Annotated in this window: 53 protein-coding genes and 1 tRNA gene (1 of these 54 running past the window's edge); 25 read left to right on the top strand and 29 right to left on the bottom strand. The window is 53.0% G+C overall.

Features of this window, described 5'->3' with window-relative positions:
• Both TALK_RS18235 and TALK_RS18230 read left to right on the top strand, forming a co-directional pair.
• Positions 1–40: the 3' portion of a MurR/RpiR family transcriptional regulator gene (locus TALK_RS18235; protein WP_169715073.1), read on the top strand. It extends 836 nt beyond the left edge of the window; 40 of the gene's 876 nt are visible here — the last part of the coding sequence; its start codon lies off the left edge, out of view; it ends in the stop codon at positions 38–40.
• A 114-nt stretch (positions 41–154) separates the two neighbouring features.
• Positions 155–397 (top strand): Lrp/AsnC ligand binding domain-containing protein, encoded by a 243-nt coding sequence (locus TALK_RS18230; protein ID WP_085620582.1) that lies wholly within the window; start codon positions 155–157, stop codon positions 395–397.
• 130 nt (positions 398–527) lie between these two features.
• Here TALK_RS18230 and TALK_RS18225 read toward each other — a convergent pair.
• A tRNA-Ser gene (locus tag TALK_RS18225) sits at positions 528–620 on the bottom strand.
• A 279-nt stretch (positions 621–899) separates the two neighbouring features.
• On the opposite strand from TALK_RS18225, the gene TALK_RS18220 reads away from it, so the two are divergent.
• Positions 900–1,121 carry a hypothetical protein gene (locus tag TALK_RS18220; RefSeq protein ID WP_085620581.1) on the top strand — a complete coding sequence of 74 codons (222 nt, stop codon included), beginning with the start codon at positions 900–902 and terminating at the stop codon, positions 1,119–1,121.
• A gap of 156 nt (positions 1,122–1,277) precedes the next feature.
• Here the strand turns inward: TALK_RS18220 and TALK_RS18215 are convergent, their stop codons facing one another.
• The 9 genes from TALK_RS18215 to TALK_RS18175 all read right to left on the bottom strand — a co-directional run bounded on the left by TALK_RS18215 (position 1,278) and on the right by TALK_RS18175 (position 10,799).
• The gene (locus tag TALK_RS18215; RefSeq protein WP_085620580.1) at positions 1,278–2,453 is read right to left on the bottom strand and encodes an MFS transporter; all 1,176 of its coding nucleotides are present in this window, start codon (positions 2,451–2,453) and stop codon (positions 1,278–1,280) included.
• Between the two features lie 53 nt (positions 2,454–2,506).
• Entirely contained in the window at positions 2,507–3,538 is a 1,032-nt protein-coding gene (locus tag TALK_RS18210) for a GlxA family transcriptional regulator (RefSeq protein ID WP_085620579.1), read from the bottom strand.
• 186 nt (positions 3,539–3,724) lie between these two features.
• On the bottom strand, positions 3,725–5,413 hold the full coding sequence (locus tag TALK_RS18205; RefSeq protein ID WP_085620578.1) for a hypothetical protein: 1,689 nt from the start codon (positions 5,411–5,413) through the stop codon (positions 3,725–3,727).
• A gap of 254 nt (positions 5,414–5,667) precedes the next feature.
• Complete coding sequence (locus TALK_RS18200; protein WP_085620577.1) at positions 5,668–6,288, bottom strand: PqiC family protein; 621 nt, start codon at positions 6,286–6,288, stop codon at positions 5,668–5,670.
• Positions 6,285–7,970, bottom strand: coding sequence for a PqiB family protein (locus tag TALK_RS18195; RefSeq protein WP_085620576.1), 1,686 nt, complete (start codon positions 7,968–7,970; stop codon positions 6,285–6,287). Before TALK_RS18195 ends, TALK_RS18200 begins: the two co-directional genes overlap by 4 nt.
• The gene (locus TALK_RS18190) at positions 7,967–9,256 is read right to left on the bottom strand and encodes a paraquat-inducible protein A (protein WP_085620575.1); all 1,290 of its coding nucleotides are present in this window, start codon (positions 9,254–9,256) and stop codon (positions 7,967–7,969) included. Before TALK_RS18190 ends, TALK_RS18195 begins: the two co-directional genes overlap by 4 nt.
• Before the next feature lie 138 nt (positions 9,257–9,394).
• The gene (locus tag TALK_RS18185; RefSeq protein WP_085620574.1) at positions 9,395–10,294 is read right to left on the bottom strand and encodes a LysR family transcriptional regulator ArgP; all 900 of its coding nucleotides are present in this window, start codon (positions 10,292–10,294) and stop codon (positions 9,395–9,397) included.
• Positions 10,295–10,321: 27 nt separating this feature from the next.
• On the bottom strand, positions 10,322–10,546 hold the full coding sequence (locus tag TALK_RS18180; protein WP_085620573.1) for a hypothetical protein: 225 nt from the start codon (positions 10,544–10,546) through the stop codon (positions 10,322–10,324).
• Between the two features lie 34 nt (positions 10,547–10,580).
• A complete protein-coding gene (locus tag TALK_RS18175) occupies positions 10,581–10,799 on the bottom strand; it encodes a hypothetical protein (RefSeq protein WP_085620572.1) in 219 nt (72 codons plus the stop codon).
• 178 nt (positions 10,800–10,977) lie between these two features.
• Between TALK_RS18175 and TALK_RS18170 the strand changes: the two genes are divergently transcribed.
• Positions 10,978–11,604 (top strand): LysE/ArgO family amino acid transporter, encoded by a 627-nt coding sequence (locus tag TALK_RS18170; RefSeq protein WP_085620571.1) that lies wholly within the window; start codon positions 10,978–10,980, stop codon positions 11,602–11,604.
• A gap of 56 nt (positions 11,605–11,660) precedes the next feature.
• Here the strand turns inward: TALK_RS18170 and TALK_RS18165 are convergent, their stop codons facing one another.
• Both TALK_RS18165 and TALK_RS18160 read right to left on the bottom strand, forming a co-directional pair.
• Positions 11,661–12,239, bottom strand: coding sequence for a thymidine kinase (locus TALK_RS18165; RefSeq protein WP_085620570.1), 579 nt, complete (start codon positions 12,237–12,239; stop codon positions 11,661–11,663).
• Positions 12,240–12,348: 109 nt separating this feature from the next.
• The gene (locus tag TALK_RS18160) at positions 12,349–13,260 is read right to left on the bottom strand and encodes a LysR family transcriptional regulator (protein WP_085620569.1); all 912 of its coding nucleotides are present in this window, start codon (positions 13,258–13,260) and stop codon (positions 12,349–12,351) included.
• 121 nt (positions 13,261–13,381) lie between these two features.
• Between TALK_RS18160 and TALK_RS18155 the strand changes: the two genes are divergently transcribed.
• Positions 13,382–14,062 carry a type 1 glutamine amidotransferase domain-containing protein gene (locus tag TALK_RS18155; protein WP_085620568.1) on the top strand — a complete coding sequence of 227 codons (681 nt, stop codon included), beginning with the start codon at positions 13,382–13,384 and terminating at the stop codon, positions 14,060–14,062.
• 70 nt (positions 14,063–14,132) lie between these two features.
• A complete protein-coding gene (locus TALK_RS18150; RefSeq protein WP_085620567.1) occupies positions 14,133–14,333 on the top strand; it encodes a heavy-metal-associated domain-containing protein in 201 nt (66 codons plus the stop codon).
• 93 nt (positions 14,334–14,426) lie between these two features.
• Here TALK_RS18150 and TALK_RS18145 read toward each other — a convergent pair whose 3' ends face one another.
• Positions 14,427–16,091 carry a methyl-accepting chemotaxis protein gene (locus tag TALK_RS18145; RefSeq protein WP_085620566.1) on the bottom strand — a complete coding sequence of 555 codons (1,665 nt, stop codon included), beginning with the start codon at positions 16,089–16,091 and terminating at the stop codon, positions 14,427–14,429.
• A 673-nt stretch (positions 16,092–16,764) separates the two neighbouring features.
• On the opposite strand from TALK_RS18145, the gene TALK_RS18140 reads away from it, so the two are divergent.
• A complete protein-coding gene (locus tag TALK_RS18140) occupies positions 16,765–17,199 on the top strand; it encodes a helix-turn-helix domain-containing protein (RefSeq protein WP_085620565.1) in 435 nt (144 codons plus the stop codon).
• Between the two features lie 241 nt (positions 17,200–17,440).
• Here the strand turns inward: TALK_RS18140 and gatB are convergent, their stop codons facing one another.
• From gatB to TALK_RS18105, 7 genes are all read right to left on the bottom strand, one after another.
• On the bottom strand, positions 17,441–18,895 hold the full coding sequence (gene gatB / locus TALK_RS18135) for an Asp-tRNA(Asn)/Glu-tRNA(Gln) amidotransferase subunit GatB (protein WP_085620564.1): 1,455 nt from the start codon (positions 18,893–18,895) through the stop codon (positions 17,441–17,443).
• A 3-nt stretch (positions 18,896–18,898) separates the two neighbouring features.
• On the bottom strand, positions 18,899–20,377 hold the full coding sequence (gene gatA / locus TALK_RS18130) for an Asp-tRNA(Asn)/Glu-tRNA(Gln) amidotransferase subunit GatA (RefSeq protein WP_085620563.1): 1,479 nt from the start codon (positions 20,375–20,377) through the stop codon (positions 18,899–18,901).
• Positions 20,377–20,667, bottom strand: a complete 291-nt coding sequence (gene gatC, locus TALK_RS18125) for an Asp-tRNA(Asn)/Glu-tRNA(Gln) amidotransferase subunit GatC (RefSeq protein WP_085620562.1) — start codon at positions 20,665–20,667, stop codon at positions 20,377–20,379. The genes gatA and gatC overlap by 1 nt, the downstream gene beginning before the upstream one ends.
• A 267-nt stretch (positions 20,668–20,934) precedes the next feature.
• On the bottom strand, positions 20,935–21,840 hold the full coding sequence (gene arcC / locus TALK_RS18120; RefSeq protein ID WP_085620561.1) for a carbamate kinase: 906 nt from the start codon (positions 21,838–21,840) through the stop codon (positions 20,935–20,937).
• A gap of 1 nt (position 21,841) precedes the next feature.
• The gene (gene argF, locus TALK_RS18115) at positions 21,842–22,843 is read right to left on the bottom strand and encodes an ornithine carbamoyltransferase (RefSeq protein WP_085620560.1); all 1,002 of its coding nucleotides are present in this window, start codon (positions 22,841–22,843) and stop codon (positions 21,842–21,844) included.
• 25 nt (positions 22,844–22,868) lie between these two features.
• Positions 22,869–24,098, bottom strand: a complete 1,230-nt coding sequence (locus tag TALK_RS18110; protein WP_085620559.1) for an arginine deiminase — start codon at positions 24,096–24,098, stop codon at positions 22,869–22,871.
• Between the two features lie 21 nt (positions 24,099–24,119).
• Entirely contained in the window at positions 24,120–25,580 is a 1,461-nt protein-coding gene (locus TALK_RS18105) for a YfcC family protein (protein ID WP_085620558.1), read from the bottom strand.
• Between the two features lie 553 nt (positions 25,581–26,133).
• On the opposite strand from TALK_RS18105, the gene ruvX reads away from it, so the two are divergent.
• Complete coding sequence (gene ruvX / locus TALK_RS18100; RefSeq protein WP_085620557.1) at positions 26,134–26,664, top strand: Holliday junction resolvase RuvX; 531 nt, start codon at positions 26,134–26,136, stop codon at positions 26,662–26,664.
• 59 nt (positions 26,665–26,723) lie between these two features.
• Here ruvX and TALK_RS18095 read toward each other — a convergent pair whose 3' ends face one another.
• On the bottom strand, positions 26,724–27,557 hold the full coding sequence (locus TALK_RS18095; RefSeq protein WP_085620556.1) for a VOC family protein: 834 nt from the start codon (positions 27,555–27,557) through the stop codon (positions 26,724–26,726).
• Between the two features lie 264 nt (positions 27,558–27,821).
• Between TALK_RS18095 and TALK_RS18090 the strand changes: the two genes are divergently transcribed.
• From TALK_RS18090 to rnr, 7 genes are all read left to right on the top strand, one after another.
• Complete coding sequence (locus TALK_RS18090; protein ID WP_085620555.1) at positions 27,822–28,745, top strand: AEC family transporter; 924 nt, start codon at positions 27,822–27,824, stop codon at positions 28,743–28,745.
• A gap of 140 nt (positions 28,746–28,885) precedes the next feature.
• A complete protein-coding gene (locus TALK_RS18085; protein WP_211274848.1) occupies positions 28,886–29,845 on the top strand; it encodes an aspartate carbamoyltransferase catalytic subunit in 960 nt (319 codons plus the stop codon).
• Positions 29,842–31,179 carry a dihydroorotase gene (pyrC, locus tag TALK_RS18080; RefSeq protein ID WP_139833877.1) on the top strand — a complete coding sequence of 446 codons (1,338 nt, stop codon included), beginning with the start codon at positions 29,842–29,844 and terminating at the stop codon, positions 31,177–31,179. Before TALK_RS18085 ends, pyrC begins: the two co-directional genes overlap by 4 nt.
• 2 nt (positions 31,180–31,181) lie before the next feature.
• Positions 31,182–31,829, top strand: coding sequence for a glycerol-3-phosphate 1-O-acyltransferase PlsY (plsY, locus tag TALK_RS18075; RefSeq protein WP_211274846.1), 648 nt, complete (start codon positions 31,182–31,184; stop codon positions 31,827–31,829).
• Between the two features lie 56 nt (positions 31,830–31,885).
• Positions 31,886–33,163, top strand: a complete 1,278-nt coding sequence (gene dprA / locus TALK_RS18070; protein WP_245830030.1) for a DNA-processing protein DprA — start codon at positions 31,886–31,888, stop codon at positions 33,161–33,163.
• A 165-nt stretch (positions 33,164–33,328) separates the two neighbouring features.
• A complete protein-coding gene (gene topA, locus TALK_RS18065) occupies positions 33,329–35,986 on the top strand; it encodes a type I DNA topoisomerase (protein WP_085620553.1) in 2,658 nt (885 codons plus the stop codon).
• A 48-nt stretch (positions 35,987–36,034) separates the two neighbouring features.
• Positions 36,035–38,467: a ribonuclease R gene (gene rnr, locus TALK_RS18060; protein ID WP_085620552.1), complete on the top strand. Its 2,433-nt coding sequence runs from the start codon at positions 36,035–36,037 to the stop codon at positions 38,465–38,467.
• A gap of 88 nt (positions 38,468–38,555) precedes the next feature.
• On the opposite strand, the gene TALK_RS18055 is transcribed toward rnr, so the two are convergent.
• Positions 38,556–39,338: an Hpt domain-containing protein gene (locus TALK_RS18055; protein ID WP_085620551.1), complete on the bottom strand. Its 783-nt coding sequence runs from the start codon at positions 39,336–39,338 to the stop codon at positions 38,556–38,558.
• Positions 39,339–39,484: 146 nt separating this feature from the next.
• On the opposite strand from TALK_RS18055, the gene TALK_RS18050 reads away from it, so the two are divergent.
• From TALK_RS18050 to rpmG, 3 genes are all read left to right on the top strand, one after another.
• On the top strand, positions 39,485–39,922 hold the full coding sequence (locus tag TALK_RS18050; protein WP_085620550.1) for a DUF983 domain-containing protein: 438 nt from the start codon (positions 39,485–39,487) through the stop codon (positions 39,920–39,922).
• Positions 39,923–40,008: 86 nt separating this feature from the next.
• A complete protein-coding gene (locus TALK_RS18045; RefSeq protein ID WP_245830029.1) occupies positions 40,009–41,628 on the top strand; it encodes a S41 family peptidase in 1,620 nt (539 codons plus the stop codon).
• A 94-nt stretch (positions 41,629–41,722) separates the two neighbouring features.
• Complete coding sequence (gene rpmG, locus TALK_RS18040; RefSeq protein WP_085620549.1) at positions 41,723–41,890, top strand: 50S ribosomal protein L33; 168 nt, start codon at positions 41,723–41,725, stop codon at positions 41,888–41,890.
• 215 nt (positions 41,891–42,105) lie between these two features.
• On the opposite strand, the gene TALK_RS18035 is transcribed toward rpmG, so the two are convergent.
• From TALK_RS18035 to TALK_RS18010, 5 genes are all read right to left on the bottom strand, one after another.
• Positions 42,106–43,836, bottom strand: coding sequence for an ArnT family glycosyltransferase (locus TALK_RS18035; RefSeq protein ID WP_085620548.1), 1,731 nt, complete (start codon positions 43,834–43,836; stop codon positions 42,106–42,108).
• Between the two features lie 23 nt (positions 43,837–43,859).
• Positions 43,860–44,204 carry a lipid-A-disaccharide synthase N-terminal domain-containing protein gene (locus tag TALK_RS18030; protein WP_211274845.1) on the bottom strand — a complete coding sequence of 115 codons (345 nt, stop codon included), beginning with the start codon at positions 44,202–44,204 and terminating at the stop codon, positions 43,860–43,862.
• Positions 44,205–44,210: 6 nt separating this feature from the next.
• Positions 44,211–45,017: a glycosyltransferase family 2 protein gene (locus TALK_RS18025; protein ID WP_342746141.1), complete on the bottom strand. Its 807-nt coding sequence runs from the start codon at positions 45,015–45,017 to the stop codon at positions 44,211–44,213.
• 621 nt (positions 45,018–45,638) lie between these two features.
• Positions 45,639–46,013, bottom strand: a complete 375-nt coding sequence (locus TALK_RS18015) for a DUF423 domain-containing protein (RefSeq protein WP_085620545.1) — start codon at positions 46,011–46,013, stop codon at positions 45,639–45,641.
• 279 nt (positions 46,014–46,292) lie between these two features.
• The gene (locus TALK_RS18010; protein ID WP_245830028.1) at positions 46,293–46,976 is read right to left on the bottom strand and encodes a Crp/Fnr family transcriptional regulator; all 684 of its coding nucleotides are present in this window, start codon (positions 46,974–46,976) and stop codon (positions 46,293–46,295) included.
• A gap of 266 nt (positions 46,977–47,242) precedes the next feature.
• On the opposite strand from TALK_RS18010, the gene TALK_RS18005 reads away from it, so the two are divergent.
• Positions 47,243–48,079 carry an alpha/beta hydrolase gene (locus tag TALK_RS18005; protein ID WP_085620544.1) on the top strand — a complete coding sequence of 279 codons (837 nt, stop codon included), beginning with the start codon at positions 47,243–47,245 and terminating at the stop codon, positions 48,077–48,079.
• 162 nt (positions 48,080–48,241) lie between these two features.
• Positions 48,242–50,026: a gamma-glutamyltransferase gene (ggt, locus tag TALK_RS18000; RefSeq protein WP_139833876.1), complete on the top strand. Its 1,785-nt coding sequence runs from the start codon at positions 48,242–48,244 to the stop codon at positions 50,024–50,026.
• Positions 50,027–50,084: 58 nt separating this feature from the next.
• Here the strand turns inward: ggt and TALK_RS17995 are convergent, their stop codons facing one another.
• Positions 50,085–50,765: an HAD family hydrolase gene (locus TALK_RS17995; RefSeq protein ID WP_085620543.1), complete on the bottom strand. Its 681-nt coding sequence runs from the start codon at positions 50,763–50,765 to the stop codon at positions 50,085–50,087.
• Positions 50,766–50,776: 11 nt separating this feature from the next.
• Positions 50,777–51,130, bottom strand: coding sequence for an ArsC/Spx/MgsR family protein (locus TALK_RS17990; RefSeq protein WP_085620542.1), 354 nt, complete (start codon positions 51,128–51,130; stop codon positions 50,777–50,779).
• A gap of 142 nt (positions 51,131–51,272) precedes the next feature.
• On the opposite strand from TALK_RS17990, the gene dusA reads away from it, so the two are divergent.
• The 5 genes from dusA (at position 51,273) to TALK_RS17965 (ending at position 57,648) form a co-directional block, all read left to right on the top strand.
• Positions 51,273–52,268: a tRNA dihydrouridine(20/20a) synthase DusA gene (dusA, locus tag TALK_RS17985; RefSeq protein WP_085620541.1), complete on the top strand. Its 996-nt coding sequence runs from the start codon at positions 51,273–51,275 to the stop codon at positions 52,266–52,268.
• Positions 52,265–54,292: a bifunctional tRNA (5-methylaminomethyl-2-thiouridine)(34)-methyltransferase MnmC2/FAD-dependent 5-carboxymethylaminomethyl-2-thiouridine(34) oxidoreductase MnmC1 gene (gene mnmC, locus TALK_RS17980; RefSeq protein WP_085620540.1), complete on the top strand. Its 2,028-nt coding sequence runs from the start codon at positions 52,265–52,267 to the stop codon at positions 54,290–54,292. The genes dusA and mnmC overlap by 4 nt, the downstream gene beginning before the upstream one ends.
• Positions 54,289–55,485: a 3-phenylpropionate MFS transporter gene (locus TALK_RS17975; RefSeq protein ID WP_085620539.1), complete on the top strand. Its 1,197-nt coding sequence runs from the start codon at positions 54,289–54,291 to the stop codon at positions 55,483–55,485. Before mnmC ends, TALK_RS17975 begins: the two co-directional genes overlap by 4 nt.
• Positions 55,486–55,516: 31 nt before the next feature.
• On the top strand, positions 55,517–56,374 hold the full coding sequence (locus tag TALK_RS17970) for a class I SAM-dependent methyltransferase (RefSeq protein ID WP_085620538.1): 858 nt from the start codon (positions 55,517–55,519) through the stop codon (positions 56,372–56,374).
• Positions 56,375–56,466: 92 nt separating this feature from the next.
• Positions 56,467–57,648: an MFS transporter gene (locus TALK_RS17965; RefSeq protein WP_085620537.1), complete on the top strand. Its 1,182-nt coding sequence runs from the start codon at positions 56,467–56,469 to the stop codon at positions 57,646–57,648.
• Positions 57,649–57,671 lie beyond the last annotated feature (23 nt).

Below are 57,671 nucleotides of genomic sequence, written 5' to 3'. Positions count from 1 at the left end.
CAAACACCTGGAAATGCTGCGCCGCCCGCCGCAATCGTGATTTCGGCACGCTTTTGTCCCCTGACAGGGCAATTCCCCCGCAGTAAAGATTGAAACCCCGCGCGCACCGCGATAGCTTGGGGCAGAATTTTCATCCCCTACCGGAGCGACACCGATGCATCCCTTTTTCATTTTCGTGAAATGCGATCTGGGCAAAGCCTATGACGTTGCCACCTCACTGGTCGAAGAAATCGAGGGCGTATCCGAAGTCTATTCGATCTCCGGCCCGTTCGAATTGCTGGTAAAAGTCTATATCGAAGAAGGCCACGATATCGGGCGCTATGTGAACGAAAAAATCCACCTGCTGCCCCATATCAAAGACACCCAAACGATCATCACGTTTAACGCCTTCACCTGATATCAATCCGTCAGCCAAAATGAACATACACAAAACGCGGTGATGTTAATCATCGCGTTTTTTATGTCAGTGATGGTTATATGGGAATCCGGCAAAAGAAAAAGGCACCCTGTGCGGGTGCCTTGATCAATGGCGGGCAAGGAGGGATTCGAACCCTCGATAGGGCTTTTGACCCTATACTCCCTTAGCAGGGGAGCGCCTTCAGCCACTCGGCCACTTGCCCTCTATCTCTTTGGTGTTCCGTGCGGAACGACGCCTTTCTTAAACATCGCCTCGGTTCATGTCAATGCTCGAAACGGGCGATTTGGTTGTTTTCTTTTTATCAAACCCGGCACATGAAACCACCAGCGTTTTGAACCGCTTTGTCATTGCCTTTTACGGTTGAGGATCAAAAGAGTCTTCAAACCATCATAATGCTGTCATCGCAGCGAAAAACTTGGCTGTCATAAGAACACTGTAAGCTTCTTTTTCCCGTTTAGGACTGAAAGCAGGTTAAAGCATCATGCGTACCGTTTATCAGAGCACGGATGACCTTGGTCACACCCTTCGAGCGTTGAAACTCTCCAAGGAAGACCAGCAAGATCCGGTTTATCTTGGCCTTGTCATTCATGACCGCGAAGTTCTGTTTCGCACCCGTGAAAATTCATCCCGCGATTTTGTCCTGCAAAAGATCAAAGAATTTGTCGCGGCACACAGTCCGTCCCTAAATACACAACCGGCCTAAAGGGCCGGTTTTTTATTGCCTGGATACCGGCGGGGGAAAACCCCGGCCATATCCCCCGTGGCAGGAGATCGCGCCGGGGCGGAACTCCCCGTTCGCCCTGCAACTCGAACCGCCGGTCTGTTGACCGGCGGTTTCTTTCATTGCCTTCCGGCTTTTTCAAGCTTCCTGTGTAACGCGATGGCGCGTGCCGACCCACATCATCACAATCGCGATAATCAATACCGGTAAAACCCCGAAATTAATCACATTCCATCCTGCCCCGGCAATCAGCGCCCCCGATGCCAAAGAAGCCACCGTGCCGGTAATGCCATTGCCAAGTTCCATCAAACTTTGTGCGTGCCCGCGTTCCGATGCGTCATGCCCCTCGCCCAAAAGTGCAGTTCCCGCCAACAACATCAGGTTCCAACCGATCCCCAATAAAAACGAACTGATCAGAAACGCCGAAAAACTGATCCCGGAAACAGCAAAGCCAACACTGAGAACCAATGCCCCTGCCCCGATCACCGCCATAAGGCGCGGCCCAAACCGGTCAATCATCGGCCCGGCAACAAAGGCCGGTAAAAACATACCGATAATGTGCCAGCGGATAACATTCGCCGCAGTGTCGAAATCAAACCCACAGAATTTCATCGCCAAGGGTGTTGCCGTCATGACAAGGATCATAATCCCGTGTCCGGCGGCACTCACCGCAATCGCCCCGCGCAACCGGGGCCGACGCAACAGGTCAAGCAACACCGCGCCACCAGCACGGGTTTTGACCGGCACACCGCCATCACGCAACATCGCCATGATGATCACCGCCACCATCGCAAGCCCCGCCAGCGCCAGATAAGAACCAACAAACGGGATCGCGACCATATCGCGTGTCTGACTGGCGATTTCCGGCGCAATCAAGGCGGCCAGCACCCCGCCACCAACAACAAGCGCCGCCGCCCGGCCTTTTTGCCCGTCTTCAACCGCCTCAAGCGCGGCATAGCGATAATACATCGCCGATGCCTGATACCCGCCAATCAGCAATGTCCCAACACATACCAAAATGAATTGCGCCTGATAAACCCCCGCCGCCACAATCAATCCGCCGATCACGCCCGATACCGCGCCCAAAAACAGTCCGGTCCGACGGCCCCGGCGGGACATGATCATGGCCAATGGATGCACACAGGCCAAATTCCCCACCAACAGCAAGGCCAATGGCAGGGTCGCCAATTCGGGTAGCGGTGCCAAATCAAGCCCGACAAGCGATGTCAGGGTAATCCCGATCAGCGAACAGGACCAATAAAGCGCCTGGGCAATAAATAGCAGACGCACCGATCCATTTGTCAGTAACAACATTGTTGCCAACTCCAATAAAAACAGTCTGTTATGAAAATATCTTCGTCGCGCGCTTACACCGCGACGACATCGGGTTTACGCCCGAAACGATCGGCATATTCCTGGGGGCTGATCGATAAATGGCGCTGAAACGCCCGGCGCAGGGTTTCAGGATGGCCAAAGCCACACAACCTCGCAACGCGGGTAACACTCATCGCGTCATCTTGCAAAAGCGCCCTTGCCGCTTCAATCCGGACCCGCTCAACATAGCGCGCCGGAGTCATGCCAAGGTCGCGGGTAAAAACACGTGAAAAAGTCCGGGCTGACATCGCCGCCCGTGCCGATAATGCCTCAAGCGACAAATCCCCATCGAGATTGCCCGGAATCCATTCCAGCAACCCGGCAAGCTGTGCGGTGCCCCCGATGGCAGGTGTCAGATAGGCCGAAAATTGTGCCTGCCCGCCCGGCCGTTTCAAAAACATCACCAACCGCCGCGCCACGGCCAGTGCAATTGCCCGTCCCTGATCGGCCTCCACCAGCGCCAGCGCCAGATCAATCCCCGCCGTCACCCCGGCGGATGTAAAGATATGCGGATCGCCATCCAACCCTTGCGCGTCATAACTGTGCAACCGATCCTCGATCACCTGAACAGCCGGAAACTGTTGGCGCATTTCATCACAGCGCGACCAATGCGTTGTTGCCATCTTGCCGTCAAGCAACCCGGCCTCGGCCAGAACAAGCGCCCCGGAACAAACCGATCCCAATCGCGCAAGCTTACCCTCGGCCTGTTTTAGCCATTCAAGGATATCGGAGCGCTGACGCACCCGGTTTATGCCATCCCCCCCGGCAATCAGGATGGTATCGACCGTGTTCAGCTCAAGATCACGCCACCCCAGATCGGCATAAAGCTTGAACCCGCCGGAAGTCGGCACCGGCCCGGCGGCATCGGCAATGATCAAAACCTCATAGCCTCGCGCACGCCCCTGTCGTTCAAGCTCGCCATTGGCCGAGGCAAAAACCTGTAACGGCCCGACAACGTCAAGGCTCATGACATCGTCAAAGGCAAAGCAGGCAATTATGCGGGACGGGGTAATGCAATCTGGCATGGCGTTTCCTTGTTTCAGGAAAACCAGCATGCCCGAAGGTGGTGATGGCAACAATGACAAACACCCCACGAATCTTGCCAAATCATGTTTGGCAAGATTCGCAAGGGTGTTATTTTGCGCGGTTCAATATACCACGCACCCCACAACAATGGGCCAAAGCTCAACCCCCAAGAAAAGGGGTCGGAGCTAGAACCCGCTTCGCTGTAACAGGGCATAGAAGTCACGAATCGTGCCTTCCTTGGCCGTCATATCCTTGATGTCATCGACCAGCTTGTCGGTAAAGTTTGGCTGCTTCAAATATCCAACCACGCGCTTTCGCGCCATTGATGCCGATTTGCCTTCAATCAAAACACCGCTCGAACAAAATTGCACAAGCATATAGGCGCGTTTGCGCAAATGAAGCGCCGGATTATCAATCCGTTCGATCACTTTTTCCCGCACCAGATATTGCATCAGACCTTCATCAAGCTTTTCGCCAACACGCTGCTTCTGCGCGTCGGTCAAATTCGACGACTGAATGGCATCATTCATCAAGGTAACAGTCACCATCTTGTCACGGGGCTTGGCATCCGCATCACAGAACGCGCGCAATGCCCGCATGTCCTTGACGGTATCAATCAACATCTCGAACAATTCGTCTTCGAATTCTTCGGCAATCTCTGAATTGCTTGCGGCTAACAACCACGCCAGTTTGCGCCAGTTGGGTGTCAGGCGACTGTTGATTTCCGCAATCCCTTCGATCATCGCACGTGGTCCGCCAACATTGCGAAGCCGTGCCCCACGTTCGGCAAGGGCTGATACCATCGGCGTGCCGTAAACAACGCCCTTGTCACTGATCAAACGATCCAAAATACCGACCAGCGGATCAGGATCACCTTCATGACGGGTCAGATTGTTGGGACTTCTGATTTCGCGGACAATATAGTCAAAAAGCGCGTTCTGCGACGTCGCCAAAAGACCGGAACCAAACAGCGGATTAAGCAATTCAAGGATATCATCGGCCGCCCCGCGATTGCCCTGTGCGCGTCCCAGCGCCAGATCAATATGCAGGATCACGGCATCGCCGAAACTGCGCGAACTGCCCAATAATTCCTTCAACGCCACCGGCGATCCCAGGATATCGGCAATCACATCATCCAAAAGCTTGCGGGCGGCCTCGTCTTTTTCATCGCCCTTGACCTTAAGCGCCAGATCAAGCTTGCCAACCCAGTTGCGGCTCGATGACAAAACCCGTGTCAGCGCAACCATGGTCAGGAAATCGGTATCTTCGGCAAGGTTAAGACGGCGAATTTCGTCGCGCACTTCGGAAATCGTCGCGTCTTCGAATGCCGGCAGATCGACTTTTTCAACTTCACGCGCCCGCGCCGAAAGCTGCTCAATCGCGCCATGCAGTTTGTTCATGGCCTCGATATGGTCGCCTTCGGTGGCCTTGGCATGAATGCCCGCCACCTTGTCGACCGCCGTCGGCATCAAGGTGTCATGGAACATCAACTTGCGCAGGTTCTGGTAATTATACATTACCTCGCAAGGAGTCAGAATTTCCTGTTCGAAATATTTGCGCAAGAGACGGTTGATGGTCGCCCGACTTTCCGATCCCAAAAGATCGTTATCGGACGCGCACAAAGGCGCATCATCAATGGCCGAGACACGAACATCTTTTTCGTCGTCTTCGCCTGCACCCTCTTTTTCAAGGATAACCTTTTCAATATGCCTGCCGTCGGCGCGTTCCCAATCGCGAACAACCCTAACGGCTGAGACCTTGGTCTTTAAAACCTTCTCGGCTTCGTTGACCGCCTCTTTTTCGACATCAAAGGTCGAATGAATAATCCAGCGATCCCCTCGCTGGACTCGTATTTCAAATGTCGTATCCGACATAACGCGCACTGGCTCCCTAACTTCCTGTTTGGGGCGGCATTTACATGCCCTTATTCAGTCAGGCGCGTGTCCCAAGTTTTTTTTTATATTTGAATATCTTTATAAGCCCATTGTGATTGTAAAAACAATAGACTGATCGATAACTTTTAAAAAGATCTGCAAATTCACGGCTTCCCGCGCACTGCAAACACCCTTTATTCCCCGATTACAGGCGGTGCAAAACCACGCCCCGGCAAAATCACATCCGGGCAAAATTATCTGCGATAGGCCGCTGAAATCGAATCACTTAATCGACCAAGAAGGATGCTCATTGCCGCAACGGTTGCTTCGGTCGTGGTGTCACGCGGAATAATCGTATCGGAAAATCGTTCGGATACGACAATTTCACCGCTTGCAAAATTTACGATTTTCCAACGCGCGGCCATGCCCACCGACCCATCGGGCTGACGTTCAAACTGGCCAAAATCAACCACCACCTGCCAGACAACCCCGTCGCGTGAATTCCACGGAAATGTTTCGATCCGTTGCGGATGAAGGCGGCGATCCAGATTTTCGATCAACACCCGCTGAATGTTTTCATCCAATGGCTCGGCCCAGCGATCAAACTGATTGATGATCAACCGGTTGTCGCTGCTGCGCGTCACAAGTTGGGTCCGGTCCAGATGACTGGGAATGGCAATCGGCCCAATTCCCATCACCGCCGCCCCGGTTGTGGCTTCTGATGGCGCATTCACCTCATCTGGCGACAACATAAAATAGCGTTCCTGAACCGGGGCACTGCATGCCCCAAGCCCCCCGACCGATAGCGCCAGAACAATACCGGCCAACCGGTTTCTGATCCTTGCTACCTGCGTTATCTGCATTATCTGCATCATTCTTCCTCCCGGCGGCCCGGCTTACCCAGAATCAGGGCATTCGGGTTTTGTTCAAGGAAATCTGCCAGATCCCGCAACGACCGCGCCGCTGCCGACAGTTCTTTCAGGGTTTCCTCGAAATTATAGCGGATCGGCGAATTGGGCGATGTCACATCACGCACCCCGCCCAATGCCGCCTGCGCGGCCTCAAGCGCATTTTGCGTTGCAGGCAACACGCTGGTATCCAGATTGGTGACAAGCTGGCTAACCCCGGCGGCGGCCTGTTTCAGGCTGTTCATGCCTTCGGTAATCGCGGGCGATGTCACGATATTTTCCATCCCCTCGACCGTACCAAGCAACCGAATGCCGATTTCCTCAATCGGGAATGTCTCGACCTTTTCCAAAAGCGACGTCAACGAATTGCTGATTTCGTCAATCTTCTGCGGCAGGGTCGGCAACTCTGGGATCTTGCCCTTTTCATCGCCCAGATAGCGCGGCGGTGTCACCGGATACATGCCAAGATCAACAAACAACTGACCGGTGATAAAGCTCCCGGTTTTCAGGCGCGCCCGCATCCCGCGATCCACCAGCGTTCCCATAATCCGGTCATATTCATCACCATCTGCATCATTTCCACCCACCATCTGCACCCGTTCAGGTTCCAGTGTCACTTCGACCGGCACGCGGAAGGATTGATTGGCAATGACATATTCCAGATTGACGCTATTGACCGTTCCAACCCGAATACCATTAAATTCAACTGGTGCGCCGGGCGACAGACCGCGCACGGATGAATCAAAATACAGCACGAATTTCTGTGTAATGCCATGCGCCAGTATTTCCGCCTGCTTGCGATTGTCATGCAGACGGAACAGCGTATCGGATTTCGCTGTTTCAGATTGCAGGCTTTCTTCCGGCGTATAGAAATTAATCCCGCCGGCCAAAACCGACCGCACCGATTGCGCACGGACCGAAACCCCTTCGGCACTCAGATCAAGACTGATGCCGCTGGAATTCCAGAACCGCGTATCCTTTTTCACCAGAACATCAAACGGTTTGCGCACATAAATCGGGATTGAAACCCTTTCGGCCGCCATATCCAGATTGGTATCAAGAACCTCGCCAACCTCGACCCCGCGCAGCAAAACCGGCGTTCCGACCGCAACCGACCCAAGTTCGTCGGCCATCAGGATAAACCGTGTCCCGTCTGATCCATCGGGCACATATTCCGGTTCTTCCGATCCGGCGAATTTACGCGCCTTTTTGCCCATTTTGTCGGGCACAACTTCGATATAGGCGCCCGAAACAATGGTCTGAAGCCCCGATATCCCCTGTGCCGAAACACGTGGGCGCACGACCCAGAATTTCGTCTTATCGGTCAGATAAGGATCAAAATCGGCATTCATCCGCATCGTCAGAACAACATGTTCAAAATCATCGCTCAGATTAATCGAAGTAACCTGCCCGACATCAACATCCCGATATCGCACGGCGGTTTTTCCGGCGGTCAACCCCTCGGCGGTCATGAACGTTACCGTGATTTCCGGCCCCTTGGACGCGGCATCGCGCCATAAAAGCCACCCGCCAATAATCAGGGCAACAATCGGCACCAGCCAAACAATCGGCAGGTTCTGAAACGCTTTTTTCACGTCGGGCCGGCCGGGTTGCCCCTGATCGGCATTCCGATTGGTGTCGTCGATCATGATGACATCCCCTGTTCTTTCTGCATGCCCGCCCGGTCCCATATCAATCTCGGATCAAAGGCCATTGCCGACAACATGGTCAATATGACCACGGCGCAAAATGCCACTGCCCCGAAACCCGGTGCGACGGTTGCAATGTTACCCAATTTCACCAATGCCGCCAGTATCGAAACCATAAACACATCAACCATCGACCAGCGCCCGATCAATTCGGTAATCCGATAGATTGATGTCCGCTGGCGAAGCGACCCGATTTTTCCAAACCAGGTCGCGGTGTAAACCCACCCCAGCAAAACGATCTTGATGATCGGAACCGCAATGCTGGCGGTAAAAACAACAATGGCAATCGGCCATTCACCCGATTGCATCAATGCCGCAACCCCCGACACAATCGTGTCGGACTCTGCCCGCCCCAAATAGGTGATCGTCATAATCGGAAATATATTGGCCGGGATATAAAGCACCATCGCCGCAACCAAAAGCGCAAAGGCCCGCGACAGGCTTCCGGCCTTGCGATGATGCATATGCGTCCCGCAACGTGGGCATTTCCCGCCATGCTCTGCCGCTGCCCGGTCCGTCGCCACAAAGGCACAGGTCTCGCATGTCATCCACCCCGTCACCTTGCCGCCATCGGCCTTGGCTCGGCGTAATTTCTCAAGCTCTTCAACTGTCGTATGGTGCAGGTTTTCCGGCTCTAACCGCCGCCAGATAGTACGCGGATCAAGGGTCGTACTCATCAGCAATGTCGACGGGATCAACGCACAAACCGCATAAAATGCCGGTCCGGCAAGAACATCGGCAAAATCGGTCAGCTTGGTCAGCGCAACCAAAAGCCCGATCAGGAAAACATCAAGCATCGACCAGGGCCGAACCGCCGACAATATCCGCCAGACAGGTCGCAACCCCGGCACAGCAAAGCCAAACCGCAAAGGCGCCAAAACATAGATATATGCTCCGATCAATAAAAACGGGGCGACAATCGATGTTACCGCAACCATAAAGGCAAGGAACGGAAACCCTTCCTGCCAAAACGTCACAACACCACTGATCAGGGTGTTGCTTTCGGTCCGTCCTTCCATGGCAAAGGTCAGGATCGGAAAGGCATTGGCAATCAGAAACAGCACAAGGGCCGTAATGGCAAAGGCCAACGGCCGTTCAACCGTCCCTTTTTGCGCCTGATAAAGCGGTGCCCCACAGCGCGCGCAGCGCGCAACAAAGCCCGGCGGAATGTCGTCTTCAACATGCAGGTAATCGCAATGTTCACAGGCAACAAGGCGATGCGACATTCAATCTTCCTGTTTCCAAAAGGCATTTGTCCGTAATCTGAACATCATGTGAGTAAGCGGCAGAATGAGCCCCCTGTCAAATAAGGCCATTGATTTTCGCATATCGGAAAACCCGAAACTAAACGCGATCCCAACCGTTTAGTTCCCGATTTGGGGCAAATAATGGCGCGCTTCGCTCAGAACGATGTCATTGACCTGTGCCAGAAGCCCGCTTTTCATATTCCAGTGATGCCAATAAAGCGGCCGCTCTATCGCATGCGGACATGGCTGCACCAAACGTCCAGCCCGCACCCCTTCTGCAGCCTGATGTTCCTCGACCACGGCATAGGCAATCCCCTGCTCGGCCACAGTGACAAAACCTTGCGAACTTGGCACGGTATGGGCCGGAAACTCGCCCGGTGCCAATCCGAAATACTGGCTTAAATATTGATTTTGCAATTCATCATGGCGTGAAAAATTCACCGCCGGGCAGGCGCGCAAAGTATCGGCACTCACCCCCTTGGCAAAATACCGATCACAAAACGCCGGTGATGCCACCATGATATAGCGCATCGCGCCCAAGGACCGCACCCGGCATCCCTGTATCGGCTTGGCCCGCAAACTGATTGCGCCCAACACCGTCCCGGCCTGTAGTGCCTCGTGATTTAACGCCTCATCCTCGACCGTCAGATCGATCAGTAATCCCAACTCCTCAAACAACCGTTTGGGCACATTCACAAACCATGTCGCCAGACTATCGGCATTGACCGCGATGGCAATCTGCCCGAAATGGCTGCCAGATTGCAACTCGGGCAATTCCTCATACAATTCCCGTTCCAGCAGGTTGACCCGTTGATAATGCTGCAAAAGCCGCTTGCCAGCATCGGTTGCTGCAATCGGTTTCGACCGGATAATCAACGGCTGACCCAGCCGGTCTTCCAGCAACTTGACCCGCTGGGATATAGCGGACTGCGTCAGCCCCAGATCGCGCGCCGCCTTTTCAAAACTGCCATGACGGATCACCTCGGCACTGGCCTGCAAAAGTTTGTAATCAAGCATCAAACAACCCCACCAACAAACGTCCAATCAACCCAACATCACACCAAAATCGAAATGCGAAAGCGCGATCCAAAGCAGAGTAAAAACCACCCCACAAGCCGATGCGCGTGCAAAAGCAGGAACAAGAACCGAAACAAGAACCGATGCAGGAAACAGCACCAGAACCAACGCCAAAATCAACACCGATGCGCCCTCTACCTCAGCCTCAGCCTCAGCCTCAGCCTCAGCCTCAAAGTCAACGTCAGCTGCCACACCTCACACGCGACTTACTCACCCACCTTCTTTCTCAACCTTGCCGCCCCGCGACACCATTCCTGACCACCTCGCCGCCTTGCACGCCGCACCACCGCGCAACCACTTCGTTACCCTGCGCCCCGCAATACAGCGCAAACACATCGCTGCCTTGCACCCTGCAATACTGCCCGACCAAATCGCCGCCTTGCGCCTTGCACCCCGCGCCACCGCGCGACCAAATCACCGCCTTGCGCCCCGCATCACCGCGCAAACACTTCGCTGCCTCGCACCCCGCCTCACCGCCCTGCGACAGTGCTTTGCTGCCTTCAGCATTATTTATATAAATTTTTCTAATGTTACTTAATCATAATTCGATTTTTTAATTTCACCAACCTGCTATCAACAGGCATCGAAACCACATCGCATTACCCACACAAACGGATATCGACATGCTTTTGACCTTTGCGACCGGATTTGGCCTTGGCGGCGGACTTATTCTTGCGATTGGCGCACAAAACGCCTTTGTGCTCGGTCAGGGCTTGCGCCGCAGCTATCCGGTGATGGTCGCCTTTGTCTGTGCGTTCTGTGACGCGATCCTGATTGCGGCCGGGGTTGCCGGCCTGGGCACCCTTGTTGCGTCCTATCCGCTTCTGACCCAAATCGCCGCATGGGGTGGGGCCGCCTTTTTGATCTGGTATGGGTTTGGCGCGCTTCGGCGTCTGTTTGAAACCGAAAGCCTGTCAGAAAGCGATGTTAAACAGGCCGATTGGAAAGCCATCCTGTCGACCACACTGGCCGTTACCCTTTTGAACCCGCATGTCTATCTTGATACCGTTGTCATGCTGGGCGGGATTGGCGGGCAATTTCCCGCCGATGAACGTCTGACATTTGCCTTGGGTGCCATGACGGCAAGTTTCGTGTGGTTCTTTACCATCGCACTTGGCGCGGCGTGGCTGGCCCCCTATGTCGCGCGTCCAATCACATGGAAAATCATCGATGGCATCACCTGCGCGGTGATGTGGCTGGTGGCCTATAAATTGCTTGCGCCGGAAATTGCGATTTTGATCAATTCCTAACCAAAAATGCGCAATCAGGATGATTATTCATTTTTACTTGTGAATTGAAACCGGGTTTATTGCCCCATCGCATCCTTGAAATGACGACGGCAAACCGAAACATATCGATCATTGCCACCAATCTCGACCTGCGCGCCTTCGCGGACGGTATTGCCGTTTTCATCAACCCGCAAAACCATCCCCGCCTTGCGCCCGCAATGACAAATTGTTTTAAGCTCGTTCAGTTTATCTGCCCAGGCCAAAAGCCATTTTGAGCCTTCAAAAAGCGCGCCCTGAAAATCGGTCCGGATGCCATAACAAAGCACCGGAACGCCAAGCTTATCGGCGACATCGGACAACTGCCAAACCTGATCCTTGGTCAGGAATTGCGCCTCGTCGACCAGAATGCAATCGATGTGATTTTCATCAAGCTTTTCCTGGATCAACCCGCACAGATCCGTTGTCGGTTCAAACAGCAAAGCCGGGGCTTCTAGGCCAATGCGTGATGCAATTTTGCCAACACCAAAACGGTCATCAAACGCCGCCGTTAGCAGCAAGGTCTGCATACCGCGTTCCTGATAGTTAAAGCTTGATTGCAAAAGCGTCGTCGATTTACCCGCATTCATCGACGAATAATAAAAGAACAGCTTGGCCATGATCCCCCCCCAATGTCGTTATTGGGGAATAGCCGATCCATCGGTTTTGATCAATATGGCAACCGCATCACAAACACCATTAACGGCCGTTCGCAGCGGATAACCGCGGTTAACCTGCACTGCGTCCAACATCAATACCGCGCATTTCACGACGCATGAATTCCAAAAGCGACTGAATTTTAGCACTGCGCGTCACCCCATCGGCAAAAACGGCGAAAACTTCCAAATCGGGCAGTTTGCATTCGGGCAAAACATGGATCAGATCCCCCCGCACGATTTCATCGGCAACATCGCATAGCGGCACCACCGCAAGCCCGTGCCCGCCGCGCAGGAATTGCAGGCGCGCCGTCGCATTATCTACCCGCACACTGCCCGACACGCGGATACGTTTTTCCTGATCATTGCAGGTCAGACGCAGGGTTTCGGGCACGCGGCTATACATCACCCAGTCATGATCGGCGAGCTGTTCGGGCGTTTCGGGCAATCCGTCGCGTGCAACACAGGCCGGGCTGGCCGCGATGATGCGATGAGTGCGATACAGCTTGAAACTTTTAAGGTCCGAGCTTTTAAGCGGCCCGGACCGAATACCAATATCAATTCCCTGCCCGATCAGATCAACAACCTCGTCCGTCAGATGAACATCTATCGCCACCCCGGGATAGGTCTGACGAAACCGATCCAAAATCGGCACGATCCGCAAGGTCCCCAGATGCACCGAGGATGTGATCGAAATCTTGCCAACCGGCTCATCGCGCAGCACTTCAACCCGTTTTCGGGCGGCCTCGGCCTCCAACGTTATCGTCCGGCAACTGTCATAATATCGCGCCCCGGCATCGGTCAGACTGAAATTGCGCGTACTACGCCGCAGCAACGGCACGCCAAGTTTGGCTTCCAACTGTCGGATTTGATGCGATACCGCCGCCCGGCTTAACCCCATCTTGCGCGCAGCCGCAGAAAACCCGCCATCTTCGACCACACGGGCGAAAATCATCATCGCGCGAACTTCATCCAGTACTGACATTCTGACCGCTCATATAATTTGACAATCTGTTCATTTCTTCGATCTGGCGCAAATTAAATCAGCATCCTATCTTAGGTGCAAATCCTATTCATCCCCCATTCACATGCGAAGGACCAAAATAATGCGCATCCTGATGATTGTGACATCCCACGATAAAATGGGCGACACCGGCCACAAGACCGGTATCTGGCTTGAAGAACTCGCCGCGCCGTATTTCCGCTTCCGTGATGCCGGTGCCGAAATCACCCTTGCATCACCCAAGGGCGGTGAACCGCCGCTTGATCCCAACAGTCAGGTGCCCGATGCCTTAACCGAAGCCACCAAACGGTTTGAAGGTGATGAAGCGGCCCAAAAAGCCTTCGCCAATACCGTGACACTGGACGGTTTGAACGCGGACGACTTCGACGCCATCTTCTATCCCGGCGGTCACGGCCCGCTTTGGGACCTGGCAACCGATGCCAAATCCATCGCCCTGATCGAAGCCTTTGTCGCACAGGACAAGCCGGTTGCTGCCGTTTGCCACGGCCCGGCCGCGCTGGTGAATGCCAAAACCAAAGACGGCAAACCGCTGGTCGCGGGCAAGAAAGTCACCGGCTTTACCAATGACGAAGAAAAAGCCGTTGGCCTTGAAAAGGTTGTGCCGCTTTTGATCGAAGACGAATTTAAAAAGCAGGGCGGTCTTTATGAACGTGGTGACATGTGGGCGTCTTATGCCGTTGTTGATGGCAAACTGGTAACCGGCCAAAATCCGGGTTCCAGCGATGCCACCGCCGATGAAGTCATGAAGCTTCTGGGCAAATAATCGCTTGACCTTCTAGCGGCTGGCACCACCATAATCACAGAATAAATACGTGTTTTAAGGAGCCACCAGCATGCTGAAACTGAAAGTCGATGACATGAGTTGCGGCCACTGCGCCGCAACCGTAACCAAAGCCGCCCAAAGCGTTGCCGGTGTCGAAAAGGCCGATGTCGATCTTGCCAAAGGCGAGGCTTTAATCACCGGCACACCCGATATTGCCGCCTTGATCGCCGCCATTGACGATGCCGGTTTCCCGGCAAAGGAAATAATGTGACGGCCAGTTCTCTTCCGGCCTAATGGAGAGTTCACACACAAATGCGAGAGCCTGGAGGTATCCGGGCTCTCGCATTTTGACAGAACAGAAAGATCAAGCGGCCTTCACAGCAGCCAGGAACGATTCGACGTTCAGGCGCAGAGTGTCGGCCTGCTGTGACATATCCTCCGATGCCCGAAGCACCTGTTCGGCAGCGGCACCTGTTGAGGAAGCAGCTTCGTTCACGCCGTGGATATTGACCGTTACTTCGCTGGTACCAGCAGAAGCCTCCTGAACGTTACGGTTGATCTCCTCGGTCGCGGCCCCCTGCTGCTCCACCGCACTGGCAATGGTTGATGCGATTTCACTGATCTCTGCGATCGTTGTTCCGATGGAGTCAATTGCAACAACCGCACCATCGGTCTCGTTTTGAATCGCGGTAATCTGGCTGGTAATTTCCTCAGTCGCCTTGGATGTCGCATTGGCAAGGTTTTTGACCTCGGCGGCGACCACAGCAAAACCTTTCCCTGCCTCGCCTGCACGAGCGGCTTCAATCGTGGCATTCAAAGCCAGAAGATTAGTCTGCGCTGCGATATCACTGATCAGCCCGACCACATCGCCAATTTTCTGGGCGGCCTCGGCAAGACCTCGAACCTGTGCATTCGTGCTTTGTGCTTCGGCAACAGCCTTGTTCGCCACACGGGATGATTGAGTAACCTGATGACTGATTTCAGAAATCGAAGCACTCAGTTCCTCGGACGCACTGGCAACGGTCTGAACATTATTTGATGCCTGCTCAGCCGCCGCCGCAACAACAGTCGATTGACGACTGGTTTCTTCTGCTGTTGCCGTCATTGAGGTTGCCGTTCCCTGCATTTCAGTTGCTGCAGACGCTACCGCCTTCAAAACCGCTGAAACATCGGAATCAAAATCACGGGTCAGGTTCTCGATCAATTTTGCACGGGTTTCTCGCTGCTTCTGGGCCTCGACTTCTTGGGCAGCCAGCTCTTCAGCTTTGATCATGTTTTCCTTGAACACCATGACGGCCATGGCCATATCGCCAATTTCGTCTTTGTGATCCAGCCCCGGAATGTCAATGGTTTTATCTCCCCCGGCAAGAACCCGCATGGCATTTGTAATCGTAATGATCGGGCGTGAAATCCCAACACCGATCATCCAAGCAGCCGCCAAACCAACCAACAAAGCAATGCCGGAAAGGATTTCAGAAGTGATAACAGCAATGCCTATTTCAGCCGTGGCTTGCGGACCAAGTTCATCCTGGTCAGCATTGAATGACAATTTTAATTGTTCGATATTCCCGGCGATCTGCGGAGCAATGACGGTTAGAGTTCCCTCGATAATCTGTTTTTGCTCGACCGCATCGGTACTTTCAACCAGCTCGTGAAAAGCCGCGAAATATTTAGCAATATTCCGATCTATCTTTTGAACAACAACGACTTCTTCCGGGATTTTGACAAGCGACAAAAACTCGCGGCTTAGCTTCATCGTTGCCTGTAGTCTTTCAGTTGCCTTGTCTAGGTTTTCCGCAGTACGCTGCATCTGATAATTGAGAACTGCAACCCGCGCTTCGAGCAAGTTAGCCTGAACGCGTGATGCCTGATTTGATTGCCGTGCAATCTGACGGTATTGGGTAAAATTATCATCAGCATCCGTTAATGAGATGACAGATACCACCGATACTGCAATCAGCAGAACCAGCATCAACCCAAACCCACCAAACACCTTGGTGGCAATTTTAATTCGTTTCAAAAAAGCCATGTCCCCTATCCTTAATAAGGTTCGCGTATATTTTACGTAATTTAATTGTTAAATAATCCTGCAAAACTATATACTTTTGCCAATCCCCCCATACGAAAGCATGAGTTTCTTTTTCCGCCCTAATCAAAGAAAATCAGTTCACTTAAAACAAAGCTCCCCTAAAGGCCTTGAATCAATGTGACCTGCTCGTTTGTAACTCGGAATGAAACACTCAGTATCATTTCAGGTGATGATGACATACCCTCTTATTTTCAACCACTTAGGGGAAATGACAAACAGGCACCGATCATCGCGCTACGCTTCACCAAATAGCAAGTAATTGTGGCTTTCGACTTCGCATGCAAGTAAAGCTCCCTCCCCCATCAGGAAAGATAATCATTGGGTCCAGACGAACTATGCATGTCTCTCACTGACCTCACATAAATCGCATTTATTCAAACAGGCTGCCGGACACCTTAGCCCTGCTGGTCCCTTTGCGTACATTCCAGCAGCGATCAAAAAAACATGGGTCATTTATAGACCTTAATCAAGAGAAAACACCTTAACACCTCTAGAAATGGATCTTTTTTATACCAATAAACCTTTTAAATTACATTCCAAACCATCACATCAATCAAAGGTTTTTAAATTTTTCTGTCTTTTCTTTTTTTAATTCGACGCAGGAACAGCACCGATGACAACCAGCCTTAGCGAGAGGATAAGACAGGCAAGAAAGCATATCGGGCTGAGCGCCTCTGAGGCGGCAAACCTTGCCGGACTGACACGCAAATCTTGGGAACGTTATGAACTGGACAAAAATGAACCAAAAGCGTCATCTTTGACCATTCTAATTGATAAAGGGATTGATGCCACTTGGCTGCTGACGGGAGAAGGCTCAATGCTAGGAGCTGAAGAGCAAGATCAAATGCAAGCGATTGATCCCGAATTACTGCGTATGATCATTGAGGAAATTGAAGCGTATCGCAAGCAACACAACCCGACATGGAATATAGCCCAGACAGCACGCATCGTTGCCCTTGGTTACACAATGCTTGCGGCCGAACGACAACACGACGTCGAACCGAATTTAGGAAATTTGCAAATACTGATGCAGGCAGCCAATCTGTGAGTCACCTCGTAAACTGGACCTGCCCTTTAGCCAAACAAGCATTGTCCGCCTAAAAATATGGCTCATCCCCTCCGGCACTTTACCGATGAGATCGTCGAACACGCGATCAATCAGAGACGGATCAATGATGGCCCGGCTTCACATCACCAAATCCATCAACAACATCTTTTACCAAAAACGACAAAAGCCGCCCGTCTCAAAACGAAACGGGCGGCTTTTTCTATTTGTCTGATGATTAAAATCAGCCGAGGATTTTGTCGCGAAGCATTTTGTTGACCATGCCCGGGTTGGCTTTACCACCCGTGGATTTCATGACCTGGCCCACGAACCAGCCCAGCATACGATCCTTGCCATCGCGGATTTCCTGAACTTTGTCCGGGTTGGCCGCAATGACTTCGTCAATGGCGGTTTCAATCGCACCGGTATCGGTGATCTGCTTCAGACCTTTTTCTTCGACGATCTTATCCGGGTTATCCCCAGTTTCGATCATGATTTCAAAGACGTCCTTGGCGATACGGCCCGAAATGGTGTCGTTTGAAATCAGGTCCAGCAACTTGCCGAGGTTTTCGGCCGTTACCGGGCTTTCCGCCACGTCAACACCGGCCTTGTTCAGCGCCCCGAACAGATTGGTGATGACCCAGTTCGCGGCCAATTTGCCATCACGACCCTTGGCAACAACTTCGTAATAGGCGGCTTTTTCCTGATCGGCGACAAGAACACCGGCATCATAAGCCGACAGGCCGTTTTCACGCATGAAGCGGGCTTTTTTCTCGTCCGGGAGTTCCGGCAGGGTCTTTTCAATTTCAGACACGAAAGCCTGATCAAAAACCAGCGGCAGCAAATCCGGATCCGGGAAATAGCGATAATCATGCGCCATTTCCTTGGACCGCATCGACCGGGTTTCCCCCAGACGCGGATCATAAAGACGGGTTTCCTGAACGATTTCGCCGCCACCTTCGATGACTTCGACCTGACGTTTGGCTTCGATCTCGATCGCCTGCATCACATACCGGATGGAGTTGACGTTTTTGATCTCGCAACGCGTGCCAAACGGATCACCGGCACGACGGACTGAAACATTGGCATCACACCGCATCGAGCCTTCGTTCATATTGCCATCGCACGTTCCAAGATAACGCACAATCGCGCGCAACTTGGTCAGATAGGCACCGGCTTCTTCAGGGGTGCGAATATCAGGATCAGATACGATTTCCATCAGGGCAACGCCCGAACGGTTCAAATCGATATGCGAATATTTCGGGTCCTGATCATGCATTGATTTACCGGCATCCTGTTCAAGATGCAGGCGTTCAATACCAACCGATTTGGTCGAGCCATCGGGCATATCAAGGATGATGGTCCCCGCACCGACAATCGGTTTGTCGAACTGCGAAATCTGATAGCCCTGCGGCAGATCGGCATAGAAATAGTTTTTGCGCGCAAAGACGCTTTCAAAATTGATCTTGGCTTTAAGGCCAAGACCGGTCTTGACGGCCTGACGCACGCATTCCTCGTTGATCACCGGCAACATGCCCGGCATGGCGGCATCAACAAGACTGACATTGGTGTTGGGCTCATTGCCAAATGTGGTCGAAGCGCCCGAAAACAGCTTGGACTTGGAAACCACCTGACAGTGAACTTCCAAACCAACAACGATTTCCCAAGGGCCGGTTGAACCTTCGATGATATAGGTCATGGATCAGCCCTCCTGCCCGAACGGTGTTGCGGTAAAGTTGGCCGCACTTTCAAGCACGCCCCCGACACGCAGAACGGTTTCTTCGTCAAACGGCTTGCCAATCAACTGCAAGCCCAACGGCAAACCATCCGCCGACAGACCGGTCGGCACAGACAGGCCCGGAAGACCCGCAAGACTTGCCGGAACGGTAAAGACATCGTTCAGATACATTTTGACCGGATCGTCTTCGTTATCGCCAATTGCAAAGGCCGCCGATGGTGCGGTCGGTGCCAAAATGGTATCAACAGTGCCAAAGGCCGTTGCGAAATCTTCATAGATGCGACGACGGACTTTAAGCGCCTTGTTGTAATAGGCATCATAATAGCCAGCCGACAGCACATAGGTGCCGATCATAATGCGGCGCTGAACTTCCTTGCCAAAACCAGCCGCACGGGACTTCATATACATGTCGTCCAAGCTGTCGCCTTCGTCCATCACACGCTGGCCATACCGCAGGCCGTCATAGCGCGCAAGGTTCGAAGATGCTTCGGCCGGGGCAACGATATAATAAGTGCCAAGCGCGTATTTGGTGTGCGGCAGGGTCACATCGACCACTTCGGCACCCGCATCGCGCAACATCGCAATACCGTTATCCCACAGCTTGTTGATTTCTTCGGGCATGCCATCCACCCGGTATTCTTTTGGAATACCGATTTTCATACCGCGAATGTCGCCGGTAAGGGCGGCTTCGAAATCAGGCACGGCCATTGGTGCAGAGGTGCTGTCCTTGGCATCGTGACCGGCCATCGCGCCCAGCATAATCGCAGCGTCGCGAACGGTTTTGGTCATCGGACCGGCCTGATCAAGCGAACTGGCAAAGGCAACAACACCCCAGCGCGAGCAGCGACCATAGGTCGGTTTCAGGCCAACAATCCCGCAATAGGATGCCGGTTGACGGATCGAACCACCGGTATCGGTACCGGTTGCCGCCAGCGCCAAATGAGCCGCAACAGCAGCCGCAGAACCACCAGATGAACCACCCGGGACCAAATCCTTGCCATCCTTGCCCTTCCACGGGTTGATGACATTGCCATAATAGGACGACGTATTGGACGACCCCATGGCAAATTCATCAAGATTGGCCTTACCCAGCATGACCGCACCGTTATTAAACAGGTTGGCAGTCACGGTGGATTCATATTGCGGTTTGAACCCTTCGAGGATGTGCGATGCGGCGGTCGTCTGGACACCTTCGGTGCAGAACAGATCCTTGATCGCAATCGGCAGGCCTTCCATTTTGCCAGCTTCGCCTTTGGCGCGCTTGGCATCGGAAGCCTTGGCCATCTCGATGGCCTTTTCCGGGGTTTCGGTGATGAAAGCGTTCAGATTGCGGTGTGCTTCCATCGATTTGATGTGGGCTTCGGTCAATTCGACCGATGTATAATCGCCCTTTGCCAGCCCGTCGCGGGCATCGGCAAGCGTCAGATTTGTCAGATCAGTCATTATTCAATCACCTTGGGCACGACAAAACAGCCATTATCGGTCATCGGCGCATTGGCCAGGACCTTTTGCTGGATATTGCCGTCGGTAACTTCGTCCTTGCGCAGCGGCAGGGTCAGATCGGCAACCGACGTCAGCGGGGCATAGCCCTCGACATCAACTTCTTGAAGTTCCTCGACAAAATCGAGGATACGGGTCAAATCTCCCGCCAGTTCGACGAGCCCTTCCTCGGATACATTTATCCGCGACAGGTGAGCAATCTTGCGAACTGTTTCCTTATCCAAAGACGACATGGATGAAAGTCTCTCTTAAGGAATGACAAAAAACCCGGCAGACAGATCATCTGCCAGAACTTAAATTACAGGGCGGAAACTAGCACCCCGCCGCCGCCGCCGCAAGGGTCGTTGCAGCCCTTTATGTGGCGGCATTCAACCGGTTTCCTGACAAAAGCGTCGCACCAATGCCGACATTATTTAAACAAAACAGAACGGCCTTGTTCAAACCAGATGGATTTTACCCCCGAACCGGAACCAATACAGGCTTTTGCCAAGATACGATGCTCACACCGAAATCCGGGTTCCGGCCTGCCCGGCCAAAATTTCAGCCGCATCCTCAAGACGTCCGATCCCGGCCATCTTGCCCGCCGTGACAAAATTGGCCGCCGCCGTCACCTTGGGCGCCATAGACCCATCGGGCAAGGAAAGTGCCCGTGCCTCATCGGGTGAAAGCGTCTCAATCCGATGGGCATCTGGCGTCCCGAAATCACGGTAAACCCCATCGACATCGGTCAGCAACAGCAAGGCATCAGCACCGATTTCCTTGGCCAAAAGGGCACTGGCCGCATCCTTGTCAATCACGGCTTCGATACCGGTCAGACTGCCGTCTTTTTGATAGACCACCGGAATACCGCCACCGCCCGTGCAAATAACGATAACACCATGCTCCAGCAGTAATTGAATAACCGGAACATCGGGTATTTCAATTGGTTTTGGGGATGGAACGACACGACGCCACTTGTTGCCATCCTGCGCAATAGACCAATGGCCTTTTTTGGCTTTGTCTTCGGCTTGTTCCTTGTCATAGACGGGACCGATGAATTTGGTCGGATGGGCAAAGGCCGGGTCTTTTCTGTCAACAACGACCTGGGTTAGCAACGCGGCCACCGGCCTTTCATGATCCAGAGCATTTTCCAATTCCTGCTCGATCATATATCCGATCATGCCTTCGGTTTCTGCCCCCAATACATCAAGCGGATATTCTTCATCCGCGCGATATGCCGCACCTTGTAACGCCAACAACCCGACCTGCGGCCCATTGCCATGGGTCAGAACAAGGTGATGCCCATCGCGCACAATTCGGGCCAGCACGATGGCAGCGCGCCGCACATTGGCGCGCTGCGTTTTTGCCGTCATAGGTTCGCCGCGTTTAAGCAGAGCGTTCCCGCCAAGGGCTGCTACGACAAGCATGTCATCCTCCCAGCGTTGCGACCAGAACGGCCTTGATCGTATGCATCCGGTTTTCAGCCTGATCAAAAACGACCGATGCCGGGCTTTCGAACACCTCGTTGGTGACTTCCATCGCATCAAGGCCAAATTCCGCCTTGATTTCCGCCCCGACACTGGTGTCGGTATCATGGAATGCCGGAAGACAATGCATGAAGCGCACATGCGGGTTGCCGGTTTTATCAAGAACGTCTTTGTTCACCTGATAAGGCCGCAGGATCTTGATCCGTTCGGCCCATTTTTCCTTGGGTTCCCCCATCGACACCCAGACGTCAGTGTAAACAAAATCAACGTCCTTAACCGCCGCGTCAACATTTTCGGTGATGGTCAGCTTGGCACCGGTTTCGCGCGCAATCGACTGTGCCTCTTGCTGTATGGCTTCGACAGGCCAGCATGTTTTAGGCGCACAGAGACGGACATCCATGCCCATCTTGGCACCACCAATCAACAGGCTGTTGCCCATATTGTTACCGGCATCCCCCAAAAAGGCATATCGGGTTTTGTGCAGCGGCTTTTCGACATGTTCCTGCATGGTCAGGAAATCTGCCAGAATTTGCGTCGGATGGAATTCATCGGTTAACCCGTTGAAAACCGGAACACCGGCATATTTCGCAAGCGTTTCGACCACTTTCTGACCAAACCCGCGATATTCAATCCCGTCATAGATACGGCCCAGAACACGTGCCGTATCTTTTACGCTTTCCTTGTGGCCGATATGGCTTCCGGTTGGCCCAAGATAGGTTACACGCGCCCCTTGATCATAGGCGGCAACTTCGAACCCCACCCGTGTCCGGGTGGAATCCTTTTCAAAAATCAACGCAATGTCCTTGCCGGTCAACGTCGGGACTTCGTAACCGGCATATTTCGCCGATTTCAAATCCTTTGCCAGTTTCAGCAGGAACTTGATTTCTTCGCCTGAAAAATCACTCAGGGTCAGGAAGCTGCGGTTTTTAAGATTAAATGCCATTTTCTTATTCCTTGTTCTTTGCGACTTAGACCGGATCACGCATGGTCGGACAGCTCATGCAATGCCCGCCGCCGCGACCACGGCCCAATTCAGCACCGGGTATGGCAAGCACCTTGACCCCTGCGGCTTCGAGGGCGGCATTGGTATCGTCGTTGCGGTCATAGCCGATAACAACGCCCGGACGCAGTGCCAGAACATTGTTCCCGTCGTTCCATTGTTCGCGTGATTGTTCGGCTTCGTTATTGCCACCCGTGGGGACAACCTGCAGGGATTTATACCCCAGAACCTCGGCAACGATGTCAAAGATGGGGCGCGGATCAATGCGGAAATTCAACTTGCCCGTTTCCGCACCGGGACGAATATCGTAACAAACCAGATCGTCCGCGACTTCCTTGAACGTCGTCACAACATCATCACCGCACAGGGTGAAAATTGTGTCCAGATGCATGGCCGCGCGCGATTTTGGAATTTGGAAGGCAAGAACACGTTCAACCACGTTATCGCGGAACAAAGCCTGGGCAAGTTGCCCCACTGCCTGTGGCGAAGACCGTTCCCCCATACCGACAAGCACCGTACCATTGCCGACCGGCATGATATCGCCACCTTCCAAGGTCGCCAGACCATGATCGCGGGTCGGATCACCCCAGTGGATTTTTGTCTTGCCCGAAAATTTCGGATGAAACTTGTATATTGCCGTATTCAGCAATGTTTCCGGCCGCCGAGCCGCCCAAAACATTGGATTAACGGTAACCCCGCCATAAATCCAGGCACTGTTATCGCGGGTAAAAAGCGCATTGGGCAATGGCGGCAGAATGAAACCATGATGCCCCAGATAGCTGCCAAACAAGCCGGTCGGCTCAAATGGCAACTCGTCAACGGTCAGCCCGCCCAAAAGGTATTCTGAAAGGCTGGCGGCCGGAATTTCTTCCATCCAGCTGCGCAATTCTGATAGCGCCCCGACACCGATCTGATCGGCGGTTATACGATGATCAAGAACCCATGAACGGGATTCTTTGTTGGCAAGCGTTTCAGACAACAGATCGTTGACATCAAGGACTTCGACGCCTTCGTTGCGCATGATATTGGCAAAGACATCATGATCCTTCTGGGCCTGTTTGACCCAGAAAACATCATCAAACAACAATTCCTGACAATTGCCCGGTGTCAAACGACGATGGGCCAATCCGGGGCGACAAACAACAACCTGACGCAAGGTTCCTGTTTCAGAATGAACGCCTAACATTTGTTCAGACATGACTATGTCCTTTCGATAAATCTAAAGATAGGTTCCGATGCACAAAACGACAGTAATCATGACTGTCAGCATCAAAAGAAGCGGCCAGACAAATGCCAGCCAGCGGTCATAGGACACCCGCCCAATGGCAAGCCCGCCAACAACGACGGCAAATGTCGGATTAATCAGATTGACCAGCCCGCTTGCCGACTGATAGGCGGTGACAATCAAATGCCTGTCGACGCCGGAAAAATCAGACAAAGGCGCCAGAATGGGCATCGACAGAACGGCCAAGCCCGATGACGACGGCACAAGGAAACTCATTCCCGCCTCGATCCAGAACATCAGGTTGATAAAGGCCAGATTGCCAAGTCCGCTTAGGCTGCCGACGGCACCATGGAGCAATGTGTCTGCGATCAGGCCATTCTGCATGATCACCACAATCCCGCGCGCCAGACCAACAATCAGGGCGACGCCCAAAAGATCCCGTGCGCCATCAACAAAATGCCCCGTCAGCTCTTTTTCGCCCATCCGCGCAAAAAGCCCGATCACGATTGCAGAACCAAGGAACAAGGCCCCCATCCGGGCCATCCACCAATCCTGGGATGATACCCCCCAGATCATCACAACAAAAGTCACCCCGAACAGGATCAAAATCAGGCTTTGCTTGCTGGTAAGGGTGGCGCTATCGGTTTGCGCATTGTGCCCCTTAAGGAAGAATGACCGGTGTGACGCCAGTTGTTTGGCGACAATCGAACGCGACGGATCTTTTTTCACCCGACCGGCATAACGCATCACATAGGCAATGCAGATGACCAAGCCCAGAATCAGGATAACAAAACGCAACACAATGCCGGAGGTAAATGGAATATTGGCTGCATTCGCCGCAATCACGGTGGCAAACGGGTTTATTGTCGACCCCAGAACGCCGATGCCCGCACCCAGCATGATAATCGCGACCGCTGTCACCGTATCGTAGCCCGCCGCGATCATGACCGGAATAAGCAGACCATAAAAAGCCAGCGTTTCTTCTGCCATGCCATAGGTGGTTCCCCCGATGGCAAACAAGGTCATCAAAATCGGAATCATCCATATTTCGTGACCTTTTAGCTTTTTCATCGCAGATCGAATACCGGTATCGATTGCACCGGTCGCGTTTACCACGCCCAGAAAGCCACCAAGAAAGAGAACAAACAGCGCGACATCAATCGCGTTTGCGGCATAACTGTCGGGGTCATAAAAACCGGCACCGGGTGCCAACATGACATCAACAAACCCCTGCGGATTCGGATCGACCTCGTGATATGAGCCGGGAACGGCGACTTCGCGACCAATCGCATCATTCATTTCCCGGTCATACTGCCCGGCCGGAATGACCCAGGTAAGTGCCGCGACAATGGCAATCAGGGCAAACAGAATTGTGTAAGCCGTCGGAAAACGAGACAACAAATCATGTTCATGAGTGTCTTCACGCTCTGGCTGCTTATCAAGCTCAGACGACATTCTATCCTCCTGCTAAAGAATGAAATAACCACCAATGATTTCGGATGCCGCCCAAAAGACCGACGAACCAATCAAGTTGTATACTCACATATCCATAAGCATAATTGAACATCATTGATATACATCTAAAATCAACTGAAAGTTACTCGGATAATTAATAAATAAATTTAACTTTTTGAATCATTAAAAAATCAAATGAAACAAATTTTATTTAAAAAAAATCATCACCAAAAACACTTAAATAGAAAAATATATGTAATTAAAATTTTTACAGAAAATATGTTTACAAAAATTACAAAATAATATTTCTGAAGCTCAAACCTGAAACACATTTTTCTTCATCATTTCTCCTGTTACTCAACAATATACTCAAACTTAATTGACTTTAAATACGCCTTTTATGGCGTTATAATCCATACCAGATCGTCCCAAGGTAGAGTTAGGGCCGCAATCTCGTATAATTATAAAAATAGAAAAAACGTACATTTGGCCTTCTCGTCGATCTGAAATATTTGCTCTGGCACAGGACATCACTTCGACCTATAAGGGCGCCATGATTTGCAATAATACTCAGGAATTGCTGCGGTGCTTGACACCGGCAGCACGCGTTTTGGGGCTGGATTTCGGCACCAAGACCATTGGCGTGGCCCTTTCAGATGTTGGGCTACAGATCGCGTCCCCTTATACGCTGATTTCACGCAAGAAATTCACGCGTGACATTGCCGAACTTTCGTCAATCGTCACCAAGCAGAATGTCGGTGGGATCATCATCGGCTTCCCGCGTGAACTTGACGGGACAATCGGCAAGTCATGCCACCGGGTTTATGCCTTTGTGGACGAGATGCAGAAATATATCGATCTGCCAGTTCTGCTTTGGGATGAACGTTTATCGACCAGTGCGGTTGAACGCATCCTGATCGAAGATGTCGACATGACGCGCAAACGCCGCGCAGAAGTCGTCGATAAAACGGCGGCGGCCTATATCCTGCAAGGCGCGCTTGATAACCTTAATCTTCATACCGATCCGGGTGCAAACCCCGACGATGAAGATGACGAGGACGAAATTGGCGACGAAGACGCCTGATTTCCGGCCTTGTCAGCACCACCTGGCATTAAAGATTTGCCAAAAGGCTGCCTGTTAATTCAGGCGGCCTTTTGTTTTTGTTTGGCGCTAATCACCACCATGGTGCCAAAGAATGCCGATGGCGGCAGGATCAACCGGCCCTTTTTCTGAACCGCCCCCATTGATATGGCGGCCGGAGCAATGCCATCAAGTTTATCGACAACAATCTCGAACCCGGCAAAGCCATCGGTTGGAAACAGGTCATCGTCAATGCCATAGCGCGAGACCATTTCATCACCATGCCAGGTTTCAACGATGGTATCGGTGCCGATCCCTTCGAAGAATTCACGTACCGCATCGGCGGCCCAATGCATAAGGAAAACCTTGCCAATGGCACGTGCCCCATTGGCATGAATTTGATATTCCGGGTAATAGAAATTCTGCGGCGGATGATGATGCTGACAGACAAAAGTCACCGCGTGGCGCAACAACGGATGATTGGCAAACGCCAGTGAAAAACCAAGATCGGTCAACGAGCCATCCGGACGGGTTGCTTCGCGTTCAAATTTGAAGACACGTGGCACGGCCGCCCCGGCGGCAAGGAAATCCTCGCGATCTTTTTCGGCGTCTTTTGATTGCACGGCCAGCATCGACATGCCTTCGCGCTGACGCAGGTAATCACGGTTATAAATTGGAAAGGAAAATGGTGCCGCCAATTCGGCCTCGGCGATTTTGTCGGGTTCGACCACGCCAAGCAATTCGATATACATCCCGTCAAACTGGACCAGGGCATTACCGGTCCCAAACGGATGATTAGCACGCGGTGTCACGGTAAAACCAAGTTGGCGCCAGGCATCACAGGCCACGTCGAGATCATTGACGCATAAGACCAGATGATCGATTGATCGGCTCATTGACATTCCCCTGACAAGTATTCCCGTTCACCGCAACATTGGCATTACATGGGCGCAGGAATTTCTTTCAATTGATAAATCAGTGCGCTGCACACATTATCTGACCCGCGCTCATTATCACAGGATAGCAATGTAATGGAATAGGCAGTGTTGTCGATACCCTGCCAAACATGGCATTTACAATGTCAACCATCACAGCAAGTCGCCCGATAACCGATTTATTGCCCAAATGCGCATAATTAGCGCCAGCACCGGATGCTTACGATGATTGCGATCCTTTCTGCTCTGATCCCGACCTTTGCCCTGATTGTTCTGGGCTTTGTGCTGCGGCAACGTCAATTCTTGCCCGATACATTCTGGCCGGGCGCCGAAAAACTGACGTATTTCGTAACTTTTCCGGCCTTGCTGTTTTCCAATACCGCACGGGCCGATCTTGGCAGTTTGCCATTGGCGGGAATCGCAACCGCGATGCTGGGCACCATTTTTGTCTGTACGGTTTTGATCCTGATTGCCAAACCGGCTTTAAAGGTCAGCGACGCGGCATTTTCATCATTGTTTCAAGGTGCGATCCGCCCCAACACCTATATCGGGCTTGCGGTTGCCGCCGCCCTTTTGGGTGAAGCCGGACTGACAGTTACCGCGCTTTGCGTCGCCCTTGTGGTGCCGACGGTCAATGTTTTATCGGTTCTGGCCTGTGCCCACTGGGGGGTGAATGATCGCCAGCCGGGGATCAAGTCCTTATTGGGGGATGTGGCGCGCAATCCGTTGTTGATGGCCTGTGTTCTGGGCCTGATCGTGAATATGACCGGGTTGGGCTTACCACCCATTATCGGGCCGTTTCTTGAAATTCTGGGCCGGTCGGCCTTGCCGGTTGGTCTTTTGGCGGTTGGGGCCGGTATTGACCTTATGGCAGCACGCCGTGCCGGGGGGCCGGTTGGGTTTTCGACATTGGGCAAGCTTGTTCTTAGTCCGGCGATTGCGGCAGTTTTTTGTATTTTACTTGGCCTGCCGCCAATCGAAATGGCCGCCATCGTGCTTTATGCCGGATTACCATGTTCGGCCAGTGCCTATGTTTTGGCGCGGCTGATGGGTGGGGACGCCCCGATGATGGCCAGTATCATCACGGTTCATACATTGGTCGGGATTGCCACCATCCCCATCCTTGCGGTTTTGTTGCATGTGGTGTGATGTAAACCGACACGAATATTGACCATTTGGTCAGGACATTCAGGCAATTTTTTAACTTTCCGTGACAGGGGCAATTGGGTATGCTCCGCGCGAAATTCTGCCCATACCATTTAAGGAATATGTGCAACGCCATGAGTGTCATGGGACCAGCGGCGGATCATTATCCGCACCCTCACCTCCTCGGTATTGAAGGTCTTACCCCGGGGGAAATCACCCTTATTCTTGATCGCGCACAGCATTATGCGGAAAAAAACCGCACGGCGGATAAAACCAGCAACATTCTTGCCGGGGCGACGGTCGTTAATCTGTTTTACGAAAACTCCACCCGAACGCTGACGTCATTTGAACTGGCGGCCAAGCGACTAGGCGCGATGGTCATCAATATGACGGTCGGGACCAGTTCGGTCAAAAAGGGTGAAACCCTGATTGATACGGCGATGACCCTTAACGCGATGAACCCGGACGCACTTGTTGTGCGCCATGGTGATAGCGGTGCGGTCAAGCTGCTTTCGGAAAAGGTCAATTGTGCGGTCCTCAATGCCGGGGATGGACGCCATGAACATCCGACACAGGCATTGCTGGATGCGCTGACCATTCGTCGTCACAAAGGACGCCTGCATCGGCTTAACGTGGCGATTTGTGGCGATGTGGCGCATTCACGCGTCGCACGATCCAACATATTGTTGCTCAATACCATGGGATCGCGTGTACGCCTTGTCGCACCACCGACCCTTATCCCATCCAAAATCGAACGGATGGGAGTCGAGATTTTCCATGACATGGAAGAAGGCCTGAAAGATTGCGATATCGTCATGATGTTGCGGCTTCAACTTGAACGCATGGAAGGCAGCTTTATCCCGTCCGTGCGTGAATATTTCCATTTCCATGGTCTGGATCGGGCCAAACTTGCCAATGCCAAACCCGACGCGCTGATCATGCATCCCGGCCCGATGAACCGCGGCGTCGAAATCGACAGTGAAGTTGCCGACGATGTTGAACGTTCGGTGATCCGCGAACAGGTTGAAATGGGGGTTGCCGTTCGCATGGCAACACTTGAACTGCTTGTTCAGAACCACCGCCAATCGGGAGGTCAGGCATGACCCCAGCCATTCGTGTAAAGGGCACAGGCCGCAAGGCAATCATCAATGCCCGCCTGCTGGACCCGGTGGCCAAGACCGACAAAACAGGCGGCATCCTGATTGAAGACGGCAAGATTATCGCCTGTGGTGCGGATGTGACAGCCACAAACCTGCCCAAGGGCTGTGACATCATTGATGCCAAGGGGGCCTGTCTTGCACCGGGGCTTGTTGATATGCGCGCGCAATTGCGCGACCCGGGCTTTGAACATCAGGAAACCATCGAAACCGCGGGCCAATCGGCGGCGGCGGGTGGAATTACCACGATTATTGCCCTGCCCAATACCGAGCCGGTGGTTGATGATGTTGCCGGTGTCGAATTTATCGCGCGGCGCGCCCGCAAGGTCGGGCTGGCCAAGGTCTTTACCTATGGCGCGGTCACCAAAGGCCTTGAAGGTGGCGAGATCACCGAAATGGGCCTTTTGCATCAGGCCGGTGCGGTGGCATTTTGTGATGGCATCAAAACCATCGCCAGTGCGCGTTTGCTGCGACAGGCGCTATCCTATTCGACATTTTTTGACGGCATGATTGTTCAGCACCCCGAGGAACCGGAACTTTCCAAAGGTGCGGCCATGAACAGCGGCGAGCTTGCCACCCGCCTTGGCCTTTCAGGTGTTTCGCCGCTGGCCGAGGTGATGCAGATCGAACGCGATTTGCGCTTGGTCGAAATGACCGGCGGGCGGCTTCATTTTGCTCATATTTCGACCGGCTTATCGGTTGAGGTTATCCGCAAGGCCAAGAAACGCGGCCTTAAGGTTACCTGCGATACCGCACCGTTCTATTTTGCGCTGAATGAAAATGCGGTTTCGGATTACCGGACATTTGCCAAATTATCGCCACCGCTTCGATCCGAAGATGATCGGCAGGCGATTGTTGCCGGTTTGGCCGATGGTACGATTGATGCCATTGCATCGGATCATAACCCGCAAGACGTTGATTCCAAGCGCCTGCCCTTTGCACAGGCCGCCGCCGGGGGCGTTGGCTTTGAAACGCTTCTGCCGATTGCGCTGGAACTTTATCACAACGGGCATATGTCGATGCTTGAGGTCATTACCAAACTGACCATCGCACCGGCCGGTCTGGTACGGATCAAGGGCGCTGGTACACTTGATATCGGAACCGCTGCCGATCTTGTGTTGTTTGATCCCGATCATCCGTGGAAGATTGATCCCTATCAGTTCTGGTCGAAATCAAAAAACTCGCCCTTTGACGGTCGCCTGACCCAAGGCCGCGTGCTTCGCACCATCATTGATGGCCGCGAAGTCTTTGCCGATCCATCTGTCGCAGAAGGCGCATAAACATGGAACTTGATGCCACCTATAAGGCGACCTTGATGTCGCTTCAGATTGCAACGCTATGCGGTTATCTGCTGGGTTCGATCCCGTTTGGTCTTGTGCTGACGCGCATTGCCGGCCTTGGCGATATTCGCAAGATCGGATCGGGCAATATCGGTGCGACCAATGTGTTGCGCACCGGAAATAAATTTTTAGCACTCCTGACCCTGATCGGTGATGTTGGCAAGGGGGCGGCGGCGGTATTGCTGTTTACCCATTACGTCAGTGCCGAAGCCGGTATTTTTGCCGGTGGTGCCGCGGTTGTCGGCCACATGTTGCCAGTTTGGCTGCGATTTAAGGGCGGTAAGGGCGTTGCCACGACGCTTGGCACCCTGATTGCGGTAAACTGGATCATGGGGCTGGTTGCGGCCGCAACATGGCTTGTCATGGCGCTGATTTTCCGCATTTCGTCGCTGTCGGCCCTGATTGCAATGATCGCCGCCCCGATTGCGGCCTTTGTGATTACCAATGATCCCGGCGCAGGATGGCTGGCTATTTTCCTGGCCGTCATCGTCTGGGCCGCCCATCACGCGAATATCCGCCGCCTGATCAAAGGCGAAGAACCAAAGATCGGTCAAAAGAAAAAAGACGAAGTGGCAGCCAACGACGCATAAGCTTCGACTCGAAGTGCTTGACGAAACAACGCCCGGATGATCACAATCCGGGCGTTATGATTCAAGACAAGCAACAACCATCCCGATTAGCACAATCTGAACGTCTGGCACGCATGCGGCTGGCGCGCAGTGTCAATGTTGGCCCGGTGACCTTTCGCAAGCTGATGGATCGGTTCGGGACCGCGCGCAATGCGATTGATGCCCTGCCCGACATTATTGCCCGAACGGGGGGAAAGCGGCGGATTGCGCTGGCATCGCGTGATGACACCATTGCCGAAATTGACCGCGGGCGCGCTTGCGGTGCCAAACCGATTATTTGGGGCGATCCGGAATATCCGGCCATGCTGGCCGCGATTGAGGATGCACCGGCCTATTTTTATGCGCTTGGCCGGATTGAACTTTTGAACCAACCGACCATCGGTATTGTCGGGGCCCGCAATGCATCGGCCAATGGTTGCAGTTTTGCGCGACGTCTGTCCATGGCGCTGTGCGAGGCCGGATACAGCGTGGCATCGGGCATGGCACGCGGGATTGATGGTGCGGTTCATGATGCCTGCCTGAGTGTAACGGCCACGGGTAACGGCGGCACCATTGCGGTTTTGGGTGGTGGTGTGGATGTGATTTATCCGCGTGAACACGATAAACTATATCGAAATCTGTGCAAAAACGGATGTGTGATTTCGGAAATGCCGCCGGGATTAACCCCACAAGCACGTCATTTTCCACGCCGGAACCGGATCATTTCCGGGCTGTCGCATGGGGTGGTGGTGGTCGAGGCCGGGCGCAATTCCGGGTCGCTGATTACCGCACGGTTTGCCGGGGAACAAGGACGCGATGTTTTTGCCGTTCCGGGCAGCCCGACCGACCCGCGTGCGGCCGGCCCCAACAGCCTGATCCGTGACGGGGCGATCCTGTGCGACTCCGTTGACGTTATTTTGGACGCCTTGCAGGTTTCGCAACGAAACAATCATCTTGGCGAAGGAATTCATCATTTTGACGTGAACAGCCGAACCGCAACCGCAAACAGGGCGGCGGATGATTTCAGCGACATCGCCAAATCGATTGACCGCGACGCACAAATTAACCGCCCCGAAAATGCCCCTGAAACCATTGATAACCAAGAACAAACCGGGTCAGACACCGGGCATGTTGCCATTGACGACGAAACAGACCGCATCCTTGAATTATTGTCGGTCAGCCCCCTTATGATTGATCAGTTAATCCGGGCGTCCAAACTGCCCGCAGATGTGATTTCGACCATGCTGATTGAACTTGAGCTTGCAGGAAGGGTTGAACGTCACCCCGGAAATAGGGTATCGCGTATCGCCGAATGAGTGTCGCGTGCATCTTTGCTGCGACAATATTGTTGTGATTTGCCGCAATTTGCGCAATCTGATCTGAAATATGATCGCACTATATATAAGTGTCGGATATTCGGATTATTCGCAGCACAACATAATTATCGCCCCAGGGCGCAAGAACCGGACACGAAAAACGTAATGAATCTTGTCATCGTCGAATCCCCGGCCAAAGCGAAGACGATCAACAAATATCTAGGTGACGATTACAAGGTGTTGGCCTCGTTCGGTCACATCCGCGATCTTCCATCCAAGGATGGATCGGTTGATCCCGACAACGAATTTGCGATGATCTGGGAAACCGATGGCCGTTCCGAAAAACAGATCCGCGAGATCGCATCGGCCGCACGCGACGCCGACACCATCTATCTCGCGACTGACCCGGATCGTGAAGGAGAAGCGATTTCGTGGCATATTCTGGAAGTTCTTGAACAGAAGAAGCTGTTGCGTGGGCGTGATGTTCATCGTGTTGTGTTCCACGAGATCACCAAAAAAGCCGTTACCGACGCCATTGCCAATCCGCGCGCGTTAAATCAGGAACTGGTCGATGCCTATCTGGCGCGCCGTGCCCTTGATTATCTGGTCGGCTTTAATCTTTCGCCGGTTCTGTGGCGCAAATTGCCCGGTTCGCGGTCAGCAGGCCGCGTACAATCGGTGGCGCTGCGCCTGATTTGCGAGCGCGAAATTGAAATCGAAGCTTTCCGTGCGGATGAATATTGGTCACTTGAAGCCGGTTTCAAAATCCCCGAGGGCAATTTTACCGCCCGCCTGACCCATCTGAACGGTGAGAAGCTTGATAAGCTGGCACTGGGCAGTGAAGCAGCAGCAACCATTGCCAAAGATAAGGTTGAAGCGCGCAGCTATACCGTTTCAAAGGTCGAGCGCAAGGACGTCAAACGTCGTCCGCAGCCGCCTTTCACCACATCAACCCTGCAACAGGAAGCATCGCGCAAGCTTGGCTTTGGCACCAAACGCACCATGCAATTGGCGCAACGCCTGTATGAAGGGGTTGATATCGGCGGCGAAACCGTTGGTTTGATCACCTATATGCGTACCGATGCCGTCATCCTTTCAAGCGAAGCACTGGCTGCTGCACGGCGCCTGATTGCCAAGGATTATGGTGACGATTACCTGCCCGCCAATGCGCGCAGCTTTGCCAACAAGGCAAAAAATGCACAGGAAGCGCACGAAGCCGTCCGTCCGACGGATCTTTTCCGTCGCCCAGATCAGGTTGAACGCCATCTTGATAAGGATCAGCTGAAACTTTACACGCTGATCTGGAAACGTACCGTTGCCTGCCAAATGGAAGATGCGCGTTTCGATCAGGTCGCGGTTGATCTGTCATCGAATGACAATCACGTTGTTTTGCGCGCCAATGGATCAGTGGTTAAATTCGATGGTTTCCTGAAACTTTATCAGGAAGGCAAGGATGACGCCGCCGACGATGAAAACGATCGCCGCCTGCCCCCGCTTAAGGAAGGCCAGAAGCCCGATCTTGGTGCGGTTAGCATTGATCAGCATTTCACCCAGCCCCCGCCCCGCTATACCGAGGCGAGCCTGGTCAAGAAAATGGAAGAACTGGGCATCGGCCGTCCGTCGACCTATGCGTCGATCATTTCGGTGTTGCAGGATCGCGACTATGTCACGCTGGACAAGCGCCGCTTTATTGCCCAGGACCGCGGCCGACTGGTCACGGCGTTTCTGTCGAAATTCTTTGAACGTTATGTGCAGTACAACTTTACCGCCGAGTTGGAAAACCAGCTTGATGACGTGTCGAACGGTTCCATGGCATGGCGTGACGTGTTGAAACAGTTCTGGTCGTCGTTCAAAGGCAACGTCGACGAAGCCAAGGAACTTAAAATCACCGAGGTGCTAGATGCGCTTCAGGTGATGCTGGAAAACTATCTGTTCCCGACCCGCGAGGACGGAACCGATCCGCATAAATGCCCGAAATGCGCCGAAGGTACACTTAGCCTTAAGCTGGGCAAATTTGGCGCGTTCCTGGGATGTTCGAACTATCCGGACTGTAACTTTACCCGGCCATTGGTTGCCAATGAAAATGGTGGCGATTCCGAACTGGATACCGGCCCCAAGGTTCTTGGCGTTGATAAGGAAACCGGCAAGGAAATCACCCTGCGCAAAGGCCCATACGGGGTTTATGTCCAGCTGGGGGAAGAGGAAGAAGTCGAAGGTAAAAACGGCAAACCCAAAAAGGTCAAACCAAAGCGCACATCCCTTCCCAAAGGGCTTGAGCCATCGGTGGTTGACCTGACCAAGGCCGAGGAATTGCTGACATTGCCGCGTCTGGTCGGGGTCTTCCCCGATACTGGCGAAGAAATCAAAGCCAATGTCGGGCGTTTTGGCCCCTATGTTCAGGCGGGCAATACGTTTGCCTCGCTAAAAGCCGAAGATGATGTTTTGACCGTGGGCGAAAACCGCGCCATTTCCCTGATTGCTGACAAACGCGAAAAAGCGGGCAAGGAAATCGGCAAACATCCCGATGACGGCGAACCGATCCTTTTGGCCGATGGTCGCTGGGGACCGTTTGTCCGACACAAAAAAACCAACGCCAATCTGCGCGATGTCACCAAAGAAGAGGTGACGCTGGAAATGGCGATCAAGGCGCTGAAGGAAAAGGAAGCCAAGTCGGGTAAACCGGCCAAGGCAGCCAAGACCACCAAAGCGCCCGCGAAAAAGGCACCGGCAAAAAAGGCAGCGGCCAAGAAACCCGCTGCCAAAAAGACGGCAGCGAAAAAAACCGCCGCCAAGAAAACAACCAAGAAAGAGGTGGCGACCTAATCGCCGCCTTGCCTTTCTTGACGAAATATTTGAAAGGACGCCGCAAAGTTGGCGAACGATACAGAAGATAAAAAGCATTTCCCGACCAAGGAACAAATCCTTGAGTTTATCGATATGAGCCCCACCCCGGTTGGAAAGCGCGAAATAGCCCGCGCATTCAACATCAAGGGCGGCGGCAAGATCGCGCTTAAAAAAATACTCAAGGAAATGAACATTGGCGGCGATGTCGTCAGAGGCCGCAAGAAATTTGACAAACCCGGACGCCTGCCGCCCGTCGAGGTGCTTGAAATTATCGGCACAGACGATGAAGGCGAAGTTCTCGCCCGGCCCAATGTCTGGAAAGAAGATTACGAACCGCCTGTTATCTATGTGAAAATGATCCGCCGTGGAGGACCAAGCGCACCGGGTGTTGGCGACAAGATTCTGGCCAAGCTGCGCTATACCGGCAAGCAAACCTATGAAGCCAGCATCATGCGGGTTCTGGGAAGCGGCCCACAGCGCGTGTTGGGCATTTTCCGCCCCAACGAGCGCGAAGGCCGCGTTGTACCCACAGACCGCAAGGATAGCGGCGAGGTCGCCGTGCCGTTGGACGACCATCCCGGTCTTGAAACCGGTTCACTGGTTTTGACAGAAATCCTGCCGGGCAAGCATTTTGGCCTGCGCAAAGGTCGCATTACCGAGGTTCTTGGCAATATCAACGAACCGAAATCGATCAGTCTGGTATCGATCCATGCGCGGGGCATTCCGTTTGAATTCCCGCCAGAAGTCGAATTACAGGCGCGCGATTCCAAGGCCACACCGATGGCCAAACGCACTGATTTGCGCGACATTCCGCTGGTCACTATTGACGGTGCGGACGCACGTGACTTTGACGATGCCGTCTGGGCCGAAGCAGATAGCGATCCGGAAAACAAGGGCGGTTGGCACATCATGGTCGCGATTGCCGATGTGTCTTGGTATGTACGCCCCAATGATGCGCTGGACCGTGAAGCCGTTAAACGCGGCAACAGTTGCTATTTTCCGGACCGGGTTGTGCCGATGTTGCCGTTTGAATTGTCAAACGGCTGGTGTTCGCTGGTCCCACATGAAGATCGCGGCTGTATGGCCGTTGAAATGTGGCTGAACAAGCATGGCACCAAGATCAGACATAAATTCTGTCGCGGCATGATGCGCTCGGCGGCACGGCTGACCTATGATCAGGTACAGCGCGCCATGGATGGCTTTCCCGACGAGACAACAGCTCCGTTGGTTGAAACCATCGTCAAGCCACTTTACGGCGCCTATGAAGCCTTCCTTGAAGCCCGCAGAGGCCGGGGTGTTTTGGAACTTGATATTCCTGAACGCAAGATCGAGCTCAACGATCAGGGGCAGATCATCGCCATCGCACCGCGTGCGCGCTTTGACAGCCACAAACTGATCGAGGAATTCATGGTCGCGGCCAATGTTTGCGCCGCCGAAGAACTTGAACGGATCAAGCAGCCCTGCATGTATCGTATCCACGATGCACCAAGCGAGGAAAAGCTTGAAGCCCTTCGCGAATTCCTTGAAGGCGCAGGTTATACCTTAAACAAGGCAGCCGTCTTGCGCCCGCGTGATTTCAACCAAATCCTTGCAAAGGCCAAGGACACCCCGGAATCCGAGCTGATCAACACGGTTGTACTGCGCAGTCAGTCACAGGCAATGTATAGCCCCGATAATATCGGGCACTTTGGCCTGGCACTGAACAAATACGCCCATTTCACATCCCCGATCCGCCGCTATGCCGATCTTTTGGTCCATCGCGCCCTGATCGCAGGATTGAAACTGGGTGAAGGCGGGCTACCGCCCGAAGAAGGCGAACGGTTCGAACAAATCGGCGAGGATATTTCCGGTACCGAACGACGTGCGGCCATGGCAGAACGTGATGCGGTTGACCGTTATGTCGCGGCCTATATGGCCGACAAGGTCGGGGCGGAATTCCCCGGACGTATTTCCGGTGTAACGCATTTTGGCTTGTTCGTATCATTGCAGGAAACCGGGGCGGACGGGTTGATCCCGATATCTACCCTGCCTGATGATTATTATGTTCATGATGCGATTGGTCATTCGCTGGTCGGGCAAAATCGTGGCAAGACATTCCGTCTTGGGGATGATGTTGTCGTGCGTATTGCCGAAGCCGATGCAACGACCGGATCGCTGGCGCTACGTCTGGCCGGGCATGCCGATGTTACCGAGCGTGATTTGATCGAACAGCCACGCGCTCGTCGGGGCCAGAACAGGCTCCGTGGCCGAAGCCCGGGGGACCGCAGCCATCGCCACGGCAGCAAGCCGGGTTTCCGTGCCAATCCAAAGGATAGCAGCAGTGCATCGGGTGGTGGTCCACGGGATGGCAAGCCCGCCGTCGGCGCAGCAACCGGCAAAAAGAAAACCACGCCGAAAAAACAGCGCAAGCTGGTGGCGTCAAGCCGGGTGGCCCGCAAAACCACCAAACGCGAAGATTAACCAAAAAGGGCGGCCAAATAGAATGGCCGCCCTTTTTGATTTTATACGAAACACCGGAAAATCACCGGAAAATCAGTGGCCCGAAACGTCAGCCCAGCGTTTCGATGAATTTTGCCAGATGTTCGGCTGTTTGTTTGCCGCGATTGGAAATGATCGCAACGTTTGATGGCAGCCCTTCCAGATCGGGATGGGACGCATCAAAACTGGTCAAAAGGCCAAGTGCCTTATCTTTCAGGGTTTTCATCGCCGCCAGGGCACGGATCAGTTCAATACCGCTTAGCCCATCAAGAACGGCGGCAGTGATGATCGCATCAGGGTGTGATTGCACGACGGTTTCAAAGGCCTCGACAGCACTTCGTGCGGTGATGGTGCGGAACCCTTTTTCACGCAACTCACGTTGCAGGAAATGCGCCTGAACCGTGGTTGCTGTTACAATCAGAACTTCTTTGTCATGTATGATGCGCGCATCAGAACCGGATTTATCATCGCCTTTTTTCGCACTGCGGGTTGGAAGCGAACGCAGAATGCGGGTTTCCTCGTCAACGGCGGGGTTGGTGCCGCTTTCGATGATTTCGCGAATCCAGGTGGTGAAATCGACAAGTGATGCGGCTTCAAGGTCATCAATCTCGGTCAAATCGACAATGTAATCTTCCATGCGGTGCGCAATTGCACCGACCAACGGAAAACCGAACGACCCGGCCAGACCCTTGACTGTATGTGCTTCGCGGCGCAATTCGGCAATGCCGACTTCGGCCTTGTCCATGCCGCCAGCGACCCGATCAATCGTGGTTTCAATCCGATCGGTACGTTCAAGCGTGTCTTCAATAAAATCCTGTTTCAGTCGTTCAATGACATCGTCTGCATTCCCCATTTGGGCGCTCCTGTACCGGGTTGAAGACATCTGCATCAAAGGGCCGGCAAGCTAGCAGAAAAACCACCCTTTGGCGGGTTTCCTAGCTATGCGGGAAAAGCACTTGCCCGATCACATTAACTTCATGATGATAGCAGACCGTTTCAATGCCCCTTTTTAGAGTCCCGATCAAGGGGCTGGATCAAGAAACAGGAATGAATGCCACCATGCAACCAGAATACAGCGAACAAAGCAGCGGATCACGCCTTTTGACCGGCCTTAGTCGCGGGTTCCGTCGTAAATGCCCCAATTGCGGCCATGGCTTTGCCTTTGGCGGATATCTGACACTGCGCCATGAATGCGATTGTTGCAACCATCCCATCGGGGAATATCGCTGTGACGATGCCCCGCCCTATTTTACGATCTTCATCGTCGGTCACATTGTTGTTGGCGGGGCGCTTACCATGGAACAGACCATGCACCCGTCTATGACCCTGCAATTGGCGGTCTGGTTGCCGGTGACAGTTCTTTTATGTCTAAGCTTCCTGCCGTTTATCAAGGGCGCTGTACTGGGCACCCAATGGGCGATGAAGATCAAGGGATAGTGATGGCGATTGTCATTGTCGCGTGCATATCATTCGCATTACAATGATCGTGGAATTGATCCTGTTCCTTCTGGATTGAACAAATTTTGGCCCCAACCACAAAAGACATCGACATCACCAATCGCCTTTTTGTCTGGCACCCCATGCGACGCATTGCCGGGACAGCGTGTATCTGTCTTTTGCTGGCCGGTTGCGCCACACAACCGCGCGACAATCTGATTACATCAGAAGATGATCCGCAAATTCGCGATGTGATGTCGCAGGCCATTGAGCTGGTCGCGACGCGTTATATTGATCCGATTGGCCGCGAACAGATTGTTGTTAATGCGCTTGACGGATTAACAACAATTGATCCCGAAATTCGCATCGGAATGACGCCGGACGAACTTGTTCTTGGCTATAACGGCAAGACAATCAAAAGCCTTGCCCTGCCCGCGGCCAATAGCGAGGAACAGGATACCTTTCTGTGGACGGAACTTACCCTGAAAGGGGTTGGCATTTATCGGGCCTATTCATCCGAATTGCGCCAGGCCAATGCTCTTACAGTGCAATCGGCGCTTGTCAGTGGTTCGATCCGGAACCTTGACCGTTACAGTCGCTACGAGGGGCCCAATCAGGCCGAAACAGCCCGCACACGGCGCGATGGCTATATCGGGGTCGGGGTTCGCCTGATTGGCGGGGATGGCTATCCAGTCGTCAAAAAAGTCCATGAAAGCAGCCCGGCGGCCAAAGCGGGCCTTAATATTGGCGACCAGCTGATATCGGTCAATGGCATCAACCTGTATAACAAGCCCGCAGGATACGCCGCCGATCTTTTGCATGGCGAAGAAGGTACGCGGGTTGCGATTGAAATCAATGCCGCCAACAGCAAGGCCATCACACCAATTGAAATCATGCGTGAACGTGTGATCAACCGAACCGTTTTTGCCCAGTTTCGTAACAACGTCCTGATTGCCCGGATCGCCAGCTTTAACAGTGCCACCGCACAGTCGCTTGGCGATGAAATCCTGAAGGCCGATCTGCATCCCGGTGGCCTGCGCGGTGTAATCCTTGATTTGCGGGGCAATCGCGGCGGGCTTTTGCAGCAAGGTGTCGAGGTTGCCGATCTGTTTATTGCAGGCGGCCCGATTGCCAATACACGATCACGCGTTATGGCAGCACGCCATGTCTTTAACGCCGATGCAGAGGACCTGACACGCGGTGCGCCGCTTGCCGTCCTGATTGATGGCAGAACCGCATCATCGGCTGAATTGGTGGCAGCGGCCCTTCAGGATCGCAATCGTGCGGTTCTGATCGGTTCGACCAGTTTTGGCAAAGGATCGGTACAGGCGATCAATGACCTGTCAAACAAGGGCACGCTGACCTTTACCTGGTCACGGATGACCGCCCCGTCAGGTTACACATTTGACAGAATTGGCCTGTTCCCGTCGATTTGCACAACATCGGATGATATTGATCCGTTTGAACAGGTCAAATCAGCACTGGCACACCGCGAAGACATGGTTAGTGTGATGACCAAATGGCGCGCGCTTGACTACCAGGATGAATTGACCCGCCGCAATCTGCGCAATGTATGTCCGGCACGCCAACTGGCCGATGAAACCGACATTGATGTGGCGTTTGAATTGATCAAAAACCTGTCAAGTTACAAGGATTTGGCACAGCTTCCACACCATGAAATTGCGGACACCTTTGCGTCGCAATAAAAATGGCATTATTTTTGCCAAAATGGCTTGACACTCGGCGCATAACCTTTATGTTCCGCGGCCTGAGATACACCTGAACACAGGAAGCTGAGATATGGCTAAGCCCGCTTCAATCCTCGTAAAGTTGGTAAGCTCCGCTGATACCGGTTACTTCTATGTCGTAAAGAAGAACCCGCGGAACACCACCGAGAAATTCTCGTTTCGCAAGTACGACCCGGTCGTGCGCAAGCACGTCGAGTTCAAAGAAGCGAAAATGAAATAATATGTCAGCATATGCTGATTTGATTGTTCGAGATTAAAAAAGACGTGTCCTTTGGGGCACGTCTTTTTTTATTGTCACTGTGGATAATTTCACAGGTTCCCCACCAATTTACCTGACACAGCACAGACGGCGCGGTCCCACCTGCCCGTGCTCAGCAAGGCAATGGCGTTGGCAGTCTTTGGGTTGGTATTGGTAGTGTTTTTTGCCCTGCGGCCCTAGCGCGCCAAGACGCCTGCTGCATTTTCAAGAACGGTTTGAATGTCCCAGATCAGCAGACGATCGTTCTTATAGTCAAACCCGGCCAGGGGGCGTTCCTGCGCGTCCAGCGGACGATCCCGACGGGCGATGATCTCGCCATCCGGATGGTTTTTTGCCCAATCAAGCATTTCATCATGGCTGATCAGCATCTGAATAGGCCTTTGCAAACGCCCCAGAAACTGGAACTGCGCGTGGTACTTGCCCCAATAGGCAATATCACGCCCCTCGTCCTGTTGGGTTTTCAGGTATTCCGCCAATGGTCGCATATCATAATCGATATTCAGGCGTGGTGCCGCAATCATGCAGACCGTGACGACAAGCAGCAAATTGACAATGGCAATCCGATAAACCACGCCCCGCATTGGCCCGGCCACAATCAACACAGCGCCAGCGACGACCAGCACAAGCCCCCACCAGCCGTTCAACGTCGCAAGCCAAACCGGCGCTTTGGCGAAATAGAGCGGCAAAAACGGTGCGATTATTGCCACAAGACCAATCAGAATGACAAAGACAGCAATTGGCACCAAATCTATTCGCCGCGCCATCACGCCCAAAGCGTTACTTGCCGAAATCACCCGTGCCAGAAGCAAACTGATCAAGGGCAGAACAGGCAGGATATAGTGAACACGTTTGCCGGAAATCAAACTGAAGGCAATCATCAGTACGACGATAATAAGCAGCACCATCCGCAAACCATCATCAAGGCCAGCACGCCACCGGAACCCGATTATCCCCCGCCACAGACCGCCCCACAGTAACCAGGGCAACAACATCAACGGTAAAGCGACCAGATAGTAATAGAACGGTTCGACATGGGCGAAACTATCCACCATCCGCCCGGCCGTTTGCCCCCAGAAGATCGCATTACGATATTCTTCGCCGCCATATATCCCGGCAGGAACCGCCCAACAAAGCGCGATAACCGCACCAAGCAAGACAGAAACAACAAGACCAAGGTACCAGCCTTTCCAGCGCCGATGCGTCATCTGTCGATCATCGCGGGCGTCTTCCCCATCCTGTTGATCAACTGGCGAAATTGACGCAAGGGTATCCAACGCTGCTGTATTTTTTTGATCGCGCTTTTGCCACAGCGGCGCAAGCAATGCGGCGGGCAAAATATACAGCAAGATGACCGGCCCCTTGGAAAGGATACCCAGTCCGATTGCAATGCCCACCAAGGCCCAGCCCCAGCGCACGCGCCCCTGACTTGCCGTCTGCACACCATACCAGCCAAGCAGCGCAAAGAAGCTTTGCAGCATGTCAAAATAAGTCAGGGTGCCATAACCCGCGAAATAGGAGCTCCCGACCAAAAATAAGGGAGCAAGAACACGCGCATCTGTTTTTTCGGGCCACAATTTGCCTGCCAAGACAGAAACCATCACCAAATTCAACGCACCAAATATCGGGGCAATCATGCGGGCCGAGAATTCATTAACGCCAAACACCGCCCAACTGACATTTATGAGCCAAAATAACATGGGGGGCTTATGGGCATAGGGTGCGCCATTCAAATGTGGCACTAACCAGTTGTTATGGATCCACATCTCCCACGCGACCGAAAGATAGCGCGTTTCATCAACCGGCATCAGCGGTCGTACAGAAATACAGAAAATGACACCCAAGGCCCATAGCACCAAAATGCAGGCGAGCGGGCTTTTCAACGCGGCAAGACGATGTGTCGGGACCATGGGAATTCCGGTAAAAAGATGGATCAATGATTGTGGGTCGGATCAGCCACAATTGCGGGAATGGCATCGACCTTGGCGTCGTGCTTTTCCTGATGGATGAAATAAAGATTTCGCGCATAGACGATCAAACCAAACGACTGACCAAGAATGATGATCGGTTCGGCACGCTGAAGCCCATAAACCATAAGGCAAATACCGCCAAGAATACTGAGATACCAAAACGCGACCGGCACGATTGATTTGGTGTGTTTTTCACTGACAAGCCATTGCACAAGGAACCTGCCAGAAAACATGACCTGCCCCACAATCCCCAGCACGAACCAGGTATCAAGGTTGGAAAACAGCCGGGCGCCCCATTCCTGCATCATCTTTTCCTATTCCCCGGTTTCGATCGTTGGGTTTTTAGCGCGCGACTGAAGCCACATAAGCCCCATCATATCGATAATTCCAACCCAGAGCCTGTTCATCATATTGTATTTCGACACACCGCATAAGCGCGGCCGATGATTTACCGCAACCGAGCAAACCCGGCCACCATCGCGCAAAATAAGCGCCGGCAAGAAGCGATGCATATGATTAAACCGGGGGAATGCCAAAAAATCGTCGCGACAAAACAGCTTTATGCCGCATCCGCTATCGGGCGTTTCATCGTTTAACAAAGCCCGGCGAACACGATTGGCAATGCGCGATTGGATCCGCTTTGCCTTTGTATCATTGCGGTTCGCGCGCCAGCCAGCAACCAGCAGCTTATCGTCATGACCTTCGGCCCGGTATCGTGCCAAAAGAAGCGGGATATCGGCAGGATCGTTTTGGCCATCCCCGTCAAGCGTAACAACCAATGCGCCCAATGCCTGCTTGACCCCGGTCAGAACCGCAAGCGATTGACCACAGCTTTCGACATGGCGGATCACACGAAGTTCGGGCACGGCTGTTCTTTTCTCTTTTAAAACATTTGCCGTTTGATCGGTACTGCCGTCATCCACATAGATGATTTCAAACGCTACTTTGCCGCGCAAAGCCGCCAGAATTTCATCAATTAACGGCGTAATGTTTTCGTATTCATTGAAAACCGGCACCACAACGGACAATTCGATATCCGGATTATTTACCCGATCCTCGCCCATTGATCCGTTTACCAATACATTGGCATCGAATTTCGACGAAATGCCATTCGACTTCATTTATTAAATGCCCGCGTTTATCGACGCTGCCAATTCCCACAATATTCAACGCGCAAACAGTCGGCGAAATACGATGAAACAGGCAACACTTCCAAATGCCAAGTCAGATAAAAATCCGTCCCATGCCTTTCCCTCCTGCCAGAACACCAAAATTTTGATTTTTGCATTCTCTGGCATCACAGGATTTCGGAAATGGTCGACAGACGTTTTGCCTAAAAGCGCATCCGGCATAAAAACCAGATCAAGTCTTTAACGCAGCTTTCTGACGTGAACCTGAATGCGCCAACCACACAGCACAATTTCCGGTGGGGAAAGCCGCCGATGTCAGCAACGCAAATCCCCCTGAACCGGCCAGTTCAGAGCCGACACACAGAAGCCAGCCCCATCTAATCCGGAACTTGGCCCAGACAGGTGTCAGTGAACATTTCTGTTTTAATGGAAGGATTCTGAACAGGTGAGGACCCGATATAAAAACCGGTCAGAACTTTGCCGAATATTTTTTGACGGTTCGCTGTCAAATCTTACCAATACTGCGCCAATATCCGCCACAAAATGAACGGTCTCCTCCCCCGGCAAAACAGCATTCTGCCGCGAAGCGGTTTATTCAAACCAAGATGATCATCAGGAAAAACGTTTCCACCCTGCCCCGGCCAACATCAACCAACCGGCAATGAAAGACAGCCCGCCAATCGGGGCGACCATGCCAAAGGCACCGACCCCGGTAAAGGCAATGGCATAAAGCGACCCGCAGAAGAACAAGATCCCCACCAGCATCGAATACGCCGCCCAACGCAACAACCGTTCATCGGGCACCTGATGGGCAAGGGCCGCAACAGCCGCCATACCAACCGCATGGATCAATTGATAATGTGCGCCCTTTGCAACCAAATCGCGGGCATGGATCATTTCGTCGCCCACCATCGCATGAGTAGCAAACGCCCCCAAAGCAACCGCCATTGCCCCGTTCAGCCCGGCCATAACAACAGATAACCGCATGAAGTCATTCCTTGAATTGGAGACAGGTCTTAAGTCTGACGATCAATACTTTATCGGCCCCAATCCCCCCGCGCTATGATGAAACGCAAAAAAAATGGCCGTACTCTTTAAAGTACGGCCAGTAAACTCTCTTGGGGGAGATGTGCCGGACCAATTAAATGCCCGTCACCCCCTTTATCTATCGTGCATGACAGATCAGTTCTGTGACACTCGTCACAATTTGCAAAACATTTACAACTTTTTACCGATATTTCGCCAATATCCTGCTGTCAGCTAAAATCAGTGAATAGATTCACTAAGGAATTCTTCAAGACGCCGGACATCAGGCACGTGTAATCCTGTCTCGATTTTATTGACCAGCCCCTTGCGGGCCAATGTGCCCATCACCCGTGCAACCGTCTCGCGCGAGGTGCTGACACGTCCGGCAATGTCGGAATGAACCGGCACCGGGCTTAGCAAAGCAGAACCGTCATCGGTGATCTCGGTCTGCGCGCAACGCAGGATTTCGGCCACAACACGTTCGTTTGCGCCAAGGGTACTGACATCGACAATACGCCGTGTCGATGTCCGCACAATACGCGCCAGTTCATGGATAACATTCCAGGCAACTGACGGATGGTTTTTGACAATTTTTTCAAAATTGGCCGGACTGACAATCGCAACATCGGTGTTATTAACCGCCAGCACACAGGCCGAACGCGGTTCACCGTCAATTGCCGACAGATGCCCAACGCAGCCGCCAGCACCAATTTCTTCAAGCGTAATTTCGCGCCCGGAAACAGAATAGTTCACGATCCGAACTTTGCCCGACAAGATCAGATAAACATCCGAACTGTCCGATTCTGGCTCAATGATCTGAGCCCCCGATGAAAACGTTTTCCGATTGATATGACGTTCGACATCCGCAAGCGCTGCATCATCGAGCCCCGCAAGAATACCGACCACAGATAATTCCACCATCATCTTCAGCTTTGCTTTTATCTCGTTGTCATTCACTTGCCGATGCTATGGCAGCCTGTGCCGCCATGCGCCGTTTTTCCACTGTCCCGCAAATATCATATGCAAAGCAAACGACACTGACAATCATTGGTGGTGGTTTTCCGATACAATTGTATGAGTTTTGCATATTCAAACGAATGCCATAGATGCGAAAACTGCATTTTTATGCTAAGGTCAAAACTTGGGTTTGGTTATCTTGCCTGAGACACTTCGCATCCAGGAGGCCTGTCATGAGTCCCGAATTGGAGATTTTTCGCAGAAGCCCGACTGGCAAACCAAAATGCAAAACGCCAATTATTTTCGTCCATGGCGCCTTTACCGGGGCGTGGTGCTGGAACGAACATTTTTTGGCCTGGTTTGCCGATCAGGGATTTGAAACCATTTCATTTTCACTGCGTGGCCACGGCGGCAGTGGCGGCCGACAATTACGCAGTCTTGCCTCGATCGATGATTATGTCGAAGACCTTGAAACTGTCGTTGAGACGCTGGGTCAAAAGCCAATTTTGATCGGCCATTCGATGGGCGGCTATATCATCCAAAAATATCTTGAAAAACATAGTGCCGCCGCCGCCGTCCTGATGGCATCGGTCCCGCCCGAGGGCCTTATGGCCAGCAATGCCATGATGGCCATGGCCCAGCCGGACCTGTATTTGCAAATGTTCTGGTTACAGGCCATCGGTCCGCACACTTTGCTGCGTGAACGGCTGGGACGCGCCATGTTGTCCGCCGATATCGCCGAAGATGAAGGCATGATCTATTTCGGGCGACTTGAAACCGAAAGCCACAGGGCCCTGATGGATATGGCAGGTACCAATCCCGTATTCCTATCCCCGACCGACGTACCGCCAATGTTGGTGATGGGGGCACGCAATGATGAAATCATTCAAAGTGAACTGGTACATCGCACGGCACAGCGTTACGGCGCGGATTACCTGCTTTTGGATGATATTGCCCATGCCATGATGCTTGATGCCAAATGGGAAAAGGCCGCACAGGGCATTGTTCAATGGCTGGAAGCCAATGTGGTTGAAAAATCACAACGCTCGGCAAAAAAATCTGCCGCCTAGATTGATCCCAAAAGAAAAATAACCTTTTAAAGGCAGGATGTTGGCGCATTCTGCCTTTTGTTTTTTTGCCACTGTTGAACTGTTGTCTTTCCAAAGAGTTCTATTTCTGGAAGCATAGACAAGCAAAACCACAACGAAAAGGCTCGTGACATGACGCCCCGCATGATCAACGGTTTCCATTTCAAATCCTTTTTAATGGCCCGTGTGGCCGCCGGTTTTATGGCGGGGTTCATTGCCCTGCCCGTGCCGGTACAGGCACAACAAGCCACCGATGCAATTGCGCCAGAAAGTACAATATCATCAAATTCAAACCGCAAAGCCGTGCAAGCACCGCACTGGATGGTAAGCGCAGCCAACCCGCTTGCGGTTGAAGCCGGCGCAAATGTCTTGCGGCGCGGCGGCAATGCGATTGATGCCATGGTCGCGGTTCAAACCATGCTGGGACTGGTCGAGCCACAGTCATCCGGACTTGGTGGTGGTGCGTTCCTTGTTTATTACGACGCGCGCCGCGATAAACTGACAACACTGGATGGGCGCGAAACCGCCCCAATGGCCGCCACCCCGACCCTGTTTCAAACCGAAGACGGCGAACCGATGAAGTTTTACGATGCCGTTGTCGGCGGCCGGTCGGTTGGAACACCCGGCACGCCTGCCTTGATGAAAACCGCCCATGAAAAATGGGGGCAACTTGAATGGCCGACCTTGCTTGCCCCGGCGATTGAACGGGCCGAAATCGGGTTTAACGTCTCATCACGATTGGCCGGGTTGATTGCCGAAGACGGTGAAAACCTTACGCGCGACGAAACAGCAAAGAATTATTTCTTTGATGACAACGGCACGCCGCTTCGTGAAGGGGCGCTTTTAAAAAATCCGGATTATGCCAAGACCCTTAAGACATTGGCGCAAAACGGAACGGATGGATTTTATTTCGGTCCGATTGCCAACGATATTATTGCCAAGGTACAGGGGGCAACATGGAATCCGGGTGTTTTATCCCTGAAAGATTTGGCAAATTATACGATCAAGGAACGCGATCCGGTCTGTGTCGATTACCGGGGTTATGAGGTATGTGGCATGGGTCCACCATCATCCGGGGCCCTGACCGTCGGGCAGATTTTGGGCTTGATCGAACCATTTGACATTGCCGGTTTCGGACCAAAATCGGCTGAAAGCTGGCGATTGATCGGCGATGCATCGCGTTTGGCCTTTGCCGACCGCGGACGATACATGGCCGATATTGATTACGTGCCCATGCCATTAACCGGATTATTGGATGAAAACTATCTGGCAGAACGTTCCAGACTTTTGCACAGAGGCGACGCCCTTTCCGATATCGAACCCGGTCACCCGGCATTTAGCCACGCGATGCGCCTTGCCGATGACGAGGCCATCGAATTTCCCAGCACCAGCCATTTTTCCATCGTTGATGCGATGGGAAATGTTGTGTCGATGACAACAACCATTGAAAACGGATTTGGATCACGTTTGATGGTACGCGGGTTCATGCTTAATAACGAATTGACCGATTTTTCGTTTAAAACCCACAGCGACGGTGTTCCAATTGCCAACCGACTGGAACCGGGCAAACGCCCGCGATCCTCGATGGCACCAACCATTGTCATGCAAGCCGGAAAACCGGTGATTGCCGCCGGGTCACCCGGTGGATCGCGGATTATCGGTTACGTTGCACAATCGCTAATCGCGATGATTGATTGGGGAATGGACCCGCAACAGGCGATCAACATGCCCCATCTGGTCAACCGGTTCGGGACTTTTGATGTTGAAGCCGGGACCACGGCGGAAATACTTGAACCGCATTTGCAGCAACGCGGATTTAAAACCAGCATCCGCGACCTTAATTCCGGCCTGCATATCATCAATATCACCGATCAGGGCCTGATCGGCGGGGCTGATTCCCGACGCGAAGGCATCGTGATCGGCGAATAACCGGACCTCCGAACATAGGGGCAGCGATTTCGCGGCCCCTATGGTGTTTTATGCGGTCCTATGCCAACCAACCTGAAAGCAGATCCAGCAACGCACGATGATCACTTGCGACATAATGCGCGTCGGCCGCCAACAAATCATCGCCCGAAGTTAAATCGACAAGACCAATGGTCGTTGCCCCCGATGCCACACCGGCCCGAACACCACTGATACTATCGTCGACCACCACACAATCGAGGATCGGAATCCCTATTTTCTGTGCCGCTAACAGATAAACATCGGGTGCCGGTTTAGCATGGGCAACATCATGCGCCGAACAAATGCGTCCGCGAAAACGATCTATGAGCCCAACCTTGCCAAGCGAGACATCCATCTTGTCATGTGGGCCGTTACTACCGATTGCCATCGGAATACCCCGGGCATCAAGCAAATCAAGAACAGCACCGATCCCGGAAAATGGTTTCAGGTCTTTTTTAAATGCTTTGAATGTTCTGGCATAGCATTCGTCAAGCCAGCCATCAGGAAGTTTGACCCCGAATGTTTCAGCCATTTTCGGACCAACAGATGCCAAAGTCCCACCAAGAAAAAAGTCATGGCTTTGTTCCGGCGTCATGTCACAGCCATACTCGCACAGCAAATCTGTCAGCACCTGATTGGCAAGATTTTCGGTATCAACCAATACACCATCGCAATCAAAGATAACGCCACGCACCACCGGTTTGGTTACTATTGCATCCATGTTTGCGTTCCTTATATCCCGGCCAGTTCGGACCAGCGTGTTTCGTTATAGGCAACCGTGCGGGTTGCACCGAAATCAACAACCGGACGTTTGATCACGGTCGGATTGGCGGCCAAAATGGCCGCAGCCGCCCCGCCATCATTTTCAAGCACGGCCTTGTCGGAATCGGAAAGATTGCGATAGCTTGGCCCGCGTTTGTTAATCAGGATTTTGCCACCAACGTCACCAAGCCAGCCTTCGATGGTTTTGGCATCAATTCCGTCAACGCGGAAATCGTGAAATTTGTGATCCAGCCCCTTGGCTTCGAACCATTTCAGGGATTTCTTCACCGTGTCGCAGTTCTTGATGCCATAAATCGTGATCATAAATTCTTCCTGTGTCTCGCAAAGCGCGATGCAGCCATGCATCAATGAATGAGTTTTGACCCTAAATCCCGGAACATATATAAAGACCGCGCCCGGAAAACGGCAACCCCATTCACGTGCACAGGTTCAGGAACAATTCGGTATGACTGTCAATCGGCGTATTTCCGTCGCCCCGATGATGGATTGGACGGATCGACATGATCGCTATTTCTTGCGGCTGATCAGTCGGCATGCGTTGCTTTATACCGAAATGGTGACGACCGGTGCGATTATCCATGGTGGTGCGGATCGGCATTTGTGCTTTGACGCGGCCGAGCATCCCGTTGCGTTGCAACTGGGTGGCAGCAACCCGGATGATCTGGCGCGCGCCTGTGATATTGCCAATCAATATACCTATGACGAGATCAATCTGAATTGCGGTTGCCCGTCTGATCGCGTGCAAAACGGCGCATTTGGTGCCTGTTTGATGGCAACCCCCGATGTGGTGGCTGATTGCGTTAAAGCAATGATTGGTGCCAGTGATGCGCCGATCACGGTCAAGAACCGCATCGGCATTGATGATCAGGAAGATTATCCGTCACTGAAACGCTTTGTTGAAACGGTTGCCGATGCCGGATGCACAACATTCATCGTTCATGCGCGCAAGGCTTGGCTGAAAGGCCTGAGCCCCAAGGAAAACCGCGAAGTTCCGCCGCTTCGATACGAACTTGTTTATCAATTGAAACAGGAATTGCCGGAACTGGAAATCCTGATAAATGGTGGTATCACGACGCTGGATGACACAGAAGAACACCTGAAACAGGTTGACGGCGTGATGATCGGGCGCGAAGCCTATCAGAACCCCTATGTTCTTTCGGATGTGGATCGGCGTTTTTACGGTGACGATACTGCCCCCCTGACCCGCCATCAGGTGGTCGAGGCGATGCTGCCTTATATCGATGAACACCTGAAATCGGAAAACGGCACGCTTGGCCATGTCACGCGCCATATATTGGGCCTGTTCCAGCAGATGCGCGGGGCCAAACAATGGCGCCGTTACCTTAGCGAGAATGCCCATCGCAAGGATGCCGGGATCGATACCGTGCGCGAAGCACTGGCACTTGTTGCCAAAGAAGACGCCGAGGCGCTATCTGCATGAGCGCAGATGATCCATCCAATGATAAAGACGAAATAACGGGCGACATCATTTGGCGCGACGGCAATGTTCCTTTTTCCCCGCAATTTGGCGATGACTTTTACAATCCCCAAAACGGGTTGGACGAAGCGCGATATGTTTTCGTCGACGGCAATAACCTGCCCGGTGCATGGCAATCACGCGAAAACTTTACCATTGGAGAGACCGGGTTTGGGACAGGATTAAATTTCCTGGCGGCGTGGGATTGCTGGCAAAAGGACCCGGCACGGTCCAAAAGACTGCATTTTGTATCGGTCGAAAAATTCCCGTTATCGCGGGATACTATCGCACGAGCACATCACAATTGGCCGGAACTGAAGCAGCTTTCGCACGCGTTGCTGGATCAATGGCCAACCGGAACGATGTTACCCGGCATTCATCGGTTTGAATTAGCCGATGGCGCGGTCACTTTGACGCTTTTGATCGGTGATGCGATCACGTGCTATGGCGATTATCAAGGCGCAATTGATTGCTGGTTCCTTGATGGTTTTGCACCGTCGCGCAATCCCGATATGTGGCAGCCCGAATTGTTTAAGGCCCTTGTCGCCGCCTCAAGCCAAGATGGCGCGACATTGGCAACCTTCAGCGCGGCACGTCTTGTGCATGATGGCTTGCAACAAGCCGGGTTCACGACCCGCAAGCGCAAGGGATATGCCTATAAACGCGAGATGATCACCGCCCATCTTACGCCAGATAATCGATCAGCCAATCTTAAACGATTTGATGAAAACCCCTGGTATGCGGTGCCCAAGGCCACCGTAGGAAAACGGATCGCGATCATTGGTGGCGGCATGGCCGGTGCAGCATGCGCATATGCACTGGCAAAGCGCGGATGTGATGTCACGCTGTTTGAAAAGGCCGGGCAACTGGCGGGTGGTGCATCAGGTAATCCGATTGGGATGCTTGAACCGTATTTTACCGCCGATCTATCCATTCCCGGTCGGTTTTACGAAGCCGGTTTTCGCTATAGCCAACGGCTGGTGCGGCGATTGTTGAATGTCGGCAAGATCGAAGCCGATTTCTGCGGCGTTCTGGATCTGGTCACGGAACCAAAGGACAAAGAACGTCACGCCGGAATGATGCGCCGCCTTTGCGACAGTCCCGAATTGGTGAAGGTCGTTGACCGCCAAAGTGCAAGCGCTATTTTTGGCATGCCTTTGCCCGATGGCGGGTTGTTTTATCCCGATGCTGGTTGGGTCAACCCACCGTCCTTTGTTACCTGCCTTGTCAATGGGATTACCCAATACACGGGAACCGAAATCACGGCAATTACCCCCGACAGTACGGGCAAAACCCTTTACGCGCGCGATGGCCGCAAGTTTGGGCCGTTTGATGCCGTGGTAATTGCCGGTGCAACCGAAACCATCGGCTTTGACCAAACCAACTGGCTGTCAACATACCTTTATCCGGTACGCGGCCAGATTAGCTATTTTAGCGATGACGCCCTGCGTCAGACATATGGCCCGCAAACCGACATCCATTGCGTGTTGAGCCACCGGGGCTATTTGACCCCGGCGCATAAGGGTATTCATGTTTTCGGGGCGACATTCGAACGCAATGATGACCAAACCGACCTGCGTGATGCCGAACACGACTTTAACCTAAACCAGCTTGGCAAGGTTTTGCCGAAATTGGCCACATCACTTGACCCGGCTGTTATGGATGGTCGGGCAGGCATTCGGACCGCAACGCCAGATCATTTGCCTGTGGTCGGACCGGCACCGGATTACGCGGCGTTTCTTTTGGCCTATCACGATATAGACAAAGGCAAAAAAGGGGCGCGATATATCGATGCGCCCTACCACAAAGACGTGTATATCTGTACCGGCTTTGGGGCACGCGGCCTGATCGCCGCCCCGCTTGCCGCCGAAATACTAGCCAGCGAGATTTGCGATATGCCCCTGCCGCTTGAAAAATCCCTGATGGATGCGTTGCACCCGGCGCGGTTTATCGTGCGCGGCCTTAAACGACGCCAGATCATCGCATGATTGGCAAGTTCGGCATTCCATCCTTTAACGACCCGCGTATGAAGACGGCAACCGTGCTGGCGCTGTTTTTTGTCGGCCTGTTCCTGATACAGGGGGTTTTTCTGCCCTATTGGCCGGTCTGGCTGAAAAGTCAGGGGTTATCAGCCGGTGAAATCGGTATTTTACTCTCGCTGCCCAATTGGGTGCGTGTCTTTGCCGATCCACTGATTGCGCAACGTGCAGACCGCACCGGCAATCGCAAAACGCCGATGCTGTGGCTGGCGGGTATTTATGTCATCACCATTCTGGCCTTTCCGGTATCAAGCGACTTTTGGTGGCTGGCCGGATTATCGGTGGTGATCGGGTTTACGTTTTCACCGCTTTTGCCGCTTGGCACGACAATTACGGTCCATGAATGCAAGACGCACGAACTTGATTACGGGCGGGTGCGTCTTTGGGGGTCGCTTGCCTTTATCGGGGCCTCCTTTGGTGCTGGTCTGGTGCTGGATGGCACATCAACAGCATGGATTGTCTGGATGCTGTTTGCGGCCGGGATTATCAATTTTGCGATTGTCACCCGCATGCCCGATCCACAAACGGATCGTCCGCTGCGGTCGGGATCATCGCTGATTTACCTTTTGCGCAAACCTGTTTTCCTGATTTATCTCGGCTGTATCGGCTTTGCCCAAGGGTCACATGGTACGTATTACAGCTTTGCCTCGGTCCATTGGGAAAGCATCGGCTATCGCCATGATGTGATCGGTGCGTTCTGGTCCATCGGGGTGATTGCCGAAATTGCCCTGTTTGCCTTTGGCGGGAAATATGTCCGTGGGCTCCATCCGGGTATTTTGTTTGCCATCGGGGCGGCATCAGGTGTGCTGCGCTGGACGGTTCTGGGCCTGACGGATAATTTCTGGCTGATCATCCTTGTCCAGCCATTGCATGCCATGACATTTGGCATTACCCATTTGGCCGCTGTCAGCTTTATCGCGCGTGCCGTCCCGTCACAATTGGCGACATCGGCGCAAAGCCTGATGGCAACATTGTCCATGGGGGTGTTTCTGGGCAGTTCGATCTGGGCATCGGGGCCACTTTATGAGCATTTCGGATCACATGCCTATTTTGCGATGACCGGGCTTTCGGTTATTGCGTTCTTCTTTGCGCTTTGGCTGATCCGGCGCTGGCGCGGCGAAGACAACACATTTTGCGATTGATTCAATTTCAGGATCACCGGGGGAAGATTTAATGACCACAATTCCGATTTCACGGAAATGGCGCCGCTGGAAACTGGGGCTTCGCACCTTGTTTGGCGCGTCGCCCGCCGGTTATTTCATCCCGTATCGTTATGCTGCCGAAACCGCCAAGGCCGCAGGTCGGCCGCATTACCCGGCAATCGAGGCCATGATGGATCAGGCCGCACCGACCATGAAGGCCTGGCTGACCAAGGCATCAAAATATCAGGAAGAATTCGCCAGTTTTGGCAATGCCACCCCACCCGATCCGCGCTGGCAGCAAAGCTGGTTTCCGCGACTTGACGGGATGATGGCCTATGTCCTGACGCGTGAATTTCGCCCGGAACGCATCGTTGAAATCGGCTCAGGCCATTCGACCCGGTTCTATTATCGTGCGATCCATGACGGCGAACTTGAAACCAAATTCCACGCTATCGATCCGGCCCCGCGTGCCGATATTGCCGCCCTGCCAATCACGGTCGAGCGCACCATCGTGCAAAAAGCCGATCCGGCGATATTCAAGACATTGTCGGGTGCCGATATCCTGTCGATTGATTCAAGCCATATCCTGATGCCCGGCACGGATGTTGACCTGTTATTTTCAACCATCATCCCGACATTGCCAAGCGGGACGATCATTCACATCCATGACATCACCCTGCCCGATGATTATCCGGAAATCTGGCATTGGCGCGGCTATAATGAACAACAGGGTGTTGCGTCGCTTTTGGCTGGCAACGGTTTTGAAATCCTGTGGTCAAGTGCCTATGCCACCACACGTCTGGCAAGTCTTGTTGATCAATCAATTGCCAATAGCATTCATCTGCCCGATGGGGCGATTGAAACCAGTTTGTGGTTATGTAAAAGGTAACCTGAACCAAATACCAACCGAAAACGACGGGATGACAAGCCCCGCAATCCTGCCCGGAAAACGTCTGCTCCATATGCCCTAGGATTTAGTCGATGTCGCGAACTGCCACACCCGGCATCAGCCGGGGACTGACATTTGTCATGGCAATTGCCGCCGGACTTGCGGTTGCCAATATCTATTACAATCAGCCGATGCTTGGCATCATCATGGCCGAGTTTGATCACAGCAGCACCGCCGCCCTGATCCCGACCGCGACACAGTTGGGCTACGCCGTTGGTCTGTTCTTGCTGGTCCCGCTGGGCGATCTGTTTGATCGGCGCAAACTGATTGTCCTGCAATTCCTGTTACTTGCCGTTGTTCTTGTGATTGAGGGCGCGGCACCTTCGGCGACAATCTTGTTTGCAACATCTGTTTTGTTGGGGGCGTGTTCGACCGTTGCCCAACAGATCATTCCGCTTGCGACTGCACTGGCCCCGCCCGAAAGCCGTGGTAAAACCATTGGCACCGTCATGGCCGGGTTATTATGTGGCATTCTTTTAAGCCGAACATTGGCCGGGTTTGTATCAACGCATCTGGGCTGGCGCGAAATGTTCTGGCTTGCCGCCCCGCTGGCGATCATGGCGGCCATCCTGATGGCAGTGATGTTGCCACGTGACAAACCACGCACATCCATCGGTTATGGCGAGGCATTGTTATCGGTCCTGTTCCTGTGCAAGGAACAACCCGCCCTTCGCCGTGCCACCCTGACACAGGCAGCATTGTTTGGATCATTTTCTGCGTTCTGGACGATACTGGCGCTGCATTTACAGGAACCCGATTACCAGATGGGGGCCGATGTTGCCGGGATGTTTGGGGTTCTGGGCGCGATTGGTGTTTTGGCCGCCCCACTTTCCGGCAGGCTTGCTGATCGTTATGGCCCAGCACGGGTTATTGCAGCGGGCGTGATTGTTTGCGTGATTTCCTGGCTAACCTTTGGGCTTTGGACCGCCCTTGCCGGATTAATCATTGGCGTGATTATTCTGGATTTCGGGGTGCAAAGTGCGATGATTTCCAACCAGCACGTGATTTTCGGCCTGATGCCAGAAGCGCGTAGCCGGATTAACACGGTTTATATGACCGGCATGTTTTTGGGTGGATCATTTGGATCGGCCGGGGCAACCTATGCTTGGGGATTTGGTGGTTGGCCGGCAGTTTGCGGTTTTGGCCTTACACTTTCAGTGCTTGCGATGATCCCGTCCATGACGCGGCTCAGAGCGAGCCCCAGACCACACTAGAGCGGTTCACGTTTTTACAGAAA

It is taken from the genome of Thalassospira alkalitolerans, from assembly GCF_002115745.1.
In the GTDB taxonomy this organism is placed as follows: domain Bacteria; phylum Pseudomonadota; class Alphaproteobacteria; order Rhodospirillales; family Thalassospiraceae; genus Thalassospira; species Thalassospira alkalitolerans.
Note: the sequence above shows the minus strand (reverse complement) of the source record. Positions and strands in the feature narration are given on the sequence as shown.

Excerpts from the sequence above, each read along its gene's own strand:
- TALK_RS18230 (WP_085620582.1), top strand. The coding sequence starts at position 155 with ATGCATCCCTTTTTCATTTTCGTGAAATGCGATCTGGGCAAAGCCTAT.
- TALK_RS18220 (WP_085620581.1), top strand. The coding sequence starts at position 900 with ATGCGTACCGTTTATCAGAGCACGGATGACCTTGGTCACACCCTTCGA.
- TALK_RS18215 (WP_085620580.1), bottom strand. The coding sequence starts at position 2,453 with ATGTTGTTACTGACAAATGGATCGGTGCGTCTGCTATTTATTGCCCAG.
- TALK_RS18210 (WP_085620579.1), bottom strand. The coding sequence starts at position 3,538 with ATGCCAGATTGCATTACCCCGTCCCGCATAATTGCCTGCTTTGCCTTT.
- TALK_RS18205 (WP_085620578.1), bottom strand. The coding sequence starts at position 5,413 with ATGTCGGATACGACATTTGAAATACGAGTCCAGCGAGGGGATCGCTGG.
- TALK_RS18200 (WP_085620577.1), bottom strand. The coding sequence starts at position 6,288 with ATGATGCAGATAATGCAGATAACGCAGGTAGCAAGGATCAGAAACCGG.
- TALK_RS18195 (WP_085620576.1), bottom strand. The coding sequence starts at position 7,970 with ATGATCGACGACACCAATCGGAATGCCGATCAGGGGCAACCCGGCCGG.
- TALK_RS18190 (WP_085620575.1), bottom strand. The coding sequence starts at position 9,256 with ATGTCGCATCGCCTTGTTGCCTGTGAACATTGCGATTACCTGCATGTT.
- TALK_RS18185 (WP_085620574.1), bottom strand. The coding sequence starts at position 10,294 with ATGCTTGATTACAAACTTTTGCAGGCCAGTGCCGAGGTGATCCGTCAT.
- TALK_RS18170 (WP_085620571.1), top strand. The coding sequence starts at position 10,978 with ATGCTTTTGACCTTTGCGACCGGATTTGGCCTTGGCGGCGGACTTATT.
- TALK_RS18165 (WP_085620570.1), bottom strand. The coding sequence starts at position 12,239 with ATGGCCAAGCTGTTCTTTTATTATTCGTCGATGAATGCGGGTAAATCG.
- TALK_RS18160 (WP_085620569.1), bottom strand. The coding sequence starts at position 13,260 with ATGTCAGTACTGGATGAAGTTCGCGCGATGATGATTTTCGCCCGTGTG.
- TALK_RS18155 (WP_085620568.1), top strand. The coding sequence starts at position 13,382 with ATGCGCATCCTGATGATTGTGACATCCCACGATAAAATGGGCGACACC.
- TALK_RS18150 (WP_085620567.1), top strand. The coding sequence starts at position 14,133 with ATGCTGAAACTGAAAGTCGATGACATGAGTTGCGGCCACTGCGCCGCA.
- TALK_RS18145 (WP_085620566.1), bottom strand. The coding sequence starts at position 16,091 with ATGGCTTTTTTGAAACGAATTAAAATTGCCACCAAGGTGTTTGGTGGG.
- TALK_RS18140 (WP_085620565.1), top strand. The coding sequence starts at position 16,765 with ATGACAACCAGCCTTAGCGAGAGGATAAGACAGGCAAGAAAGCATATC.
- gatB (WP_085620564.1), bottom strand. The coding sequence starts at position 18,895 with ATGACCTATATCATCGAAGGTTCAACCGGCCCTTGGGAAATCGTTGTT.
- gatA (WP_085620563.1), bottom strand. The coding sequence starts at position 20,377 with ATGACTGATCTGACAAATCTGACGCTTGCCGATGCCCGCGACGGGCTG.
- gatC (WP_085620562.1), bottom strand. The coding sequence starts at position 20,667 with ATGTCGTCTTTGGATAAGGAAACAGTTCGCAAGATTGCTCACCTGTCG.
- arcC (WP_085620561.1), bottom strand. The coding sequence starts at position 21,840 with ATGCTTGTCGTAGCAGCCCTTGGCGGGAACGCTCTGCTTAAACGCGGC.
- argF (WP_085620560.1), bottom strand. The coding sequence starts at position 22,843 with ATGGCATTTAATCTTAAAAACCGCAGCTTCCTGACCCTGAGTGATTTT.
- TALK_RS18110 (WP_085620559.1), bottom strand. The coding sequence starts at position 24,098 with ATGTCTGAACAAATGTTAGGCGTTCATTCTGAAACAGGAACCTTGCGT.
- TALK_RS18105 (WP_085620558.1), bottom strand. The coding sequence starts at position 25,580 with ATGTCGTCTGAGCTTGATAAGCAGCCAGAGCGTGAAGACACTCATGAA.
- ruvX (WP_085620557.1), top strand. The coding sequence starts at position 26,134 with ATGATTTGCAATAATACTCAGGAATTGCTGCGGTGCTTGACACCGGCA.
- TALK_RS18095 (WP_085620556.1), bottom strand. The coding sequence starts at position 27,557 with ATGAGCCGATCAATCGATCATCTGGTCTTATGCGTCAATGATCTCGAC.
- TALK_RS18090 (WP_085620555.1), top strand. The coding sequence starts at position 27,822 with ATGATTGCGATCCTTTCTGCTCTGATCCCGACCTTTGCCCTGATTGTT.
- TALK_RS18085 (WP_211274848.1), top strand. The coding sequence starts at position 28,886 with ATGGGACCAGCGGCGGATCATTATCCGCACCCTCACCTCCTCGGTATT.
- pyrC (WP_139833877.1), top strand. The coding sequence starts at position 29,842 with ATGACCCCAGCCATTCGTGTAAAGGGCACAGGCCGCAAGGCAATCATC.
- plsY (WP_211274846.1), top strand. The coding sequence starts at position 31,182 with ATGGAACTTGATGCCACCTATAAGGCGACCTTGATGTCGCTTCAGATT.
- dprA (WP_245830030.1), top strand. The coding sequence starts at position 31,886 with ATGATTCAAGACAAGCAACAACCATCCCGATTAGCACAATCTGAACGT.
- topA (WP_085620553.1), top strand. The coding sequence starts at position 33,329 with ATGAATCTTGTCATCGTCGAATCCCCGGCCAAAGCGAAGACGATCAAC.
- TALK_RS18055 (WP_085620551.1), bottom strand. The coding sequence starts at position 39,338 with ATGGGGAATGCAGACGATGTCATTGAACGACTGAAACAGGATTTTATT.
- TALK_RS18050 (WP_085620550.1), top strand. The coding sequence starts at position 39,485 with ATGCCCCTTTTTAGAGTCCCGATCAAGGGGCTGGATCAAGAAACAGGA.
- rpmG (WP_085620549.1), top strand. The coding sequence starts at position 41,723 with ATGGCTAAGCCCGCTTCAATCCTCGTAAAGTTGGTAAGCTCCGCTGAT.
- TALK_RS18035 (WP_085620548.1), bottom strand. The coding sequence starts at position 43,836 with ATGGTCCCGACACATCGTCTTGCCGCGTTGAAAAGCCCGCTCGCCTGC.
- TALK_RS18030 (WP_211274845.1), bottom strand. The coding sequence starts at position 44,204 with ATGATGCAGGAATGGGGCGCCCGGCTGTTTTCCAACCTTGATACCTGG.
- TALK_RS18025 (WP_342746141.1), bottom strand. The coding sequence starts at position 45,017 with ATGAAGTCGAATGGCATTTCGTCGAAATTCGATGCCAATGTATTGGTA.
- TALK_RS18015 (WP_085620545.1), bottom strand. The coding sequence starts at position 46,013 with ATGCGGTTATCTGTTGTTATGGCCGGGCTGAACGGGGCAATGGCGGTT.
- TALK_RS18010 (WP_245830028.1), bottom strand. The coding sequence starts at position 46,976 with ATGATGGTGGAATTATCTGTGGTCGGTATTCTTGCGGGGCTCGATGAT.
- TALK_RS18005 (WP_085620544.1), top strand. The coding sequence starts at position 47,243 with ATGAGTCCCGAATTGGAGATTTTTCGCAGAAGCCCGACTGGCAAACCA.
- ggt (WP_139833876.1), top strand. The coding sequence starts at position 48,242 with ATGATCAACGGTTTCCATTTCAAATCCTTTTTAATGGCCCGTGTGGCC.
- TALK_RS17995 (WP_085620543.1), bottom strand. The coding sequence starts at position 50,765 with ATGGATGCAATAGTAACCAAACCGGTGGTGCGTGGCGTTATCTTTGAT.
- TALK_RS17990 (WP_085620542.1), bottom strand. The coding sequence starts at position 51,130 with ATGATCACGATTTATGGCATCAAGAACTGCGACACGGTGAAGAAATCC.
- dusA (WP_085620541.1), top strand. The coding sequence starts at position 51,273 with ATGACTGTCAATCGGCGTATTTCCGTCGCCCCGATGATGGATTGGACG.
- mnmC (WP_085620540.1), top strand. The coding sequence starts at position 52,265 with ATGAGCGCAGATGATCCATCCAATGATAAAGACGAAATAACGGGCGAC.
- TALK_RS17975 (WP_085620539.1), top strand. The coding sequence starts at position 54,289 with ATGATTGGCAAGTTCGGCATTCCATCCTTTAACGACCCGCGTATGAAG.
- TALK_RS17970 (WP_085620538.1), top strand. The coding sequence starts at position 55,517 with ATGACCACAATTCCGATTTCACGGAAATGGCGCCGCTGGAAACTGGGG.
- TALK_RS17965 (WP_085620537.1), top strand. The coding sequence starts at position 56,467 with ATGTCGCGAACTGCCACACCCGGCATCAGCCGGGGACTGACATTTGTC.